Raw genomic sequence first — 55,997 nt, forward strand, 5'->3', positions numbered from 1 at the left:
GCCGGTCCACCTCGACGAGCGCCTCGGTCTCGGGTCCCCCGTAACGCGTGAACACGTACGCCTTCGGCATCTGCTTCCTCACTCTCCCTCGCAGTCACCGGATCACCTGTGGTCACGACAACACCACGACCACCGGTTATCCGCACTCAAGCCGCACTGAAGACCAAGGTCGATCCCCGGACGGCTATTCCCTCGCACGCGGAGAGTTCATACGGCCGCAATGATCGTCGGTCCCCCTCGGACCTGGGCATACCTCGTGGCCGCGTACCGTTGAAACGAGAAACCACTGATCACGCTCGCCCGGCGGACCCGCGCCGCAGCGACCTGGAGGCTCCACCCGTATGCACGTCACCCGAGGTTTCACCGGACGCCCGCGCGTCCCCGACGCCGGCCTGCCGCCCGGTCAGTACGACGCGGGCGACGACTGGCCCGTCCTGTCCGCCGAGGTCACCCCCGACCTCGCGCCCGCCGACTGGACGTTCCGCGTCGACGGACTGGTGGAGCGGCCGCGCACCTGGAACTGGACGCAGGCGCACGAACTGCCCGCGTCGGCCTACGAGGGTGACATCCACTGTGTGACGAGCTGGTCGAAGTTCGGGGTGCGGTTCGGGGGCGTCTCGCTGGACGCGTTCTTCGAAGCCGTGCGGCCCCACGCGTCGGCCACCCACGTGGTCGCGTACTCGCACACCGGGTACACCACGAACCTCCCGCTCTCCGACGTGACCGGCGGCCGTGCCTGGATCGCGTGGGAGTACGACGGCGAGCCGCTGCCCGCCGAGCACGGCGGCCCCGCCCGGCTGCTGGTGCCGCACCTGTACTTCTGGAAGAGCGCCAAGTGGATCGCGGGCCTGCGTCTCCTCGACCACGACGAGCCCGGCTTCTGGGAGCAGAACGGCTATCACGCCCGGGGCAACCCCTGGGAGGAACAGCGGTACTCCGGTGACTGACACCTTCGCACCCATCACCAAGTTCGCGGTGCCGGGCCGTATCGCCGTGAGCAACCGCGCCGCCGCCGTGTGGCAGACCGCCACGCTCACGGAGATCCGCCGGGAGACCCCGCACGCGGCCACGTTCCGCTTCGCGGTGCCCGGCTGGGCGGGCCATCTCCCCGGCCAGCACCTGATGCTGCGGCTGCGCGCCGAGGACGGCTACGTGGCCCAGCGCCACTACTCGATCGCCTCCCACCCGGACGACGCCGGGCACGTGGAACTCACCCTGGACCACGTCGAGGGCGGCGAGGTCTCCGGATGGTTCCACACGGTGGCCCGGCCCGGTGACCAGGTCGAGGTCCGCGGCCCCCTGAGCGGCTTCTTCGCCTGGCCCGGCGACCGGCCCGCACTGCTGCTGGGCGCCGGCTCCGGGGTCGTACCGCTGATGTCGATGCTCCGGCAGCACCGGGCGCGGGACCTCTCCGTACCGCTGCGGCTGGTGGTGTCGGCGCGCAGTCCCGAGGAGTTGATCTACGCGCGGGAGTACGGCGCGGAGACCACGGCCGTCTTCACGCGCAGTGCGCCGGACGGTGTGCCGGTGGGACGTATGGCCGCCGCACACGTGGCCCCGCTCATGGCCGAGCAGCCCGCCGGTGGCTGGGAGGCCTATGTGTGCGGCTCCAACGGCTTCGCCGAGCATGCCTCACGACTGCTGGTCGAGGCGGGCCAGCCGGTCGACCGCATCCGCATCGAGCGCTTCGGCTGAGGATCACTCGCGGCTCCGGTTGAGAGAAGTACCTCGGAGGGGGTACGACTCTTGTGTGGACGCTCGCATGCGTGCGCGGTGTCGAGGCGGCGGCGGACCGGCCCCACAAGGGACTTCCGGCCTTACGGTTCCTCGGCTCCGGTGACGGCGAGGAGACCGACATGCGGACCCGGGTACGGAGTCGACGCCGACGGCGGAATCCGCTGCGGCGCCGGTCGGATGTCGTGGAGGCGTGGACGGCGCTGGCCGTCACCCTCCTGCTGTTCGTCGGCGCACCCCTGGTCGGCGCCGCCGCGGGCCTGTGGGCCCACGACCAGGCCAGGACCATCGCCGCGACCCAGCGCGCCGACCGCCACCGCGTCCACGCGAAGGTCATCGGCAACCCGCCCGCCCAGCTCCCCTCGGTCGAGGGAAACCGCCCGCGCACCTTCCCGGTGGCGGTGCGCTGGACGGAACCGGGCAAGGGCTCGCGTACGGCCACGGTCGCGGTCCCGGCCGACACGGGACGCGGTGACGTGGTGGCCGTATGGCTCGACGCCAAGGGCCACAGCGTCGCCCCGCCACCGGGCCAAGTGGCCGTCTGGCAGCACACGTTGACCGTCGGCGTGTGGACGACGGGCGGAGTGGTCGCCCTGGTTCTCCTCGTACGGGCGCTGACTCAACGGGTGGCGCTGCGGCACCGGTTGGACGAATGGGAACGGGACTGGGCACTGACGGAACCGCAGTGGACGCGACGGCGAGCGTGACGGACTCGATGTGACGGCGTCAGCCGCGCCCAGCTCTCGACCGCCCTCACACGCCAACAGTCCGTCCCCGCAAGGAAGTTGAGGCATCCCGCCTCACCCCACCCTCAGCCCCCGTCTCCCTACCCTTCCCCCTCTACACCGCCCCCTGCATCCGCCGAGCAACCCGCCCGTGATCCCGCAACACATCCCCCAACCCCGCCAGCACAGGCTCACCCCGCTCCACCAGCACCCGGCCGCCCACAATCGTCGTCCACGCCCGCGCAGGCCCACACCGCAGCCACGCCTCGACGGGATCACTCACCGCTCCGGCCAGCGCGACCTCGTGCAGATCCCAGACAACGAGGTCCGCACACGCCCCCGGCCGCAGATGCCCCAGCTCGTCAGCCCGCCCCAGACACCGAGCCGAACCCCGGGTGGCGATGTCGAGGGCATCCCGCGCGGTCATCGCACCGGGCCCGCCCCGATACCGCCCCAGCAGCAGCGCGCCCCGCGTCTCCATCCACAGCGAGGCGTGATCGGTGGACGCCGACCCGTCGCACCCGATGCCCACCGGCAGACCCAGCTCGCGCATCTCCTTCACCCGCGCCGTACCGCCCCCGATGAGCATGTTGGAGCTCGGGCAGTGCGCCACACCGACGCCCGCGGCGGCGAGGCGGCGCAGTTCGTCGTCGTTCGGGTAGATGCAGTGCGCGACCCACGTGCGGTCGCTCATCCACCCGGTGTCCTCGAAGTACTCGACGGGCCGACAGCCGTAGGTCTCCAGGCAGTACGTGTCCTCGTCGCGGTCCTCGGCGAGGTGCGTGTGCAGGCGTACGTCGTACCGCTCGGCGAGTTCCGCGGTCGCCGTCATCACGTCCTTGGTCACCGAGAACGGCGAGCAGGGGGCCAGCGCGACCCGGATCAACGCGCCCGGTTCCGGGTCGTGGTGGGCCTTGATCAAGCGCTCGCTGTCGGCCAGCACCTCGTCCGTGCTCTGCGTGACGCTCCTCGGCGGCAGTCCCCCGTCCTCGACGGAACGGGTCATCGAACCGCGCGTCGCGTGGAAGCGGAAGCCGATGTCGCGGGCCGCGCGGATCTCGGCGTCGACCAGATACGGGCGCGGATGCACATACAGGTGGTCGGAGGACGTGGTGCAGCCGCCCATGAGGAGTTCCGCCATGCCGACGTACGCCGACACGTACGCGGCCTCCTCGTCGAGGCTCGCCCACAGCGGGTAGAGCGTGGTCAGCCAGTCGAAGAGGGTGCCGTTGACGGCGGGGGCGTAGGAGCGGGTGAGGTTCTGGTAGATGTGATGGTGCGTGTTGATCAGGCCGGGGGTGACCAGGCGCCCGACGGCGGAGACGGTCTCACGCGCCTCGGGCTCGGCTCCTCCCGCGCCGACAGCGGTGACCCGACCACCCGTGACGGCGACCCAGCCGCCCGGGATCTCCCGCTCACCGTCCACGACGAGCAGTTCGGCGTCCTTGACCAGCAGATCCACGGCAGACGACATGCGGACATGGTAGACGCGGGGCGCCGCACGAGCCTGGCGAGTCCTCCGATGTCACACGTACGGTGTGATCATCCGCACTCACCCTGCGCAAAGGCGGTCACCGATGGCCCTGTTCGACCTTCCGCTCGACGAACTCCGTGAGTACCGCAGCGATTCCGCCGAGCCCGAGGACTTCGACGCCTTCTGGTCGAAGACCCTCCGGGAGACCCGCGAGCACGATCTGGACGCCCGCTTCGAACCGGTCGACACGGGACTGTCCACGGTGCGGGTGTACGACGTGACGTTCGCCGGGTTCGGCGGTCACCCGGTGAAGGGCTGGCTGCGGCTGCCGGCCGACGCGGCCCAACCCCTGCCGCTGGTCGTGGAGTTCGTGGGCTACGGCGGCGGGCGGGGCCTCCCCCACGAGCACCTGCTGTGGGCCTCGACGGGCCGCGCGCACTTCATCATGGACACACGCGGGCAGGGCAGTGCGTGGGGCGGCGGCGGTGGCACCCCGGACCCGGTGGGCGGCGCGCCCGCGTATCCCGGCTTCATGACCCGGGGCATCGACGCCCCCGAGAACTACTACTACCGCCGGGTGTTCGCGGACGGCGTGCGAGCCGTCGAGGCGGCCCGTTCGCACCCGCTGGTCGATCCGGCGCGCACGGTGGCCCTCGGCGCGAGCCAGGGCGGCGGCATCACCATCGCCGTCGGCGGGCTGGTCGGCGACCTGGCGGGGATCGCGCCGGACGTGCCGTTCCTGTGCGACTTCCCGCGCGCCGCGCGCCTCACGGACCGTCATCCGTACCGCGAGATCGGCAGCTACCTCAAGACCCATCGCGGCCGCACGGACGACGTCCTGCGCACGCTCTCGTACTTCGACGGCGTCCACTTCGCGTCCCGGGGCCGCGCCCCCGCCCTCTTCTCGGCGGGCCTGGAGGACCAGACCTGCCCGCCCTCGACGGTGTTCGCCGCGTTCAACGCGTGGGCGCACGAGGACAAGAAGATCGAGATCTACGACTTCAACGACCATGAGGGCGGCGGCCCTTACCAGGAGGCGGCCAAGCTGGAGTGGCTGCGGTCGTACGTCTGAGGGGTGCGTCGTGCTCGGCCCGGGCAGGTCATGGATAGACGTATTCCACGCGGATGCCGCTCTGTTCGGGCAGCACGATGACATCGGGGTGGTCGTACGTCCATCCGCTGGGGATCAGGAAGAGCTTCCCGTCGGAGTAGGCGACGAGTTTGAGTCCCTCGTAACGGAAGCGGTACGCACCCGGGGTGCGGAACGTGGTGGGACGGACACCGGGGAGACCGTCCAGCCGCAGGTTCTTGTCGCTGAACACGGTCACGCTGACGCGCTGGCCAAGGTTGGCCACAAGGTTCTCGGCGGCTCCCCGGCCCTGGATCTCGGCGAAGGTGCCGGCCGTCCAGAAGAGCAGGACGACGACCAGCCCGAGGACGTAAAGGCTCGTCGAGGCGCTCCACAGCACCCACCGGGACGCCGGAGAACCCTCGTCATCCCCGCCAGAGGTGTCGTCGGAGTCCGGGCTCTCGTGCGTTCTCGACCACAGCGCGCCACCCCAACAGGCCAGCAGGATCCCGACGGTGAGCGAGGCGGGGAGCCCCAGTTCCCACCACCCCGGAGAAAGTCTGAGGAACGCCCAGGTGCCGAGCGGAACCGTCGCGACGCACGACACCAGTCCCAGACACAGTCGGCCGCGGAATCTCCTGCTGTCCGTGCACAGGCCCACCAGCACGGGATCGGCGATCCGCCAGACCAGAGCGACGCCAACGGCGATCAGCAGCGGATCGAAGAGTGCGGGAATGCTGCTGAGCACATATCTCTGGGCGGAGGAATTGAGCTGGCTCTCCGCGTAGCCGAGATAATCGGCGAACGCCTGGTTCCGCTTCCAGCCGAAATAGAACAGCAGCGCCGCGAGAAGTGACACCTGCGCGGCGACGGCTGCTCCCGCCTGGAGAACGAAGGACCTGATGGACACGGAGCCACGCGGTGCGGGCTGCGGTGGTCCGGGAGTGCTCATGGGCGGCGGCTAGCAACCGCTGTAGGGGCCGGTCTCGCCCGTGGCGATCTGGAAGTTCGCGTCCGGGTGGGCGCGGTGCAGGGTCACGAGTTCCTGGAGCAGGAGATATCCGTTCCGTCCTTCGCACCCTCCGTCCGTCACTCCCCCGGCGGCGGAGAGTGCGTCATAGGCGTCCTGCGCGGAATTCCAGTCCGCGGCGCCGTCGGCGGTGATGGCGGGGCAGGCCGCGCGCAGACCTCGCAGCAGAACACCCAGGCCGTCCTGTGCCTGTTCGTCCTGGATCTGATCGCACTCCGCGTCGACGAGGTGCGTGTACCAGTCCAGGGAGAATTCCCGCACTGCGGCGCCCGAGGGAGCCTGGCCGCTCTCCTCGGAGCTGGATTCGTCCGAGCTGCTCTCGACCGGCGAGGACGGCGAGGTCGAGGACTGGGTCGGCTCTGAAGTCGGTCCGAAACCCGGCCAGCTCACGCCTATGCGAGGTCTTGTCTTCGCCGTGGTGGGGACTGGTGTCTCAGGTCCGGGCCTCGGCCCGCCGGTGCCCGGGGAGTGGGCTCCGGTCGTGGTCGTCCCAGCCGACAGGGCACTGCCCGCGGTACCCACTGTCTCCGAAGAGCCCGCGGAAGACCGGTTCTGCGCCGGGGTTCCACAACTGAGGGTGGTCGCCAGCGCAGCCGCCGCGATCACATACAAAGAGCGCCGTAAATGCGTAATCCCCGTCATCGTTCTTCCCCCTCCCGGCAGCACTCGGCCGACCGGTAGCAGGATTATGCGCCTGCCCCTGGGGCCGAGGAAGGGAAACGCCGAAAACGGGCACCTCGGGCACAACGGTTCGGCTTCCTCCGTTAGTTCGGGATACAGGTGAGGTGGGTGTTTCCCGGCGAAACTCCACGGTATTGGAGCCCGGTTTACCGACGTCCCGGTCGCAGCACCTCGCGTCGCACACCTTTCCCCCAGTCCGACCAGTCGGTACGTTCGGGGGCCCGGGCCGCAGCGTCGCGGCCCGGACGTCCGGCACACCACGGAGGCCCCATGTCCGAGCACCAGCCAGCCGTCGACGGCCACTGCGACCCGCGCTTCTCGGCGGTCCGCACCGCGTTCGAGGAGAACTTCCGGGACCGCGACGAACTGGGCGCCGCCGTGACCGTCACCGTCGGCGGCGAGACCGTGGTCGATCTCTGGGGCGGCTGGGCCGACGCGGCCCGCACCCGCCCCTGGGAGCAGGACACCCTGGTCAACGTCTGGTCGACGACGAAGGGCCCGGTGGCCCTGTGCGCCCACATCCTCGCCGACCGCGGCCTGCTCGACTTCGACGCCCCGGTGGCCACGTACTGGCCGGAGTTCGCCGCCGCCGGCAAGGAGAACGTCCTCGTACGACACCTGCTCTCGCACCGCGCGGGACTGGCCGGCCTGCGCGAGCCGCACTGCCTCGCGCAGCTCTACGACTGGGAGTTGACCACCGCGCGGCTCGCGGCCATGGAGCCCTGGTGGGAGCCGGGGACGCGGTCCGGGTACCACGCGATCACCTACGGCTTCCTCGTCGGCGAAGTCGTGCGCCGCGTCTCGGGGTTGCTCCCGAGCGCCTTCCTGGAGCGGGAGGTCACCGGCCCGCTCGGCATCGACTTCACCATCGGACTGCCGGAGAAGGAGTCCGGCCGGGCGGCCGAGTTGGTGCAACCCCCCGCCACGTCGACAAGTGAACAGGCCGCGATCTTCAGCCAGTTGGCGCCCGCGGCCATCGCCGCGCTGACCAACCCGGTTGTGGGCACGGCCGACGCCAACACCCCGGAGTGGCGCGCCGCGGAGATCCCGGCCGCGAACGGCCACGGCACGGCACGCGCCGTGGCCGCGATCTACGGTGTCTTCGCCGGACGCGGCTCCTACAACGGCCACCGTGTCCTCTCTCCCGAGGCGGCCGAGCGGGTGCGCGAGGGGCAGGGCAGCTGCCGCGACCTGGTACTGGGCCCGAGTCTCGGCAGCGACACGGAGATCGGGCTCGGCCTGTGGCTCAGCGGCCCGAACGGCGCGTACGGCCCCGACCCGAGGGCTTTCGGACACGACGGCTTCGGCGGCTCCTTCGGTCTGGCCGACCCGGATGCGGGGGTGTCGGTGGGCTATGTGCCGAACCGGATGGGGCCTCATATCGCCGACGACCCGCGGAAGATGACCCTGATCGAGGCCGTGTACAGCGCCCTGTGAGCGGTGATCGGCGCGGGTCGGTTTCGGCCTAACTGCCCTGCCGCTCTTCCCTGGTGGTTTAGACCAATGCTAGATCTGGTCGCGCAACGAGCCCGCACGGCTACGAATCGTCACCAGTTCTGCCCTCAGTCTTGTCACCAACAGGAGGCGCGGCATGGCCCGCACCACCCCCCACGACCACCCGACCGCCGACGACCAGCCCCTCTACGGCAAGGTCGCCACCCAACTGCTCGGCGAACTCCACGACGGCACCATCCCGCCCGGTGAACGCCTGCCCGGAGAACGGCAGTTGGCCGAACACTTCCAGGTCAGCCGGGAGACCATACGGCAGGCATTGGAGGTGCTGCGCAGGGAAGGGCTGGTCTCCACCGACCGGCGCGGCAGCCACGCCACCCTGACCGGACACCCCGTCGAGAACCCGTCCTCCCTCACCTTCCCGGTCGGCGCTCGCAGCCCGGAACCGTCCGGCTTCGACCGGGCCACCGTCACCTGGGAGACTCCCCCGCCCGACCACGCCGAGGCCCTGGGCATCGCCCCGCACCGCCCGACGCTGGTGCACCACTACACGTCCGCGGCGGCCGACGGCAGCGGACTGCGGACGGCCGTCACGTCCTTCTCGGCGGTGGCGCTGGCCGAGGTGGAGGAACTGGCCCGCTACCGCGACCGCGCCGACGGCTCCGCCTCCGCCCAACTCCGGCGCGCCTACGACTGGATGCGCCGAGCCGGTCTGACCCTGCACCACCGGGACGCCATCACCCAGGTCGCGAACGCGCCCTCGGTACGGGTGACCCGCCGCGTGCACGACCAGTACGCCCGCCCGCTGGAGATCACCGACCTCGTCGTGGAGGCCCAACAGGACGCCCTGATCTACGAGTTCACCCTTCCTGCGGCGGGCTGAGCCCGGTGCGCGGCGGGTTCGGACCCGCCGCGCACCGGCCGTTGTCAGGAGCTCGTGAGGACGACGAGCCGCTGGGTCGCCCGGGTCATCGCCACATAGTGGTCGACGGCTCCCTCGATGCCCTCGCCGAACTTCTCCGGGTCGATGAGGACGACCAGGTCGAACTCAAGTCCCTTGGACAGCACGGGAGTCAGCGCCCGGACGCGGGGCCTCGCCCGGAAGATGCCCGCGTCCATCTCGGCCGTACCGATGACACAGCCGATCCCGTCCGCGTGCTCGGCGAGCCAGGTGTCCAGGACCAACTCCAGGTCCGCGGTGGATCCGTGGACGACGGGAATGCCGCTGCTACGGATCGAGGTCGGCACATTGGCGTCCGGGAGCACGGCACGGATGACCGGCTCGGCCTCCGTCATGATCTCTTCCGGGGTGCGGTAATTGACGGTCAGAGAAGCGAGGTTGACGCGGTCGAGGCCGATCCGCTTCAGCCGTTCCTGCCACGACTCCGTGAACCCGTGCCGAGCCTGGGCCCGGTCACCGACGATGGTGAAGCTCCGGGACGGGCAGCGCAGCAGCAGCATCTGCCATTCCGCGTCGGTCAGTTCCTGGGCCTCGTCCACGACGATGTGCGCGAACGGCCCGGCGAGCAGGTCGGGTTCGCTGCCGGGCTGGGCGGCCTCGTCGACGAGGGCGTCCCGTACGTCCTGTCCGTGGAGCATCCCCATCGCGCCTTCGCTCTCGTCGATCTCGACGTTCTGCAGCAGGCTGTCGATGACGTCGGTCCGGCGCGCGTGTTCGGCGGCGACGGCGGCTTCCTGCCGGCGCTTGCGGCGCGCCGCCTCCGGGTCGCCGAGCCGCTGCCGTGCCGCGTCCAGCAGCGGCAGGTCGGACACGGTCCAGGCCTGGGCGTCCGCGCGCTGCAGCCGCTGAACCTCGTCGCGGCTCAGTGAGGGGGCGCACTTGCGCAGGTAGGCCGGTACCGTCCACAGGTCTCCGACGAGGTCGGCCGCTTCGAGCAGCGGCCACGCCTGGTTGAAGGTCGTGAGCAGTTCCCTGTTCTGCCGCAGCGACCGGCGGAGCAGCTCGGGCGAGACCGCGCCGTCCTCCGCCGAGGCCGAGTCGTCGTGCTTGTCCACCAGGATCGTGAGCAGCTCCTGCCAGACGTGCTCACGCGCCTCGTTGTGCGGAACACCGGGTTCCGCCGCATCGAACGCCACGGCCCAGTCCTCGGCGCTGAGCCGGATGTCGGACCAGTGGGTCTTGACGGTCATCCCCTGGCTGGGCGGCTCCTCGTAGAACCTGACGGCCGGCTCGATCGCCCGCACCAACCGCACGGACGACTTCAGCCGGGCCACCTCCGGATCGGTCTCCACGACCGCTGCGGCGCCCTCCGCGACGAGGTCCCGCAGGATGCAGGTCTGCACACCCTCCTCGCCGAGGCTGGGCAGGACGTCGGCGACGTAGTCCAGGTAGGGCCGGTGCGGGCCGACGAACAGGACGCCGCCCCTGCGGTGGCCGAGGCGCGGGTCGGAGTAGAGGAGGTAGGCGGAGCGGTGCAGGGCGACGACGGTCTTGCCGGTGCCCGGCCCGCCGTCGACGACGAGGGCGCCTCGGGAACCGGCGCGGATGATGGCGTCCTGGTCGACCTGGATGGTGCCGAGCACGTCCCGCATCCGGCCCGAGCGGTTGCCGCCGAGGCTGGCGATGAACGCGGACTGGTCGTCGAGGGCCGCGTGGCCGACGAAGCCGTCCGCGGTGAACACCTCGTCCCAGTAGTCGCTGATCCGGCCGCGCGTCCAGCGGTACCTGCGGCGGCTCGCCAGACCCATCGGGTTGGCGTGGGTGGCGCCGAAGAACGGCTCGGCCGCGGGTGAGCGCCAGTCGAGCAGCAGGCGTCGGCCCGTGCTGTCGGTGAGACCGAGCCGCCCGATGTACACGGGCTCGGAGGTGTCGGCGTCCACCATGTGGCCCAGACACAGGTCCAGGCCGAAGCGGCGTAGTGCGCGCAGCCGTGTGGTCAGCCGGTGGATCTCCGTGTCCCGGTCCATCGCCGCCCGGCCGATGCCGCCGGGCGCCCTGCGCTCGGCGTCGAGGCGCTCGGTCAGTTCCGCGATCGACTGGTCGAGGCACTCCGCGATCGCGGCGAAGTGCCGCTCGTCGGCGGAGATCAGCGCCGGGTCGGCCTTGGCGGAGAGCCGGTCGGGAAGGTCGAAGGCGCTGGTGGTCAGGGGGTTCACGGCATCAATTCCGATCTGCGGTCGCTCACGGCCCGGCGTGCGGCTGGGTGTGAGGACCGGTGCGTGCGGTTTCTCGTGTGCTCGGTTCGGCAGGGTCACGCGTGCGTGGACCTGCCTTCCCCGCCGACCGTGTCGAGGAGCATCTTCGCGGCCACTGTCGTCCCGTCGGTGCGGAGCAGGCCGGCCACTCTCCGTGCCCGGGTCCGGATCTCGGGGGCCAGGACGGTGGTGAGCGCGGCCGACAGGGAGTCGTAGGTCGGCGTCGGACCGTCGTGCGCCACACCGATGCCCAGCTCGGCCACCCGCGCCGCCCAGTATGGCTGGTCCACGATCTGCGGCACGACCACCTGAGGCACTCCGGACAGCGTGGCCGCCGTCGTGGTGCCCGCACCGCCGTGGTGTACGACCGTGGCCACCCTGCCGAACAGCGCCTGGTGATTGACCTCGCCCACGACGAAGCAGTCGTCCCGATCGTCGACCGGAGCCAGCCCCGCCCAACCGCGGGCGAGAACGACACGTCGGCCCTGCGCCCGCACCGCTTCGACGGCGTCCCGGGCCATGTCGGGCGAGGTACGCAGTGCCATGCTGCCGAAGCCCACGTACACCGGTGGCTCGCCCGCCGTCAGGAACGCCTCCAGGTCCGCCGGGAGCGGCCGCTCGTCGGGCAGGATCCACGGTCCGGTCACCACGAGGTCGAGATCCGTCTGATCCTGCCACGGGAACAGGTCCGGGTCCGAGGCCAGCCACGGCCGCTCGGTGAACGCGTGGTCGCGGACGTTGTCCACCGGCGGCAGGCCGATCGCCGCCCGGTGCCGGTTCTCGGCCTCGCGGTAGAGGGCGTTCACGCGCTGGGCGTCCTCGTCCCACAGCACCTTGATGTCGGTCTCGTCCGGCGAGGACTGATGGCCTGGCCGCGCCAGCGGCCGGTGCTTCGACGAGGGCAGCCCGGCCGTGTGGAAGCAGGCAAACACGTAGCGGATGCCCAGTTTCTCGGCCACCGAGCGGGCACCGGTCGGCATCAGGCCGCTCGCCAGCAGCACGTCGCACCCCTCGGCCGCCGGCAGCAGCGTCTCGTACCGGGCGGCGACCAGCTCGGGCGCGAGCTGAAACGCGGTCGCCGCCGACGGCGGCCTTGCCCCGGTCACCACCGAGCGCACTGTCGGGCCGAGCGGCACCAGCGGCACACCGGCCCTGTCCAGCAGTTCCACGAACTCCTCGTCCGGCGGGGCGGCGACGCTTACCTCCGCGCCGAGTTCCACCAGTCGGGCGGCGAGTCCCGCGATGGGTTCGACATCCCCGCGCGATCCCCACGTCGTCAACAACACACGCATTCCGCGACTCCCGTTTCCGCAGGTCATGCCCTCAGGCCGGACATTCTGCGGCACGACGGGGGCCTTGCCGCAAGCCCCCCGGTGCGCTATACGTTAAGAAGGGAAGAGGAGTGAGTACGCCTCCCTTTCCGCCCTCCCTCCCCCTTCGTGAAACTCGCGGCGAAGAAAATCCGCCGTCGATGTCGAGAACCCGCGCCCGGCTCCGTCCCCGAGGTGAACGCGACCACAATGGGTCGCACCAGCACCGAGGAGAACGACGATGGCCAAGTACCTGCTCCTGAAGCACTACCGCGGCGCCCCCGCCGCCGTGAACGACGTTCCCATGGACCAGTGGACGCCCGAGGAGATCTCCGCCCACGTGCAGTACATGAACGACTTCGCGGCCCGGCTGGAGAAGACCGGAGAGTTCGTCGACAGCCAGGCGCTCTCCCCCGAGGGGACCTTCGTCCGCTACGACGGCGAGGGACGCCCGCCGGTCACCGACGGCCCGTTCGCCGAGACCAAGGACGTCATCGCCGGCTGGATGGTGATCGACGTCGACACCTACGAGCGCGCGGTGGAGCTGGCCGGTGAGCTGTCGGCCGCCCCGGGGGCCGGCGGCAAGCCGATCCACGAGTGGCTGGAGCTGCGGCCGTTCCTGGGCGTGCACTCCACCACCACGGAGTGCGCTTTCAAGTGAACGAGGTCCTGCTGAGGAGCCTCACGCCGAGTGTGCTCGGCATCCTCGTCCGCCGCGGAGCAGACTTCGCGGCGGCCGAGGACGCCGTACAGGAGGCGCTGGTCGAGGCGGTGCGGGTCTGGCCGGACGATCCGCCGCGGGATCCGAAGGGCTGGCTGGTCACCGTGGCCTGGCGGCGGTTCCTCGACGCGACGCGGGCGGACACCGCCCGCCGTAGACGTGAGGACCGGCTCGACGAGGAGCCGGCGCCCGGCCCCGCGCCCGCGGCGGACGACACGCTCCAGCTCTACTTCCTGTGCGCCCACCCGTCGTTGACGCCGTCATCGGCGGTCGCGCTGACGTTGCGCGCCGTCGGCGGGCTCACCACCCGGCAGATCGCGCAGGCCTGTCTCGTGCCCGAGGCGACGATGGCGCAGCGGATCAGCCGGGCCAAGCGCACCGTCTCCGGGGTGCGGTTCGACCAGCCCGGCGATGTCGCGACCGTGCTGCGCGTGCTCTACCTGGTCTTCAACGAGGGCTACTCCGGTGACGTCGACCTCGCCGCCGAGGCGATCCGGCTCACCCGGCAACTCGCCGCCGCGATCGACCACCCCGAGGTCGCGGGCCTGCTCGCGCTCATGCTGCTGCACCATGCCCGGCGCGCCGCCCGGACCGCGCCCGACGGCAGCCTCGTCCCGCTCGCCGAGCAGGACCGCACGCGGTGGGACACCTCGGCTATCGCCGAGGGCGTCGCGATCCTCCAAGTCGCCCTCGCCCGCGACCGGTTGGGCGAGTTCCAGGCGCAGGCGGCGATCGCGGCCCTGCACGCGGACGCGCCCACCGCCGAGGAGACGGACTGGGTGCAGATCGTCGAGTGGTACGACGAACTCGTGCGCCTGACCGACAACCCGGTCGTGCTCCTCAACCGCGCGGTCGCCGTGGGCGAGGCGGACGGCCCACGCGCAGGCCTGGCCGCGCTCGCTCCGCTGGACGACTCGCTGCCCCGGTACACCGCGGTGGCGGCCTACCTCCACGAACGCGACGGCGACCTGAAGACGGCGGCCCGGCTGTACGCGGAGGCCGCGCGCAAGGCACCCAACCTCGCCGAGCGCGACCATCTCACCCGCCAGGCGGCCCGGCTCAACTCCGGCCGGAGCCGCCGCTGACCGCAACCACCAAGCCGCATCGGTGAGTTCGGGCCCCGGTCACTCCCACTGGTACTGCAGATACTTGCCGTCGAGGGTGATGACGACCCGGTCACCGGCGGGGTCGGGCACGCGGGTCACGTCGAGACGGAAGTTGATGGCGCTCATGATGCCGTCGCCGCACTGCTCGTGGATCAGTTCCTTGATGGTGGGGCCGTAGACCTGGACGACCTCGTAGAGCCGGTAGATCGTGGGGTCGACGGGTACGGCCGCGTCCAACGCGCCCCGGGTGGGCTGGAGTTGGAAGGCGGTGACCGCGTCCTCGCCGAGTTCGAGGAGGGCGGCGGCGGTGGTCGCCTCGTCCTTGCTCATGGGGTGCTGGCCCAGGAGGGCCGCCGTGGTCCACGCGAGCGGTCGGCCCACGGCCTCCGCCAACTGGGCCCATGTGACACCGGTCTTCACCTTCGCCTGGCGGACGGCCTCGCCGGCTTCACCCTTGCTGAGCATGCACAACTCCGTTCCCGGACAGCACTCTGGCCCCCACACCGTTCAGCGTAGGAGATCGTCCAAGCCGGGACAATGGCGAGATCACCGGCGCCGCGCCACGACCATCCGCACCCGGGGGCTGCCGTCGCCCCGGCGCCCGAACTCGGGCAGGGCGTGGAGATCGACGTCGAATCCGGCCCGCTCCAACTCCGGTCGCACGAACCCGAGTTGGAAGTCCCGGTAGTACATGACGAACGGCGGTCGCCAGACGGCGTTGCGCACCTTCATCACCGCGTCGAAGCCGGACAGCATCCAGTACGCGGGGGAGGTCGAGCGGGGCGGCGCGAGAACGGGGAAGGCGAAGCAGCCGCCGGGCCGCAGCACGGAGTGGACCTGCTCGAACAGCCCCGGCAGCTCGCGGGGCAGGAAGTGCCCGAACGCCCCGAAGCTCACCGCCAGATCGAAGGCGGGCGCGAACGGCAGGGCACGGGCGTCGCCGCGCACCCACGAGACACGCGGACCTACGGCCCGGGGGCGCGCCCTCGCGACGTCGAGCATGCCGGCGCTGAAGTCGACGCCGGTGATGCTCACTTGGCACACCTTCGCCAGCACGTCGACGCCCGCGCCGGTGCCGCAGCACAGGTCGAGTCCGTCGTCGAAGGGGCCGATGCGGCGCAGCGTCGTGGCGACCGCGTCGAGCAGCGGGGCCGGTGTGCGGAACGGGGTGTGGTCGAACTTGGGCGCGAGGAGGTCGTAGCCGTGCTCGACGGACGACAGGGCCTGGACGGCGAGTTCGCGCAGACTGGGGCCTTCGGGGCTGAACATCCGGGTCAGCCTAGGGCAACCCGCTGCTTCAGGATCACGAGAACGCGCTCGCACCAGCGCAGGTTCTCCTCCTCGAAGGTGATCCCGGCCATGAGCGTGAGATACGGCCCGACGCGCTCGGCGTCCCGGAGATACTCCTCCTCGGTCCGGCCGGCGAGGAGTCGGTCCCGGACGCGCTCGTAGCGGTCGAGCTTGCCGCGCGACCACGACCTGCGTTCCTCGATCAGTTCGCGGGTGACGGCGGGGTCGGTGCCGTCCATGGCCTGGATCTTGATGAGGAGTTCGTCGCGGATGGCGGTCGGACGCCGGGGCGGCTCGGCGGCGAAGGTGTCCAGGTCGCGGCGGCCGGCCTCGGTGAGCGTGAACATCCTTTTGTTGGGCCTGCGTTCCTGCTGTACGACCCGTGCCTCGATCAGTCCGTCCTGCGCGAGGCGCTCCAGTTCGCGGTAGAGCTGCTGCGGTGTCGCGGGCCAGAAGTTCGCCAGCGACACGTCGAACACCTTCGCCAGCTCGTAGCCCGAGGCCTCGCCTTCCAGGAGGGCCGCGAGGACCGCGTACTTGAGGGACATGTGGACACGCTAACAGCCGTTGATTAGTCTCATCCACACCTACTCAACTAATTGACTATGAGGTGAGCCGATGCGAGCGTTCCGTGAGGCGGTCGAGGCGCAGGACATGGACGCCGTCGAGGCGCTGCTGGCCCAGGACGTGGTCTTCACCAGCCCGGTCGTGTTCAAGCCGTACCCGGGCAAGGTGATCACCGCGGCCATCCTGCACGGGGTGGCGCGGGTCTTCGAGGACTTCCGGTACGTCCGGGAGATCGGCGACCCGGACGGCAGCGACAGCGCGCTGATGTTCGCCGCGCGGGTCGGCGACCGGGAGCTGACCGGCTGCGACTTCATCCATGTCAATGAGGAGGGCCTGATCGACGAACTGACGGTCATGGTGCGGCCGTTGTCGGGGGCGCAGGCCCTCCAGGCGGCCATGGGCGCGCAGTTCGAGCAGATCGCGAAGGAGGCGGAGGCGCGGCTCGCGTGAGGCCCGGTGCCTGAGCCCCGAGCGGCGCGCCTCCGCCGTCGCTCACGCCACGGTCAGCGTGAGCGCGCCCGTGTAGGTCCGGCCCGGCGTGATGGCCGTGGCCGTCCCGTCGACCGTCAGCGTGACCCGCTTGCCCCGGGGCGCCTTGACGGTCGCGTCGGCGGCGAGCGCGAGCCGGGTCAGGTACGAGGTGCCGGTGACCGTCCACGTCGAGCCGCTGTCCAGCCGCACGATCGCGCCGTTGTTGACGGCGGCCTGCGCGGTGTTGGTGACGATGCCGAGCTCGTAGAAGGTCGAGGCGTCGATGCTGGAGACGCGATGCTTGGCCTTCGTCGCCGAGATGATCCCCTCGACACTCGCGCTCTCGAAGGTGAGGACCATGTTCTTGCCCGTGCGCATGCCGTTGTAGAAGTCGCCCTTCACTTCAATGGAGTTGAAGGTGGCGGCACCGTCCGTGGCGTGCACGGCGGTCGGGTCGAAGCTCGCGTCCTTCGCCGGGTCGCCGGTGGGCTCGGTGTAGACGCCGATGTTCATCATCTTGCCGTTGACGTTGACCGGGCCCGGGTCGTCCAGCTCGATCATCTGGAGGATGATCCCGTCGCGCGGGTTGAGCCGGGCGCCCTGTGAGCCGTCGACGCTGATCGTGGTCTGCTGGCCCTTGTTGAGGAAGGTCGCCCGGTCGGAGTTGATCACCGTGCCGCCGTCGAGGGTGAGTTGGCCGGCGCCGAAGAACATGTAGCCGAAGTGCCCGGAGTTCACGACGGTGTTGCGCACCGGGATCGACGCCAACTCGGCTTTGGACAGCCCGAGTTCCAGCTCCGTGTTGAGCGCGGAGACGGCGGCCCTGGTGCTGTCGCCGTAGTGCACGACTGCCGCCGGGCCCGCGATGATGGTCGCGTAGCTGCCGACGTCGAGCCGGGAGCCGAGCACCCGCACGGTGGCGTCGCCGATGGCGTAGGTGCCGTAGCCGTACTCCCCCGTGTTGCCGAAGTGGCTGTTGATCGCGGTCAGTTTGAGCCCGCTGCCGCCCTCGACCGACAGGGCGCCCCAAGTCTCCGAGAACACGGTCGAGTTGAGGTAGGTGGCCTTGCTGTTCTTGCCGATGAGGTTGGTGGCGCGGACGTTGCCGTCGAGGCCGAGCATCCAGGGCACGGACTCCATGTACGGGGTTTCCACGGTGGCTTGGTAGTCGGCGGGCAGGACGCCGTTGCGGGCGCGGAGGACGGAGTCCTTGACGATGACGTTGGCGCCGTCGTTGGCGATGACGGCGGTGCGGACGACGCCCTTGTTGTCGATCCGGGCGCCGTCCACGACGAGCGTGGTCGCGGAACCGTCGCCGACGACGGCGGCGCCGTAGCCCGCGAAGTCACAACGGCCGTTGCCCGTAAGGGATATGGAAGGCCGGTCGAGTGTGTAGATGGCGTCCTGGACGTACACGCCGTCGAAGCACTCGCCGGTCGAGGTGATCGACACGTTCTTGGCGTAGGCGTCGGTCAGCTTGCCGCCGAGGACGGCCGCGAGGACGGACTTGTCCTTGACCACACCGTCGCCGTCGACGTAGACCGCCTGCCGGAAGGGGAAGGTGAGCGTCTCGTACGTCACCTCGTTGGCCGCTGTGACGGTCAGGACGACATCGCCCCGGTAGGTGCCTGCCTGGACCAGGGTGGCCGTTCCCCCGGTGGCGGTGAGCAGTTGGCCGGTCTCCACTCCGTCGACGGTCAGGGAGAGACTGGAGCCGTCCGGGGCGACGATCTTGCCGCCGTCGGCGATCGACAGCTCGCTCACGCGGGTGGTCGCGGAGACCGTGTACGTCTCACCGGATGCGACCGAGATCCGCGTGCCCGACGTCCGCGTGGTCTTCGGGGACTTGAGGGCCGTCGGCGCGGCGGTGGCGGAGACCGCCGGCACCAGTACGGCGCCGGCCGTGGCGGTACCGGCGATCAGGACCGAGCGTCGGGTGATCAGCGTCATTGCTTGCCTTCCCAGGGATCGATGCGCCGTCGCGCAGTGTGACCGGCCGGCCGTCGAACGCGGGATGCGGACGGGCCCGGCGGAGGCACCGAAGGTGCGCACGAGGGAGTGAATCAGCCCTGGGAACAAGGGAACAGGCGGGTGGCACACACATACGGGAGTCCGATGCCTCGGATCACGCCGACCATTTCATGGCGGTCACACAGAGTCGTCATAGCGGGCGGCCGAACCTGAACACGCCGGTGAGGCGGGCGACTTGCCGGTCGTCCACCTCACCGTTTCGCCCGCGATTCGCCGCTACGCCGGGGCGATCATCCCTGCCGACAGGTCGATGTCGGCCCCGCACAGGCCGGGCATCGCGAGCATCGCCACGAGCGCCTGCGCGACCTCGTGCTCCTCGACGAGCCGGCCGAGCGCTGCCCGAGAGGCGAAGTCGCGCTCGGCCTCGGCGACCGTGCAGCCGGTCAGCTCGGCGGTGAGCCGGAAGTTGCGGTCCATGCGCGGGCCCCGAACCGGGCCCGGGGAAAGGGAGTTGACCGCGATCCCCTGCGGGCCGACCTCCCCGGCGAGCGTCCGGGTCAGGCCGAGCAGCGCCATCTTGGAGGCGGTGTACGGCGTCCGGTTGAGCAGCGGGCGCTTCCCGCTGACCGAGGCCACGTTGACGATGTCACCGCGCCCGGCCGCGAGCATCGGCGGCAGGAAGGCCCGGCACATCAGATAGACGCCCCGGACGTTGGCGGCGAACACGTCGTCCCACTCGTCCGGCTCGATGTCGACCAACGGCCGTACGGGACCGGCGACTCCGGCGTTGTTGACGAGCAACGACACGTCCTCGTCGGCGAGTTCGCCGACCAGGGCACGGACAGCAAGTGGATCGGAGACATCGCAGGAGGCCGTGCGAGCCTGTCCGCCGTCCTTCACCACCCGTGCCGCCGCCTCCGCGAGCGCCGCCTCGTTGCGACCGACGAGGATCACCCGGGCACCGGCGTCCGCGAGGGCCAGCGCGAACGCGCGGCCCAACGGTCCCCCGCCGCCGGTGACGAGTGCCGTACGGCCTTCCAGGGTCACGGGGTGTTCCAGGGCAGCTCGTCACCGGCGGCCTTCGCAGCCCGTACGTCACCTGAACGCGCATGTCCCTCGAACAGCTCGACGCGGGCCGCCCGTCCGCACAACCGGCCGAGCAGCGCCTGGGAGTCGGTGTCGGTGACCTCCTGATAGGTCACCGTCTTGAGGTACTTCCCCACCCACAGGCCGCCGGTGTAGCGCGCGGCACCACGTGTGGGCAGCACATGGTTCGTGCCGATGACCTTGTCGCCGAACGACACACAGGTGCCCTCGCCGAGGAACAGGGCGCCGTACTGGGTCATCCGCTCCAGCGCGAGGCGCGGTTCGGCGGTCAGCACCTCCACGTGCTCGAAGGCGAACTCGTCGGCGAGGGCGTACAACTCGTCGAGGGTGTCGACGACATGGACCTGTCCGTGGTCGCGCCACGCGGGCTCGGCGAAGTCGCGGGTGGGCATGCCGGGCAGGAGACGTTCCACCTCGGCGATGGTCTTCTCGGCGACCTCGCGGGAGGTGGTGATGAGGACGGCCGGGGAGTCGGGCCCGTGCTCAGCCTGCGAAAGCAGGTCTACGGCACACACGAACGGGTCCGCCTCGTCGTCGGCGAGTACCAGGATCTCGGTCGGCCCGGCGAACAGGTCGATGCCGATCTCCCCGAACAACTGCCGCTTGGCTTCGGCGACATAGGCGTTGCCGGGCCCGGCGATCAGGTTGACGGGCCGCATCGTGTCGGTGCCGACGGACATGGCGGCCACGGCCTGCACCCCGCCGAGCAGCCAGATCTCGTCGGCGCCGGCGAGATGCATCGCGGCGACGGTGGCGGCCGGGATCTCCCCGTGGATGGGCGGCGTGCAGGCGACGACCCGGGGGACGCCCGCGACCTTGGCGGTGACGATGGTCATGTGGGCGGAGGCGGTGAGCGGGTAGCGGCCACCGGGGATGTACGCGCCCGCCGCCTGCACCGGGATGTGCTTCTGCCCGAGCTTCACTCCCGGCAGGGTCTCCACCTCGAACTCCCGCAAGGAGTCGAGCTGGTGGCGCGCGAAGGTGCGCACCTGCTCCTGGACGAAACGGATGTCGTCGATGACCTGTTGCGGCACCGACGCGACGATCTTCTCGACCTCCTCGTCCGTCAGCCGGAAGGAGTCGGGGCTCCACTTGTCGAACTTCTCGGAGTAGGCGCGCACCGCCTCGTCACCGCGCTCACGGATGTCCGCGATGACGCCGGTCACGGTCTCACGCACCTGGGCGAGCGAGGCGGACACCTCTGACTTGGGCACGGCGTGCTTCAGGATCGTTGCCACAACTGCGGCCTTTCTTGCGGGTGGTTCGCGACAGAGGAGGTGCCACACAGGAGAGACGGGGGTGTCAGACGGGCGGCGCTTCGAAGAGCACGTCGGGGTCGTTGAACTGCTCCTTGGCGACCGTCTCGCTCATCGGGTCGGCGGTGCCCCACTGGTCCTGGGTGATCGGGTCGTCGACGTCATGGCGGCCCGGGTGCCACAAGTCTTCTTCGAGGACGGCGAGTTCGGTCGTGTACTCGACGGTGTTGCCGTGCGGGTCGTGGAAGTACGAGAAGGTGTTGTCACCCGCGAGATGCCGTCCGGGCCCCCAGGTGAGCCGGGTCCCCGCGCGCAACGCCCGTCCGGTGCCGCGCATGTACTCCTCGACCCCGCGCATCTCGAACGAGGCGTGGTGCAGGGAGACATGGGGGCCGCGAGCGATCGCGAAGGAGTGGTGCAGCGGGCTGCACCGCAGGAAGTACATGAGGTCGCCCATGTGCGTCGAGTACAGCGTGTCGGTGAGCCGGAACCCGAGGTGCCGGACGTAGAAGTCCCGCAGCCCTGCCGGGTCCTGGGAGTTGACCACGCAGTGCGAGAGCCGGACCGGGATGGCCTCACGCTCCTCGATCTTCCGGTGGGCGCGGGTCTCGACGTCCGCCGATACCTCGACGACCCGCCCGTCCGGGTCGAAGAACCGGAAGCCGTAGCCGCCGCCGGGGGTGTCCAACACGCCTGGCTCACCGATGAGTTGGACTCCAGCCCTCCCCAGCCGCCCGTGCAGCTCGTCCACGGCGGCCGGTGATTCGGCGCCAAAGGCAACGAGGTCCATCCGCTTCCGTTCGTCCTCGCGGATACGGACGATGTACTGCTCGGGACTGCCCTCTGCGGCGAAGAAGGCGACACCGCTGTCGTTGGCGACCTCGGTCAGGCCCCATGTGGTGCCGTAGAAGGCGCGCTGGCGGGCGAAGTCCGGTACGGCCAGGTCGACATGGCGCAGATGGGTGATGGGCTGGAAGCTCATGCGTCGCTCCTGACGGTGTTGCGCTGGTGGCCCAGGCCGGTGATCTCGGACTCGACGACGTCGCCCGGCTTCAGGAAGACACCCCAGTGCGCGCCGTTGCCGGCCGGGGAACCGGTGAGCAGGAGGTCGCCGGGGCGCAGGGTGGTGGTCGTGGAGACGTACGCGATGAGCCGGGGGATGTCGAAGATCATGTCCTTCGTCGACTCGTCCTGGCGGACAACTCCGTTGTGGCGCAGGGTGATCCGCAGGTCGCCCGGGTCTCCGACGAAGGCGGCCGGTACGAGGAAGGGACCGGTCGGCAGGAAGGTGTCGGCGTTCTTCGCGGTGAACCAGTCGGTTCCGATGGCCTTGAGGTCGGGCCGGTAGAGGCGGTCGCGGGTGGTGAGGTCGTTCGAGATCGTGTATCCGGCGACGTGTCGCATCGCGTCCTCGGCCCGGATGTTCTTGCCCGACTTCCCTATGACGAGCGCGAGTTCGAGTTCCCAGTCGTGCTGTTCGCCGAGCGCGGGGAGCATGATGTCGTCGTAGGGGCCGCTGATCGCGCGCGGGGAGCCGAGGAAGACGTACGGCACCCCATTGCGGGCGCGTTCGTCCATCATCAACTCGGCGTCGGCGCGGGCCTCTTCAGGGGTGGCGCCGTGCACGCTCTCCTTCTCGGCGGCGACCAGATCGACCACGTGCTTGCGGTAGTTGGCGCCGCTCTGGAGGATCTGGCCGGGTTCGATCGGGGTCAGGACGCGCAGCACGGCCAGCTCGTGCCAGGTGCCCTCGGTGGACCGGGCCAGGCCGTCGAGTCGCGGCAGCCAGCTGTCCCAGTCCTCGACGAGCGCGCGGATCGACGGCACGAGGTCGGAGAGGTCGCGCACGCGGTCGCCGGTGACCAGGCCGGGGAAGTCCGCCTCACCGGAAGCACCGGAGGCGAACGTGCCGAGCGCGAACGGTCCGGCGTGGGTGGGCAGTTGATCGGGCACGGCGCTCTCCTCGTACGGGTGGGGGCTCGCCGTCGACGCTAGGCAGCCTCGGGACGCGGCGGAAATGGCGATCCGCGATGCCTGCCATCACCGGCCCACCGGGCACGGAAGCGCTGCGCCGTCACCGGCCCGCCGGACGGCTGAACCGCTGGTCCATCGCCGTGCGGGATGCATGACGTCCCCCTTGCCGATGCCTCGATCCGTTGACCGTGCATCGACCGCCCACGCAGGCTCGGAGCACCCGCTTTCCCGAGGAGAGGCCCGAGGAGAAGAACGTGATAGTCGAGCATGCCGAGCTGACCGTCGAGGCGGGCCGGGAACGGGAGTTCGCGGAGGTGTTCGGCAAGGCCCGCGAGGTGCTGGCCGAGGCCGACGGGTTCCGGTGGGCCGAGCTGCTGCGCGGTGCGGAGCGGCCGTCGACCTTCCTTCTGCTGGTCGGCTGGGAGTCGGTCGAGGCGCACACGGTCGGCTTCCGGGAGTCCGAGGCCTTCGGCCGCTGGCGGGCCCTGGTCGGACCGTTCTTCGCCACGCCGCCGGCCGTCGAGCACTTCCACGAACTCGGCGCCCGCTTCTCGGGCTGACCCCCACCTCTGTCTACGTTCGCAAGGATCGCCCATGCCCGTACAAAAGGTGCTCGTCGTCGGCGGCGGCATCACCGGAAGCGTGCTGTGTCTCGCGCTCGCCCAGCGGGGCGTCGAGGTGGAGCTCGCTGAGATCTCTCCGCAGTGGTTCGGTGTGGGCCATGGCATCACCCTTCAGGGCAACGCGCTCAAGGCGCTGCGTGCCGTGGGTGTGCTGGACCGGGTGCTGGCCCGGGCGGTGCCGTTCGACATCATGCGGCTCCGCCGCGCCGACGGCGGGCTGATCATCGAGTTGGACACTCCGCACACCGGCGGGCCCGAACTGCCGTCCACAGCAGGGGCGTTGCGCTCGGATCTCCAGGACGCGCTGTGCGACGCGGTGCGCGCACACGGCGTGCGGGTCCGCCTCGGGCTGAGCGTGGACCGGCTCGACCGGTCACCCGACCACGTGGACGTGGTCTTCACGGACGGTACGACCGGCCGCTACGACCTCGTCGTGGGCGCCGACGGTATCAACTCGGCGATGCGCGCGCTGATCGGCATCGACGCCAGGCCCCGCCCGGTCGGCATGTCGATCTTCCGGGTCGTCGCCGACCGCCCGGCCGAGATGGACTGCGCCGAGGTGTACTACGGCGGCCCCCGCTTCAAGGCCGGCTACAGCCCGATCTCCCCCGACCAGTGCTACGCCTACCTCCTGGACGAGAACCTCGATACCACCCTGGTCGGCCCCCGCGCGTCCCTCACCCTCCTGCGCGAGCGCGGTGCCGGGTACGGCGGCACTTGGGGCAGGATCCTCGCCCGGCTCCCCGACGACACGGCGGTCGACTACCGCTGGATCGAGGCGATCCTCGTCGACGAGCCCTGGCACCGGGGCCGCGCGATGGTCATCGGCGACGCCGCGCACGCCTGTCCCCCGCTGATCGCGCAGGGCGCCGCGATGTGCATGGAAGACGCCGTGCTGCTCGCGGAGTTGGTGACGGCGGACGAGCCGATCGAGAAGGCCCTGGACCGCTTCATGGACCGGCGGCTGCCCCGCGTCCGGATGGTCCTGGAGAACTCCCTCCAGCTCGCCGACTGGGAGATCCACCCGGACACCCCCGGCGCCGACCCGGCCCGCATCATGTCGGAGACCCTGGACACCCTGACGGCGGCGGCGTGAACAGCTCGCCCGTGGTCGACTTCCACGGCCATCTCGCCGTCCCCGCCGCCGACGCCCTGGTCGCGGGCACCCCGGGTCTCGCCGCCGAACTCGCGGCCGAGCAGCGCGCCCACTCCCCCGCGTCCCTGGCCGTCAACCGCGCCCAACTCCACCTCCTGGCAACCCAGTTGACGGACGTCACCACCCGCCTCGCGGATCTCGACGCGATGGGCGTCGACATCCAGGTCGTCGGCCCGATGCCGATGCACCACTACTGGGCGGACCCGGACCTCGCGATCAACCTCGCCCGCACGGTCAACGCGGCCGTGGCCGCCCACTGCGCCACCGCACCCGACCGCCTGTACGGCCTCGGCACCGTCCCGCTCCAACACCCTGATCTCGCAGTCGCGTTGCTGGACCAGGCCGTCAACGACCATGGCCTGTACGGCATCAGCGTCTCCACGACGGTCGACGGCCGCGAACTGGCCGACCCGGCGCACGACGTGGTGTGGCAGCGGGCCGAGGAGCTGGGCGCGGTCGTGTTCGTGCACCCCTGGGGCTGCTCCCTCGGCGAGCGTCTGGCCACCAACTACCTGGGAAACACGGTCGGTCAGCCGGTGGAGACGACGGTCGCGCTCTCGCACCTCATCTTCACCGGTGTCCTCGACCGCTTCCCCCGCCTCAAGTTGGTGGCGGCGCACGGCGGCGGCTATCTGCCGACGTACATCGGCCGTTCGGACCACGCCTGGCACGTGCGGGAAGACGCTCGCGGTTGCTTGGAGCCTCCGAGCGCCTATCTGCGCCGGATGTGGTTCGACGCGCTCGTCTATACCCCGGGGGCGCTGCGCCATCTCGTCGAGGCGGTGGGCGCGGACCGGGTCGTCCTCGGGACCGACCACCCCTTCGACATGGGCGTCGACGACCCGGTGACCCGTCTGGACGCGGTCGGCCTCACCCCGGCCGACCGGGCCGCCGTCGCCGGGGACAACGCCCTCGAACTGCTGCTGAAAGGACGTACCCGATGACCACCGCCGCCCTCGGCCCGATCGAGGAAGAACTCGCCAAGGCCCGTTCCGCCTACCGCAATTGGGGCCGCTGGGGCGAGGACGACGTGCTCGGCACGCTCAACTTCATCGACGACGCGATCCGCGCCCACGCGGTCGGCCTGGTGCGTCGCGGGCGGGCCTTCTCCCTCGCGCAGGAGTTCAACGAGGCCGGCCCACAGCGCGGTTTCCGCGGCCGTATCAACCCGGTCCACTACATGCGGGACACCGGCTCCGACGCGGCGGCCGGCACGCAGGGCTTCCCGCACGGATTCGGCGGCGCCGACGACCACGTGCTGATGCCCTTGCAGGCCTCGACCCAGTGGGACGGCCTGGGCCACATCTACGACAACAAGCAGGCGTGGAACGGCCGTCCGTGCACCATCGTCAACGGCGAGGGCGACTCGGTCACCGGCATCGAGCACATGAAGGAGGCATTCACCAGCCGCGGGGTCCTCCTGGACGTGGGCCGAGCTGTCGGCGACGGACACGGCGAACTCCCGGACGGATTCCCCATCTTGGAGGAACATCTCCGGACCACGATCGAGGCGCAGGGCGCCACCAGTTCCGTACGACGCGGCGACCTCGTCCTGATCCGCACCGGCCAACTCGGCCGCGTACGACGGCTCGGCGCGTGGGGCGGTTACGCCGCCGGTGACGCGCCCGGCCTCTCCTTCACCACCCTCGGCTGGCTGCACCGCACGGAGATCGCGGCAATCGCCTCTGACACATGGGGACTTGAGGTACGGCCCTACGAGTTCCCGCAGCCCGCGATGTCCCCGCTGCACCAGATAGCGATCCCCAACATGGGCCTCCCGCTGGGCGAGATGTGGGACCTGGAGGCACTGGCCCAGGACTGCGCGGCCGACGGAGTCTTCGAGTTCCTGCTGGTCGCCGCGCCGATTCCGGTGACCGGCGCAGTGGGCGCCCCTGTCAACCCGATCGCGATCAAGTGAGCCTCCGAGTGAACCTGAACCGCTTCTCCGGCACCCTTCACCTCCCCGACGACGAGGACTTCGCGACGGCGTGCTTCGGCCGGGTCTTCAACGCCCGCCGCCCGTCCGACCGTTCACCGGCAGCCGTCCTGATGGCCGAGTCCGAGCAGGACGTGGTGGAGGGTGTACGGCTCGCCCTCGAACGCGGCTGGCAGGTCGCCGTCCGTTCCGGCGGGCACAGTTGGGCCGCGTGGTCGGTGCGTGAGGACGCGCTGTTGATCGACCTCGGGGGCTTCCGCGAGATGGCGTACGACCCGGGGACCGGGATCGTCACGGCGACCCCCAGCGTGAAAGGCGGCGACGAACTCAACCCGTATCTAGGCGAGTTCGGGCGCTTCTTCAACGGCGGCCACTGCCCCTCCGTAGGCATCGGTGGCTTCCTGCTCCAGGGCGGCCAGGGCTGGAACGCGCGGGGCTGGGGCTGGGCGGCGGAGAACATCGTGGCGCTCGATGTCGTCACCGCCGAGGGGGAGTTGGTGCGCGCGGACGACAACCACCACAGCGATCTGTTCTGGGCGGCGCGCGGCGCGGGCCCGGGTTTCTTCGGCATCGTCACCCGCTTCCATCTGCGCACGCGCCCACTGCCGCAGTACCTGGGCCACACCGTGCACGCCTATCCGCTCGACCTGTTCGACGAGGTCATGACCTGGCTGCACGGCATGCACCACACGGTCTCGGACCTGGTCGAGATCGTCGCGCTCACCCAGACACCGCCCGACCTGGACGAACCGGTACTGCTGGTCACGGGCGTGTCGATGACCGACACCGCGGACGAAGCCGCCGAGGCGCTCGCGCCGCTGCACGCCAACCCGTACGCGGACCGGGCGTTGTTCCGCGTGGAGGCCCAACAGACCACGTTCGCCGAACAGTTGGCGGGTCAGCGCATCGCCAACCCCGAGGGCCACCGCTACCTGGTCGACAACGCCTGGCTGACCGGCCCCGCCGACGAGGTCGTACCGGCGATCCGCAAGGCGTTCACCGAGCAGCCCACCCGGCAGACCTTCACCATCTGGTTCTCCATGGCCCCGCTGCGCCAACTCCCCGACATGGCCTTCTCGTTGCAGTCGGAGATCTACTGCGCCGCGTACGTCATCCACGACGACCCGGCACGGGACGCGGAGTTGCGCGCCTGGCTGGACGGGGCGATGGCGGACATGCAGCCGGTGACCGCCGGCCAGTACCTCGGCGACTCCGACTTCACCGTGCGGCAGTTGAGGTTCATGGGCGACGAACAGTGGCGGCGGCTGCGGGAGATCCGGGCCGCCCACGACCCCAAGGGTCTCTTCGCCGGCTACCTCAGCACGGGGACCGTCACCAACACCAACCACTGGGAGCAGTGAGCGATGCGTTTCGCGACATACGAGTACGAGGGCGTGGAGCGCGCCGGGGCCGTCCGCGACGGGACGATCCATCCACTGCCCGAGGGCATCACCGTACTGACCCTGCTGGAACAGGACGTGCTGCACGCGGCCGGTACCGAAGCGCTGCGTGCGCCAAGTGACTTGACGGTGGATCAGGTGCGGTTGCTGCCTCCCCTCAAGCCGCCGTCCATCCGGGACTTCGTCGGGTTCGAGGCGCACATCGAGGGGGTCTCGAAGTCGCTGGACGGGCTGGAGCACGTGCCCGAGGAGTGGTACCGGGCGCCCAACTTCTACTTCACCAACCCGCACGCGGCGTACGGCGCTCACGACAACGTGCCGGTCCCTGCGGGGTGTTCGGTGCTGGACTTCGAGTTGGAGGTCGGTGTCGTCATCGGCCGCAGCGGGCGTGATCTCACGCCGGAGCAGGCACGCGAGCACATCGTCGGCTACCTGGTCTTCAACGACTGGTCGGCGCGCGATCTTCAGAAGCCGGAGAAGAACCTCGGGCTCGGTTTCTCCAAGGGCAAGGACTTCGCGAACACGCTGGGCCCCTGTCTGGTCACCCCCGACGAGGTCGAGGACCGGCGCGACCCGGACGGCTTCCTGGACCTGGAGATGACGGTCACCCTCAACGGCGAGCTGATCGGCCGCGACACCCTCGCCAACGTGTCCTGGACCTTCGAGGAGATGATCGCCTATGCCTCCCGGGACGCCTGGGTGCGACCGGGCGACATCCTCGGCTCGGGCACCTGCGGCTGGGGCGCGCTGGCCGAGTTCTGGGGCCGGGTCGGCGAACGCACCCCGCCGCCGCTGCGGCCCGGCGACGAGGTGACCCTCGCCGTGGAGCGCCTCGGCACCCTCTCCAACCGGGTCGTGCCCGGCCGTACGGACGTGTACCTGCCGCGAGCCCGCAAGCGCGGCCGGACCCCGCGGCCGTAGATTCGCCGAAAAACGTTCCGACCTGCACACATCCAGGGATCCGATGGCAGCTATCGGATCCCTGTGACTTGGTCCCCGGCCCCTTCCTCGGCGGGAGGGCGGTCGTTACGCTCCGGTTCCACCGAGCTTCAACGACGCGGCCGGAAGGACACACGCATGGGTCTGGGAGCAATCGACCTGAATCTTCTGGTGGCGCTGGAAGCCCTCCTGGAGGAGAAGAACGTCACCCACGCGGGGGTGCGGCTGTCCACCAGCCAGTCCGCGATGAGCGGCTCCCTGGCCCGGTTGCGGCGGCACTTCAACGACGAGTTGCTGGTGCGGGTGGGCCGCGAGTACGAGCTGACCCCGCTTGCCGAGCGGCTGCTGCCGGTCGTCCAGTCCTCGCTGCACAAGGCGGAGGAGGCGCTGTCGCTGACCAGGCACTTCGATCCGTCGCGCAGTCGGCAGCGGTTCTCGGTCGTGATGTCCGACTACGTCATGACGGTGTTCATGGAACCGCTTCTGCGGGCCCTGGCGCAGGAGGCCCCGGGCATCCGGATCGACTTCCACCCCATCGTCATCGGGCAGTTGGAGACCGAGACGCATCTCCGCTGCCACGACCTGATGATCGTGCCGCTCGGCTATCAGCTGCCCGGCGTCAGCGAGACCGTGATGCACGACCGGTTCGTGTGCATCGTCGACCCGGACAACCCTCGCCTGGTGGACGGGCGGCTCTCGCTGCGCGACCTCGCGGAGATGCCCCACGCGGCGTGCCTCATCGGCAAACTCACGCCCGCCGACCGGCAGTTGGAGACCCTCGGCATCACACCCCGGGTGCAGGTCAGCACGCCCGGCTTCAACGTGCTGCCGTTCCTGGTGGGCGGCACCGACCTGGTCGCCGTGGTCCCCGAACGGCTCGCCCGGCGCTACGAGGGCTTCGCGCGCTGTGCCGTCGTACCGACGCCCTTCCCGGACGTACCGCTGGTGGAGGCCATGTACTGGCACCACAACCGGCACGCGGACCCGGCCCACCGCTGGCTGCGGGAGACGGTCCGCAAGGTGGCCGCGGCGCTGGACGACCCGGTGGTGCGCGAGATCGCCGACGCGGATGCCACCCATGCCGATCGTGCGTTTCCGGAGCTGACCCCGGCTTCCTAGCGTGGACGGGACACAGCCCGCACCCCCTGGAGGAACCGTGAGCCGCACGCGCCTTGCCGGTCGTACCGTCGTCGTCACCGGGGCCGCGCAGGGCCAGGGAGCCGCCGAGGTCGCGGCCGCCGCCCGCGAGGGCGCGACGGTGATCGCGACCGACGTCCTGGACGAGGCGGGCGAGAAGCTCGCCGCGTCACTCCGGGGCGACGGCCTGGACGTCCGCTACCGGCACCTGGACGTGTCGTCGCCGGAGGACTGGACTGCCCTCGCGGCCACGCTCACCGAGGTGCACGGGCTCGTCAACAACGCCGGCATTCCCATGCGCGCCCGCCTCGGTTCGGTCGAACTCGCCGACTGGAACCGGGCGTTCGCGGTCAACACGACCGGCGCGCTGCTCGGCATCCAGGCCCTCGCCCCGCTGATGCCGGCCGGTTCGTCCATCGTGAACGTCGGTTCGGTCGCGGGCCTCACCGCGCACCACGCGGTCGCGTACACCGCGAGCAAGTGGGCGCTGCGCGGCCTGTCGAAGGTGGCCGCGCTGGAACTGGCCCCGCGCGGCATCCGTACGAACGTGATCCACCCCGGTTACATCGAGACCCCGTTGATGGCGACCGCGAACCCGGTGTTCGTCCAGGCCCACCTCTCGCTGACCCCGCAGGGCCGGGCGGGCACGGTCGACGAGGTGGCGCCGCTGGTCGTCTATCTGCTGTCCGACGAGGCGTCGTACGTCAACGGCGCGGAGATCACCGTCGACGGCGGGTACGCGGCGCACGGCGGGGTGAAGGCGATCACGAACGCGCTCGACGCCTCCTGACGACCGGGGCGCGACGGCTCTACTGGTCGGTGCGGTCGGTGCGGAAGTTGGCGGTCAGCCGGTTGATGCTCTTGACCGCGAGTTCGGCGAAGTTCGAGCGGGCGACGATGGCGGTGGTCTCGCCGTGCCGTCGGACGCTGCGCAGATCACGCTGGACCTGGCGCGAGAGCTGGTGGAGTTCGCGCTGAGCGGTGGCGAGCCGCTGCTCGGCGGCGCTCCGGGCCTGCCGGTGCTCCCGTCGGGTGCGGGGAGTGCCGGTGCTGTCGGACGAGGTCTCAGTGGGCATGTCGGTGCTCGCTTCCGTGGTGGTGGGTCGCGTCGCCGCGAGGGTGCGGACGCCGACGGTGTCCAAATAGGCTGCTACGGCGGGGAGTTCGGCGGTGTCGACCACGGCGGCGACGTATCCGTCCGGGCGGACGAGCACCCACTGCTCGGCGGACAGTCCGTAGGCGTTCTGGACGCGGTCGCCGCTGTCGAGGATGTCGCCCCGGGTGCCGATGGTGTGGATGTGCAGGCCGGGGCGGGGTGTTGGGGCCGAGGTCTCGTCGACGTCGTGGCCGAGGAGGGTCCAGTGCGGCCCTTGGAACAGGCTGAACAGGCGGGTGGGGAGGCCGCCCGCGCCGGTGACGGGCGCGTCGGGCGCGCGGTCGCCGGCCAGTACGCCCTTGTCGCGCGCCGAAGTGTGCAGCGACAGGGGCGAGTTCAGGTAGCCGAGGTCGAGCTGGCTGACCTCGCGGCCCCGGTGGATGTCACGGTTCTTGGCCGCTTCGAGCAGCTTCTCGGACAGACCGAGGACGGCTTCGGCGATGGGCCGGCGTTCCTGCTCGTACGTGTCCAGCAGGGATTCCGGGGCGCCGTCGAGCACGGCGGCCAGCTTCCAGCCCAGGTTGTAGGCGTCCTGGACACTGGTGTTGAGGCCCTGTCCGCCGGTCGGCGGGTGGCAGTGTGCCGCGTCCCCGGTCAGGAACACGCGCCCCTGCCGGTAGGTGTCGGCGAGCCGGGCGTTCATCTGGAACGCGGACGCCCAGGACACGGAGCGGATCACGACGTCGTCACGGCCGGTGCGTTCACGGAAGAAGGCGGTGAGTCCTTCGGCCGAGAGGTCCAGGTCGACGTCGAAGGGTACGGGCGCCTGGAGTTGGAACATGTCGGTGCCGTAGAGCGGGCACATCGACACCTGTCCGGCGGTGTCCTCGCCCCAACGGTGCCAGGCGTCCGTGGAGACGCCGTCCACGTACACGTCGGCCACGATCGCCCGTACGCCGAGGGTCTTGCCGGGGAAGCCGATCCCGAGCGCCTTGCGGACGAAGCTCGATCCGCCGTCGGCACCGATCAAGTACCTTGCGCGTACGGCCTGTTCGCCGTCCGGGGTGGCGATGCGCGCGGTCACACCGTCGCCGTCCTGGTCGAAGCCGACCAGTTCGTGGCCGTAGTGCGGGGCGTGACCCAGCTCGGCGAGGCGTTCGCGCAGTCGGCGCTCGGTGCGGAACTGCGGGACGAGCAAGGGTATTTGGTACGGCTCCTCGGGCGTCGGTTCCGACATCTCCACGCCGACCTGGTCGATGGGCCCGTCGGCGGTGTAGATCCGCTGGACGGGATACTCACCGCCGGAGGCGACGATCCGGTCGATCACGCCGAGGTCCTCGAACACCTCCTGGCTGCGGGGCTGGATGCCCTTGCCGCGCGAACCGACGAACGGGTGCGGCGCCTTGTCGATCAGCAGGAAGGCGATGTTCCTGCGGGCGAGGTCGAGGGCGAGGGTCAGTCCGGCGGCGCCGGTGCCGCAGATGATGACGTCGGTGTCCGTGGTGGGGGACATGGATTCAGGCTCCTTCGGTAATTCCAGGGCGAGTTGCATGAGGGGGCACGCGGAGGTCAGGGCACGAGGACGGTGCGTACGCCGGGCACCTCGGGCGCGCTCCAGGCGCTCTCGACCTCGGCGAGGGGCACGGCCTGCGCGGTGACCGCGATGCCGCCGCTCTCGATCTCCTCGACCAGGGACGGGAGTTCCTCCAGATACGTCCTGGTCGATACGGCGCCCTGGCCGTTGCCCTGGAGGCGGAAGTTCGCCGAACGCAATGCCACTGACGGGAGTTCGATGGTCGGGCCCGCCATGGCGCCGATCTGGATCCAGTTCAGGGCGCGGCTGCGGTCGGCTCGGCCCCGCAGCAACGCCATGATCGCGTCACCGGCCGGCTTGCCCCACAAGTAGTCGATGACCAGGTCGACTTCGGCGGCTTCCTTGGCCAACTCCGTTGCCGTGACGTCGGCGTCGTCCGTAAGCGCTACGGTCGCGTCCGCCCCCAGCCCTGCCAGGGTCGCCAGCCGGGCCTGGTCACGTCCGGCGCCGACCACCCGCCCGGCGCCGAGCCGCTTGGCGACCTGGACGGCCATCTGTCCGGCGTTGCCGGTGGCGCCGAGGATCAGCACCGACTGCCCGGCCTCGATCGGGACGCGGCGGCGCAGCGCGACCCAGGACGACATGGCGGGGTTCATCGCGGCGGCGATCTTCACGACGTCGGCGTCGTCGGGGAGCGGGATGCTGTGGCGGCTGTCGATGACGGTGCGGGTGGCCATCGGGCCGGCCAGTTCGTCGTCGGCGACGAAGTAGACCAGGCGCCCGTCAGCGCGGCGGCCGACGCCGTCGACACCCGGCACCATCGGCAGCTTGCCGGTGCTCGTGTAGTGGTTGCCCGACGCGCCGGTACGGACTCGGGGGTGCAGGCCCACGGCGAGGACGTCGACGATCTCCTGGTCCTCGTCGGTCGGCGCGGGCAGGTCGAAGGGCTCGTAGCGGGGCGGGGTGCCGAACGAGCTGACGACGGCGGCGTGGATGTCCATGGAGCTCTCCTCGGATCGGATTCAGGGCACAGGGCGCATGGCACAGGGCGCGAGGGATTTAGTGGGTGCCACGAACGTTTTAGTACGTGACACCAATCAAATTAGTAGGTGCCACGTACCTTTGCAAGTAGAATCCGGGACATGACCTCACCGCACGACACCCCGTCCCCGGCACCCGAGGACCTCGGCCTGGTGGACGCCCTCGCCCAGCTGTCGTTCCTCGTACAGAACGCGCTGGCCGAGATCGCCGGGGAGTACGACCTGTCGATCACCCAGACGCGGCTGCTCGGCATCCTGCGGGACCGCGAGCCGACAATGAACCAGCTCGGCCGCCACCTCGGCCTCGACAAGTCCTCGATCACGGGCCTCGTCGACCGCGCCCAGCGCCGGGGGTTGGTCACCCGCACGCCCAGCACCGTCGACCGCCGCTCGTTCCAGGTGTCGATCACCGACGCCGGCCGAGAGCTCACGGAACAGGTCGCCGCTCGGTTCGCCGAGCGGATCGAGAGCTGTGTCGAGCCGCTTCCCGGAACCGACCGGAAGCGGCTGTCGCGCATGGCCACGCGGATCGTGACCGCCGACGCCGACGTCCGTGGCATCGACCTGCGCACCGATCCCCGCTGACCGGTCTCCGTCAGAGCGAGCCGCGCGGCACCGTCACCACATGCTTGCCCACGACGCCGCCCCGCTCGAACGCCTGGTGCGCCGCGGCGATGTCCGCGAGCGGGTAGACGCTGTCGATCACCGGGCGCAGCGCACCCGAGGTGACGTGGTCGGCCACATCGCGCAGTACGGGTGTCTCGGGGTTGGCGCTGAAGGTGCGGATACGGCGGGAGCCGTGCACGCTCGACGCGGCGATCGCGGCAATGGCGGACGGGGACAGTCCGACGGTGACCATCCGGCCACCCTTGGCCAACCGGCCCCGGTAGCAGTGCAGTTCGGTGCCGACGGTGTCGACGATGACGTCGAACGGCCCGATCCGGTCCGAGGTGGTGGAACCGTAGTCCAAGACCTCGTCGGCGCCGAGTTCGGTCAGGATCTTGGCGTGGCGGTCGCGGGCCAGCGCGGTCACATGGCCGCCCATCGCGTGCGCCAACTGCACGGCGGCCGTGCCGACTCCGCCGGCCGCGCCCCTGACCAGGACCTTCTCGCCGCTCACCAGGCGCACACTGTCACGCAACGCGATCAGCGCCGTGGCACCCGCGACCACCAGGGAGGCCGCCTCCACCGACGAGAGGTCCGCCGGGGCGTGCGAGATGCGCTCCGCGGCGACCACGACGTACTCGGCCGCCCCCGCGACGGAGTGCCGCTGCCGGGGGTGCACCATGCCCCACACCCGGTCCCCGACCCGGTAGCCGTCGACACCGTCGCCGGTCGCGGCGACGACGCCGGCGAAGTCCAGCCCCACCCCGATCGGGAACCGGCGCCCCGACACCATCTTCAACTCCCCTGCCCGAACGATCACATCGTGCCCGTTCACGCTGGACGCCTCGACCGACACGAGGACCTCACCCGAGCCGGGAGCAGGACGGTCGACCTCGTTGACCCGCAGTACGTCCGCAGTACCGAAACTCGTGATCTGAACGGCCTTCATGTCGCTGTTCCTTCCGTGGCCCGCTGTGTGGTTGATCCGATGCTGGACCCCGCACGCGACATCACGGTCGTTCTCCTTTTCCTGGGTCTCGCAGACCCACCCTCGCGGGCCGCGCCGACGGCATACTGGCGCGGTGACCGACTCCTCCCACGCCATGAGCGACGACCCCCGACGCGAACTCGCGGAGTTCCTGCGCACCCGCCGAACTCGCCTGCGGCCGGAGGACGTTGGGCTGGAACCCGGACCGCGACGACGCGTCGCGGGACTGCGGCGGGAGGAACTGGCGCTGCTGGCCGGGGTGAGCTCGGACTACTACCAGCGCATGGAACAGGGCCGCGACGTACGCCCCTCCGAACAGGTCCTGGACGCCCTCGCGCGTGCCCTCGCCTTCTCCGCCGAGGAGACCCGCCACCTGCACAGCCTCGCCGCCGCCGCACGCAACCCGGTCCAACCGCCGCGTCCGTACGAGCCGGAGCAGGTACCGGACACCACGCTACGACTGCTGCACGGCATGACCGCGCCCGCTCTGGTCATCGGCCGTTTCCTGGACGTGCTGGCCTGGAACCCGCTCGGTGGCGCCCTGTTGGGAGACTTCACCCGGCAGCCCCAGAAGGAACGGAACCTGCTGGCGCTGTTCCTGCACCCTCAGGCCGACCGGACCTGCCCGAACCGGGCGGCCACCGTCGCGGAGCTCATCGGGATGTTGCGGACGCATGTCGCCGCCGATCCGGGGAACCCGCGCGCCGTCGAGCTGGTCGGTGAACTCGCCGTCCGCAGCGACGAGTTCGCGGCCCTGTGGGCCCTCCACGACGTGGAGGAACCGACCCGTGGCCAGATGCGCCTCCATCACCCCCGGGTCGGCGAACTGAACCTGGACTGGGACGCCTACCCGATACCGGGCAACCCCGGTCCCGCGCTCATGGTCTGCACCGCGGCCGAGGGCAGCCGCGACGCCGAGCGGCTCCGACTCCTCGCCGGCCTGCTCGACGTCCACTGAGGACGGCCGTCCGTCACCCACCCAACCGGAGCCCCGCGAGCCAGACTTCAGGAGTACCGGGTTCCGGCTCCTCGGCCGCCAGCCGGGCCAGGAACTGCCGTGTGCGGCGCAGGAGTGCGAGGGCGGTCATCGGAACCTCCGGTGTCGTAGGGCGTTTTCACCCCACCGACGAACGGCCCCTACGCGGATCGACACTCCGCGAGCCGCCGTTCCAGGAACCTGCGCTCCGCCGCGTTCTCCACCAATTCCAGGGCTCGTTGGTACGCAACGGCCGCCTCCGTCGTACGGCCGCTGCGGCGCAGCAGATCGGCGCGGGTCGCGGGCAGCAGGTGGTAGTCGGCGAGTTCGCCCGAGCGCTCCAACTTGGCCACCAACTCCAGTCCGGCGTCCGGGTGTTGGGCCATGCCGACGGCCACGGCCCGGTTCAGGCGCACCACGGCGGAAGGTACGAAGCGCTCCAACTCCCCGTACAGGCCCGCGATATCGGCCCAGTCGGTGTCGGCGGCGGTGGGCGCGGTGGTGTGGCAGGCGGCGATCGCGGCCTGGATCTGGTACGGCCCGGGGCGGCCCCGGCGCAGCGCGGTCTCCAACAGGTCGGCGCCCTCGTCGACTTCGGCCCGGTCCCATGCCGTACGGTCCTGGTCCTCCAGGGTCACCAACTCCCCCGCCGCGTCCACGCGCGTGCCGCGGCGGGCGTCGTGCAGCAGCAACAGGGCCAGCAGACCGCGGACTTCGGGCTCGTCCGGCATCAGGCGAGCGAGCACGCGGGCCAGCCGGATCGCCTCCGCGCAGAGGTTCGTCCGCACCAACTCGGCGCCGGACGTGGCCGCATAGCCCTCGTTGAAGAGGAGGTAGACCACGCCCAGGACGCCCGTCGTGCGCTCGGGCAGCAGATGCGCGGGCGGCACCCGGTACGGGATGCCGGCGTTGCGGATCTTCTTCTTGGCGCGCACGAGCCGTTGCGCCATGGTCGCCTCGGGGACGAGGAAGGCACGGGCGATCTCGGGGGTGGTCAGGCCCGCGAGCGTGCGCAGGGTCAGGGCGACCCGGGCCTCGATCGGCAGCGCGGGGTGACAGCAGGTGAACACCAGCCGCAGCCGGTCGTCCTCGACCCCGCTGTCGTCGCCGTCGTACTCCGGGTCGTACGGTCCCTCGTCCCGCCCCAGCACCGCGACCTCCCGCAGTTTCGCCGCTCCGACCGCCTCCCGGCGCAGGACGTCGAGGGCGCGGTTGCGGGCGGTGGTGGTCAGCCAGGCGCCGGGGCGGAGCGGAATGCCGTCGCGCCGCCACCGGTCGAGTGCCTGGGCGAAGGCGTCCTGCGCGCACTCCTCCGCGAGGTCCCAGTCGCCGGTCACCCGGATCAGGGTGGCGACGACCTGGCCCCACTCCTCGCGGAAGGCGGCGGCGACCGCGCCCTCGACGTCCGGCACGCTCACTCCCAGACCGGCCGCACCTCGACCGAGCCGCCGGCCAGCGCGGCGGGGTGCCGGGAGGCCAGCGAGATCGCCTCGTCGAGATCGGCGACCTCGATGATGTCGATGCCGGCGACGTACTCCTTGGACTCGACGAACGGCCCGTCGCTGAGCAGGACTTCATCGCCCTGGACGCGCACGGTGGTCGCGTCGCTGGACGGCCGCAGTCGTGCTCCGCCGCGCATCAGGTCGCGGCCGCGGACCTCCTCGATGTACGAGGTGAAGCGGGGGTCGTCGGCGATCTCCTCGGGGCTGAGTTCCTCGCCGTCGACGGGGGTGCAGATGAGCAGGGCGTACTTCATGACCGCTCCTCGTTCTTCGGAGCCGCGACCGAGACGTGTTCGTGGACGATCTGCCAGCGCAGGCCCGCGTTGCGGTAGCCGGTGGTCACACGCAGGACGTCGTCCAGCGGCGCGCCGCCGGCAAGGGTGCCGCGCAGCCGGACGAGGGCGTTGCCGAAGGCGATGGACTCGTCGACGCGGACCCGGAACTCCAGGACCTCACGGATCACCGGACCGGTGACGCTCGCGAAGACGCCCTCCATGGCCTTGCGGAAGGCGTCGATGCCTTGCGCTTCCAGGCCGGTGGTGAAGTGGAAGGCCTCCACGTCCGGCGCGTAGCAGGCGACGACGCGGTCTACGTCCCGTTCGCGGGCCGCGTCGGTCAGCTCGGCGTCGAGCGCGCGGATCTCCGCCTCGCCCTCCTCCTCGCCGTCCATCGGCCAGAACGGGCGCACCTCCATGGCACCGATGGTGGCCACGGGGTGCCGGGCGGCGGCCTCGACGGCCTCCTCCAGGCTGTCGCACTCCAGGATGTCGTACCCGGCGACGTACTCCTTGGTCTCCGCGAACGGCCCGTCGGTGCGCAGCACTTCACCGCCGCGCACCCGCACGGTGACGGCGTCGGCGGGCGCCGCGAGCCGGTGCCCGTGCAGCCGTACGTTCCGGTCGCCGAGCTCCTCCACCCAGGGTTCCACGGGTGCCATCCCCGAGCCGTCGGCAGTGTCGTCGCCACACACGAGCAGCATGTATTTCATGGGTCCTCCCGGTCCTCGATGAGCTTCCTACACCCCACCGACGAACGCGACCGAACCGGATCGACACCCCGCCGAGAAAAAAACCCGGATCCACGAAACAACACGGAGAGGCCGGGACACCGACCCCGGCCTCTCCCCTACGACCCGTACGACCTGGCTACTACGCGGTGGCGGCCTGCACCGACGGCTCCCCCGCCCCCACGGCCGCGCGCTCGGTGTTCTTGCGCACCAGCAGCAGGGTGACCACCGCGCCCAGCAGCGAGGCGCAGCCGCAGATCACCACACCGATGGCCATGCCGTGGCCGAGCGCGGTCTGCGCTGCGGCCTTGGCCTGCGCGCTGCCCGCGTTGACGACGGCGAGCGGACCGGCCGCCTTCTCCATGCCCGCGTCGGCCCCGCTGAGCTTTCCGACCAGGGCGGAGGACGCGAGGCTCATCGCGATCGTGGAAATCACGGCCGGGCCGAGCCCCTGCCCGAACTCACGGACCAGGCTGGTCGCGCCGCTGGCCATGCCGGTCATGTTGATCGGTACGGCGTTCACGGCGGCGGAGGTCAGCGAGGACACCACGCAGATGAAGCCGATGCCGAGCAGCAGCACCGGGCCGATGAAGGCGGCCAGGGAGGTGGTGGTGATGGGCAGCGCGGCGATCCAGAACTGTCCGGCGGCCATGGGCAGCAGCCCGCCCATCAGCAGCCAGCGGGCGTCGATCTTCGTCAGCATCCGGCTGAGCACCGGTGCCAGCAGCAGGGGGATCAACTGCAGGATCACGAACGGCATTCCGGCCCGCAGCGCGCTCAGGTGCATCACCGCGCCGAGGCGGATCGAGACGCAGTACGCCGTACCGATGAAGCCGAACATGCCGGCCAGGGCGACGACGGCCGCCGCCGCGAAGGACGGGATCTTCAGCAGGTCGAGGTTGAACATCGGCGAGGCCGCGCGGGTCTCCGCGACGACGAACCCGGTGAGCGCTACGGCGGCCAGGGCCAGCGAGCCGACGATCGCCGCGCTGCCCCAGCCGCGGTCGCCGCCCTCGATGATGCCCCAGAGCAGGGCGGTGAGACCGACGGCGATGGTGATCTGCCCGGGCCAGTCCAGCGCACGGCCCTCGGGCGCCTTCGAGTCGGTGACGAGCTTCCACGAGGTGACCGCGACGACGAGACCGAGGACGACCGGCGGTACGAACGCCCAGCGGAAGTCGGCGACCGTGGCGAGGATCCCGGAGGACAGCGGGCCGAGCGCGGAGGCCAGCGAGATCGACAGCGCCCAGGTGGAGACGGCTTTCGCCCGGTCCTTGCCGTCCGGTGTGGCCGCCGCGATGACCGCGAGGGAACTGGGGAAGAGCGCGGCGGCGCCGATGCCGGCCAGGGCCTGCCCGGTCCACATCATGGTGATGTTCTGCGAGGTGGAGTTGAGGAGTTCACCGAGCGCGAGGACGAGCCCGCCGAGCACCAACAGCCGCTTGCGTCCGAAGAGATCGCCGACCACTCCGAAATTCAGTTCCAGAATGGCGGTGGGGAGAATGAAGGCGGAGGTGACCCAGGCGACCTGGGAACCCGACGCACCGAATGCGGCCTGAATTTCTCCGTTGATGGGCGAGGGAACCGTAATGCACAACTGTGCCGCCGCGACCGCGAGACAGCACGCTATGAGTGTTCCGGGGTCCAGTCTTTTCAAGGAGGTCGAATCCGTCATCGTGCGTGCCCTCACTCTGCGTTTTTCTCTATGAGTTCGATGAGATTTCCCTCGGGGTCACTGACCCAGGCCATGCGCACTCCGGGCTCGGGGGACGGCCCGGGTGCCATGACCTCGCCCGCGCCATGGGCCACCAACGCGCCATGAACGGGGTCGAGTTCGGGGGTGGTGACCGCGAAGTGCCCGTATCCCTCGGTGAGGGCGGCGGTCAGCGGGTCCGGCGCGCGCAGGCCGGGGGCGGAACCGGGTCTGGCGAGCAACTCGATCCGCCAGCCCCGCGGATGCTCCAGGACGACCCCGCGCAGACCGAGCCCTTCGAGGTGGAACTCGAAGACGGTCTTGAGCCCGAACGCGCCCTGGTACCAAGCGACTTGGGCCGCCAGATCCCGTACGTTGACGCCCACGTGGTCGAGTCGGGTGGTCACGGCGGCTCAGCCCGCCATCGCGCTGTCGCCGCCGTCGACCATGAGGTTGGCGCCGTTGACGAAGGCCGCCTCGTCGGAGCAGAGGAACGCGGCGGCCCGCGCGATGTCCTCGGGCTGTCCCACCCGCCCGACCGGGATGCGCGCCTCCAACTGCGCCTTGGGACCGTCCGGATCGTCGAGGAAGGACGCGGTCGCGGAGGTGCGGGTCATGCCCGGCGCGATGGTGTTGACCCGGATGCGGTGCGGAGCACCGGCCGCACACAGATGCAGGCTCATCGCCAACACCCCGCCTTTGGCGGCCCCGTGGGGCACCATCGGCATGAACGGCGCCCCGCGTACGGCGGCCACGGAGGCGACATTGAGCACGGCCCCACCACCCCGCGCGATCAGGTGCGGCCAGGCAGCCTGGGTGCAGAAGTAGGGGACGTCCAGCTCGTTCTTGATGGTGAAGTACCAGTCCTCGGCGGGCATCGTCTCGAACGGCCCGTTCCGCAGCGCGGAGGCGTTGTTGTAGAGGATGTCGATCCCGCCGAAGGCAACGACCCCGGCCTCGATCCACTCGTGGGCACCACCCTGGGTGGACAGATCAACCGGAGCCAGCGACCGCATGATTCCGCCGGCCTTTTCGACAAGTTCCACGGTCTCGGCCGCACTGTCCTCGTCAATGTCACAACCGAAGACTTCAGCGCCCTCCCCCGCGAATATCAGCGCCGCGGCCCGCCCGATTCCCGCCCCCGTTCCACTGATGAAAGCGATTTTCCCGGCCAGTCGACCCATGATTGCCAAGTCCCTTGTCCCGTGCCGCCGTGGTGCGGTGGTGGCAGCGTAGGTACGGCCATTGGCGAGAACAAGAAATGGGTCGATGAAGGGCCATCGGGGGTTCGTATGGCTGGTATGAGGCGCGAAGCCCGGAACTCCGCACAGCAGCACGGCAGGATGTCCGCATGAGCACCGACGACCAGACCCGCCTCATGCGCGCCAACCAGGCCAACTGGGACGCCCGCACCCCCGTCCACCTCGCGAGCCGCTTCTACGGCCTCGACGGGAACCCGGACCCGGCCCGCTGGTTCGCCTCCTTCGAGTGGGACGACCTCGGCGACCTGACGGGCAAGGACGTCCTCCACCTCCAGTGCCACCTCGGCACGGAGACCCTCGCGTTCGCGCAACGCGGGGCGCGGGCCACGGGCCTCGACTTCTCCGAGGCCTCCGTGACGGCCGCGAACGGCATCGCGGCGAAGGCGGGCCTCGACGTCGACTACGTACAGGCGAACGTGTACGACGCCGTGGAGGCCCTGGGGCAACGGCAGTTCGACGTCGTGTACACCGGCAAGGGCGCCCTGTGCTACCTGCCCGACCTCCCGCGCTGGGCGGACGTGATCGCCCAACTCCTGCGCCCCGGCGGCCTGTTGTACATCGTCGAGTTCCACCCCTTGCTCAACTCGCTCGGCCCGAAGCCGGCTCCGGACGAGGGACCGGAACTACTCCTGCGCCACGACTACCTGGGCGGCGGAGGCCCGGTGCACCGGGACGCGACGTTCACGTACACCGACGGCCCGGCCGTGGCGGGGGCGACCGACAGCTACGAGTGGATGCACGGAATAGACGAAGTCATCAACGCGTTGACGACAGCGGGACTGAACATCCGGCGGCTCCGCGAGAGCGACGAGTTGCCGTGGCCGCGCTGGCCGCAGATGGTCCGCACCGAGACCGGCTGGTGGCGCCTGCCCGAGCCGAGGATCCCCCTCCTGTACGGCCTCCTGGCAAGCCGCTGAGCCCTGCGTCACACCCAGACCGCACCGGGTGTGCTACGGTGCGGTCAGCACTTGTGCACGCCCCGTTGTGGGCGCCGGTGCCAGAACCACTTCTCTCCCGCCGAACGGCCCGTCGATCTCCGACCGGCACACCGGCTTCTCCACACCACTTCGTGACCGGCGTCCTTCCGCCGTACCCGAGGTGATGTTCCCCGCCGCCCCGAGGAGCGCTTGTCCGCCCTCCACCTGCGGCTTCTCCCCCCTTCCTTCCGCATGACCCATGCATCCCGTCCTTGAAAGGACCCCCCATCATGACCACCACACTCGAACCCCCAGTACAGGAACAGCCCCGCGTCCAGACCGCCACCGGTGTCCTCGACATCGACGGCAACGGGAAGGGGCACCTGCGAGCGCTGAACTGCCAGGCCTCGCCCACCGACCTCCAGGTCTCCCCCGCGCTGATCCGCCGTCACGGCCTGCGCAAGGGTGACCTCCTGGAAGGCGTCCGCGGCGGCCAACGCGCCCTGACCGAGGTCGCGTTCGTCAACGGGCAGACGCCCGCCGAACTGCGCGGCCGACGCCACTTCCGTGACCTGACCCCACTGCACCCGCGTGAGCGGCTGCACCTCGAACACCCGGCGGCCGGCCTGACCGGACGCGTCGCCGACCTGATCGCCCCCGTCGGCAAGGGCCAGCGCGGGCTCATCGTTGCCCCGCCCAAGACCGGCAAGACCGTACTGCTCCAGCAGATCGCGGCCGCCGTCGCCGGCAACCACCCCGAGGCCCACCTCATGGTCCTGCTGCTCGACGAACGTCCCGAGGAAGTCACCGACATGCGGCGCTCCGTGCGCGGCGAGGTGTACGCCTCCACCTTCGACAAGGCCCCCAAGCAGCACATCGCACTGGCCGAGCTCGTGATCGAGCGGGCCAAGCGGCTCGTCGAGGCCGGCGAGGACGTGGTGATCCTCCTCGACTCGCTGACCCGCCTGTGCCGGGCCCACAACAACGCGGCCGCGTCCGGTGGCCGTACCCTCAGCGGCGGTGTCGACTCGACCGCGCTGATCGGCCCGAAGAAGTTCTTCGGCGCCGCCCGCCTCGCCGAGGAGGGCGGCTCCCTCACCATCCTCGCCACCGCACTGGTGGAGACCGGCTCGCTCGCCGACAACGTCTACTTCGAGGAACTCAAGAGCACCGGCAACATGGAACTCCGCCTCAGCCGCGACCTGGCCTCCCGCCGCGTGTTCCCGGCCGTGGAGATCAACCCGTCCGGCACCCGCCGCGAGGAACTCCTCCTCACCCAGGCCGAGTTGACGGCAGTACGGGGCCTGCGCAGGGCCCTCCAGTCCAGGGACGGCCAGGGCAGCACAGAAACGCTGCTGGAGCGCATGCGAGCCACCCCGGACAACGCAACGTTCCTACGCCAGATCCAACCGACTCTGCCTTCCAACTGACCTGGGCCGGGTTTCCCCAGGGGCGCGGGGCTGTGTCGATTTGCGGCTCCGTCGCGTGGGCGCGACCAGCCCCCACCGGCCGTCAGACGAATCACTAGCGCATCCGGGTATTCACTCCCCCCACTCGGCCCCGCCAGCCCCCTCCACGCCGACTCCGTTCCTACGTTTGCGGTATGACAATCGGATTCCCACCCCGGATCACCGTGTCGGCCTGCGCCCTCTGCCTAGCGGGCGCCCTCGCGTTGACGCCCGTCGCGGCGGCAGCCCACACCGGGACGGATCCCGGCACAGCGACACCCCCACCAACACTCCTGAACCACCAAGACACCCAGGTCAGACCCCACCCCGGCGCCCCCACCGTCCCGGACGTCTCCGCCCTCTCCTGGCTCGTCGCAGACACCCGTACCGGCGAAGTCCTGGCCGCCCACGACGCCCACCGCAAACTCCCACCCGCCAGCACCCTCAAGACACTGTTCGCACTGACCGTCCTCCCGGTCCTCCCCGGAGGAATCCAACACCGGGTCAGCGAACAGGACCTGGCAGGCATCGGCGAGGGCAGCAGCCTGGTCGGAGTCGAGGAAGGCCACACCTACCGCGTAGCCGACCTGTGGCGCGGAGTCTTCCTCAACTCCGGCAACGACGCCGTGCACGTCCTCGCCTCCCTCAACGGCGGCTGGGAGACCACGGCCACCCGCATGCAGGCCAAGGCCCGCACTCTCGGCGCGCTCGACACGCACGTCGTCTCACCGGACGGCTACGACACGGACGGCCAGGTGTCCTCCGCCTACGACCTCGCGGTGTTCGGCCGCGCCGGCCTGCACAACGCGGACTTCGCGCGCTACTGCTCCACCGCCGAGGCACAATTCCCCGGCGAGGGATCGTCGTACGGCATCCAGAACACCAACCGGCTCCTGACGGGCAACGACGGTGTCGAGCGGTATCCGGGGATCATCGGGGTGAAGAACGGCTACACCACGCACGCCGGCAACACCCTTGTGGCAGCGGCCCGTCGGGGCGGGCGGGCGCTCGTCGTCACGGTGATGAATCCTCAGGCGGGCGGTGGTTTCACCGTGTACGAGGAGGCGCGCGAGCTGCTCGACTGGGGTTTCGCGGCGGCCGGGCGGGTCGACCCGGTGGGGTCGCTGGACGCGTTGCGGGCCAGGCCGAGGCAGGGCCCCGCAGCCGTGCCGGTGGCCGCGGCGGTCGTACCGGACGAGGGTCCCGGATGGGCCGAGACCGCGGCGATCGTGGCCGCCGCCGTGCTCGGCGCGGGCGCGGTGGTGGCGGCGATCCGGCTCAAGATCAGGCGGCTCCCGCCGGTCTGACCCGTCGGCAGCCACAGCAGCAGGCCGAGCGTGATCCAGGTGTACGCGTTGCTGCCGAGGAAGCCGTCGATGCCCGAGGCGTCGTGGAACCACAGCCACACGACGCTCGTGCACATCACCGCGTACAGGCCGCCCGCGATCCGCGGGTGCCCGGAGCGGACCAGCACGGCGAAGGCCGGCAGCAGCCACACGAGGTGGTGCACCCAGGTGATCGGGCTGATCAGACACGCGGTCAGCCCGGTCAGCGCGAACGCGGCCGTCCAGTCCCCCACGACGACCGCGCGGCGCGCCCGCACCGCCCACACGCCCAGCACGAGCAGGACGGCCGCCGCCCACACCGGGCGGCCCGTCTCACCGAGCCGGGCCAGGACGCCTTGCAGGGACTGGTTGGAGACGTAGTCGAGGCGGCCCACCCGGGTCGTGTCCCACATCGCCTGCGTCCAGTAGAACTTCGAGGCGTCCGGGACCACCAGGGCCGCTAGTCCGGTCGCCGCGAGCGCCACAGCCGTCGCCACCGCGGCGGCTTTCCAGCGTCTGGTCAGCAGCAACAAGCCGATGAACAGGGCCGGCGTGAGCTTGATCGCCGCCGCGAGGCCGATGCCCACGCCCGCCCAGCGACCCCGGCCGGTGGAGAGCAGCCAGCCGTCGCCGAGGACGAGGGCCAGCAGCAGGAGGTTCACCTGCCCGAAGCTGAAGGTGTCGCGCAACGGCTCGAACAGCGCCAGCCCGCACGCCACCAGCGCCCACCCGAACCAGCCGTACCGCCGCCATCCGGGTCCGGCCAGGATGCGCAGCACTACGGCGAGCGCCGCCAGGTTGAGGACGAGTGCGGCGACGATCGCGGCGCCGAGGCCGAGGTAGCCCATCGGGGCCATGCTGACGGCGGCGAACGGCGGGTAGGTGAAGCCGTAGGTCGTCCCGGGCACGTGGTAGTCGTAGATCCGGCCGCCGTGGTGGAGCCAGGTGTGGACGGTGCCGTAGTAGACGCGCAGGTCGAACCAGTCGCGCAGGAGCGGGACGGTCGCGGTGAAGGCGGCGACCACGGCGGCGAGGGTCAGTACCAGGAGGACGCGGCCGCGGTCGGTGGTGGGTGTTCTCATGCCGTACGTCCCAGGGCCGGGGCCTCGGCGGCCTGGCGGGCCTGCCAGAGGACGACGATCGCGAGGACGCCGCCGGAGACGGCCAGCACGAGTTGTCCGATGTCGGCGGGGCCGCCGCTGGGCAGGACGGCGAGGGCGAGAACGCCTGTCACGGCGGCCACCCGGTGCCGTACGGACGTGCTCGGCGCGGCGGCTGCGATGAGGAACAGGCCCCACAGGGCGTACCAGGGGCGGATCGCCGGGCCGAAGGCGGCGACGACCGCGAGACTCAGGCCGAGGGCGTAGACCGGGCTGGGGCGCAGGCGGAACCATATGGCGAGGACGGCCGCGCCGGTGACCGCGAGGCCGAGGGCGTGCCAGGCCGGGACGGCGAAGGGCGCGAGGTCGCTGCCGAGGTGTTTCAGCAGGGCGCCGGTGGCGCGGCCGAGGAGGCTGGTGAGGGCCCAGTTGTGCGCCGAGACGGGGGTGTCGAGGGCGCCGATCCAGCCGTAGCCCGTGCCCGCGATCGCGGTCGCCGCGACCGTGGTGGCCGCCGACGCCACGACGGTCGTCGTGACGGCCTTGGCCGGGCGGTGGCCCGCGCGGATCTGGAGGAGCACGACCGCGGCGAGACCGAGCGCGGCCGGTGCCTTGACCAGGGCGGCGAGCGTGACGAGTACGGCGCCCAGGATCGGCCAGCGGCCCAGGGCGGCGACCAGGCCGATGCCGAGCAGCCCGAGCATGATCGCGTCGTTGTGGGCGCCCGCGACGAGGTGCAGCAGCACGAGCGGGTTGAGGGCGCCGAGCCAGAGCGCGGCGGCCGGGTCGGCGCCACTGTGCCGGGCGAGCCGGGGCAGCGCGGCGGCCATCAGACCCACCCCGAGGAGCGCGACGAGCCGCATCCCGAAGAGCCCGGCGGGCAGTTCGCCGCGGGTCAGCCCGGACAGCGCCGAGGCGACGGCCAGGAACACCGGGCCGTACGGCGCGCCCGTGTGCTGCCAGAGCGGGGCGACCTCGTCGGCGAGGGGCCCGCCGAGTGTGGCGGGGCCGTGCGCGTAGACGTCCATGTGGGCGTCGACCATGGCGCCCTGCGCGAGATAGCTGTAGACGTCCCGGCTGAACAGCGGTGGCGCGAGCAGCAGCGGGGACGCCCACACCGCGAGGACCAGGAACAGGGAACGCGGGGTCGGCGGTTCCGCGCTGCGGATCAGCTTGCCCAGCAGCAGCCAGGCAGCTATCAGCAGGACGACACCGAAGTAGACCCCGACCAGCCCGAGCGCGGCCTGCGCCGAGGCCGGGGAGAAGAGGTCGGCGGCCGGGAGCGCCCCGGCCGTCTCACCGCCCAGCGCGAGGACGGCGGTTCCGGCCAGACCGAGTACCTGGCAGCGACGGAGATCGACGGGAAAAGCCATGGCCAACACTCGCCAAGCGTGTCAACGCCGGATGGCGGGAAAGCGACCTGCCGCTCTCCGCGCGGCGGACTGCGCGTGACCTCCGTGTGATCGGGCCCAGGTACCGATGATTTCTCTGTCCGCGACCGGTCTCCCCTCATGACCGACTTCCGCAGAACGGACGTGACGTGATGACCGTGCCGACCAGCTCCGCCCGCACCAAGGTGAACGGCCAGGAGATGTACTACGAGATCCATGGCACCGAACGCGAGGACCGGCGCCCGCTGGTGCTGCTGCACGGCGGTGTCCAAACCGTCGGGCTGGCCTTCGGGACGATGCTGCCCGCGCTGTCCGCCGAGCGGTACGTGATCGCCCCCGAGCTCCAGGGCCACGGCCACACCCCCGACACCGACCGGGCCATGACGATCCCGGACCTGGCCTCCGACGTGGTGGCACTGCTCGACGAACTCGGCGTCCCGCAGGCCGACTTCATCGGGTTCAGCCTCGGTGGGCTGGTCGCGCTGGAGATCGCGGTCCGGTACCCGGAGCGGGTCGGACGACTCGTACCGGCCGCCGTCGCGTACTCCCAGGACGGCTTCCACGACGAGGTCCGCGCCCCCGACTTCAACTCGCCCCGGCTGCCCAGCCAGGCGGACTTCCAGGAGATGGCCGACGCCTACGCGGCCGTCGCACCGCACCCCGAGCACTTCCAGGACTTCTTCGCCAAGTGCTCGGCGGCGGCGAACGCCCCGCTGCCCTGGACCGCCGACGACCTGCGCACGCTCAGCGCGCCCACGCTCCTTGTCATCGGCGACACGGACTTCTTCCGCATCGAGCACCTCGCCGAGATGCACCGGCTGATCCCCGACGCACAGCTCGCCGTGCTGCCCGGCACCACGCACATGGAGGTCATGCGGCGGAAGGTGCTGCTGCCCCTGCTCACCGAGTTCCTGGGCTGACGACGCTCAGAACACCGACACACCCGTCAGGGTCGTGAACCGGTCGAGGGCGGCGACCCCGGCCACCGAGTTCCCCCGTTCGTCGAGTCCCGGGCTCCACACGGCGAGCGTGCACCGGCCCGGGACGATCGCGATGATCCCGCCGCCCACCCCGCTCTTGCCGGGCAGCCCCACCCGGTAGGCGAACTCGCCCGCCGCGTCGTACGTCCCGCACGTCAGCATCACCGCGTTGACCTGTTTGGCCTGCGTGAGGCTGAGCAGCCGGGAACCGTCGGCGCGAATGCCGTGCCGGGCCAGGAACCCTGCGGCGAGGGCGAGATCGGCGCAGGACGCCTCGATCGAGCACTGCCGGAAGTACTGGTCCAGGAGGACGGGCACCTCGTTGTCGATGTTGCCGTAGGACTTCATGAAGTGGGCGAGGGCCGCGTTGCGGTCACCGTTCGCGGACTCGGAGGCGGCGACGTCCTTGTCGAAACCGAGGGACGGGTTCCCGCTCTCCGCACGCAGGAACGCGAGCAGCTCACCGGCGGCGTCTCCGGTACGGGTCTGGAGGCGGTCGGTGACGACGAGCGCGCCCGCGTTGATGAACGGGTTGCGCGGGATACCGCTCTCGTACTCCAGCTGGACAAGGGAGTTGAAGGGGTTGCCGGAGGGCTCGCGGCCCACGTGCTCCCACAGCTCGTCGCCCTCGCGGGCCAGGTCGAGGGCGAGGGTGAAGACCTTGGTGATGGACTGCGTGGAGAACGGCTGCCGCCAGTCCCCCACGCCGTACACCGTGCCGTCCAGCTCCGCGACGGCCATGCCGAAGCGGCGCGGGTCGCAGGCGGCGAGCGCCGGGATGTAGTCGGCGGGCCGGCCGCGGCCGGGGGTCCGCTCGATCTCACCGGCGATGCGCTCCAGGACCGGCTGGAAGGCCATGGATGGGGACATGATCACCATTGTGCCTCCGGGCCGGTCCTGGTGCGCGCTCGCATGTCGGACGACGCGGATCAGACGGCCACGGGACCACTGCCGGCCAGGACCTCGGGCCGCAGCAGGGCCGCAAGGGTCTCGGCGGGCAACAGCCCCTTCTCCAGGACGAGTTCGGCCACACCCCGGCCGGTGGCGAGGGCCTCCTTGGCGATGTCGGTGGCGGCCGTGTACCCGATGTGCGGGTTCAGCGCGGTGACCAGCCCGATGGAGTTCTCCACGCTCGCGCGCAGCGCCTCCGTGTTGGCGGTGATGCCGTCCACGCACCGTTCGGCGAGCGTGACGCAAGCGGCGCTCAGATGCGTAATGCTCTCCGACAGCGAGTGCAGGATGATCGGCTCGAACGCGTTGAGCTGGAGCTGTCCGGCCTCGGCGGCCATCGTGATGGTGACGTCGTTGCCGATCACCTCGAAGGCGACCTGGTTGACGACCTCGGGGATCACCGGGTTGACCTTGCCCGGCATGATGCTCGAACCGGCCTGCACCGGCGGCAGGTTGATCTCCCCGAGCCCCGCACGCGGCCCCGAGGACAACAGCCGCAGATCGTTGCAGCTCTTCGACAGCTTGACCGCGACGCGCTTGAGCACCCCCGACATCTGCACGAACGCCCCACAGTCCTGCGTGGCCTCGACCAGATTGGCCGCCGTCACCAACGGCAGCCCGGTGATCTCCGAGAGATGCCGCCGAGCCGACTCCGCGTATCCAGCAGGTGCATTGAGCCCAGTCCCGATGGCCGTGGCCCCCAGGTTGATCTCATGGATCAACTGGACAGCCTCGTCAAGACGTTGACGATCCTCGTCAATCATGACCGCATACGCCGAGAACTCTTGACCGAGCGTCATCGGCACCGCGTCCTGCAACTGTGTACGGCCCATCTTGAGCACATCACGGAACTCAACAGCCTTACGGGCAAAGGCGTCCTGCAGTACAGCCATCGACGTGAGCAGTCCCTGCACGGCAAAGACTGTCGCTACCTTGACCGCCGTCGGATACACGTCATTGGTGGACTGCCCCAGGTTGACGTCCTCGTTCGGATGCAGGAACTGATACTCACCCTTGCCGTGCCCCAGCAACTCCAACGCCCGGTTCGCGACAACCTCGTTGGCGTTCATGTTGGTAGAGGTCCCGGCCCCACCCTGCACCACGTCCACCACGAACTGGTCATGCAGCTTCCCGCCCCGAATCTCCCGACAGGCGGCGACAATGGCACCCGCCTTCTCCGACGAGAGCAGCCCCAACTCCTCATTGGCGAGAGCAGCGGCCTCCTTGACGGCGGCCAGCGCATTGATCAAGTGCGGATAGATGGAGATCGGCGCCCCGGTGATGGGGAAGTTCTCCGTGGCCCGCAGGGTGTGAACACCCCAGTAGGCAGAGGCGGGTACATCCCGGTCTCCGAGCAGATCATGTTCGCGACGGCTGACGGCAGTCATGGGTTCCTTCCAACATCGTTCAGCTGCTTTTTGTTTTTAGGGGCGCGGGGCTGTGTCGATTTGCGGCTCCGCCGCGTGGGCGCGACCAGCCACAACGGACCCGCAGAGACCCCACGACCGAACTACGCACACGCAGACAACGGCGACACCGGGTCCAAAGCCCGCACAGGCCGAACACAACCAACCGGCTCCCCGCCACCAAGCAACGGCTCCCCCGCAAACTCGGCAAGCAGCCCCTCCTCAACCCCGGCCCGCACAAGCGCAGCCGCAGCCACAGGAACCCGCGCCCGATTCGCCCCGTCCGAGACCTTCACGGCAACAGCCCGCCCATCAGGCAACGCGGCAACCTCGACACCCTCGAACCCGTCCTTGGCCAACAACCCAGGCACGGCCCGCATCAACGCCGCCACATCGCGCCCCGCCCCGGACGCCATCTCCGCATAGTCACGCATCGCATCAGCGACACGCGCCTCGGGCGTCCCCGGCGCAGCGGTAGTAATCCGAGCAACAGCCCGGGCAAGCCCATGCAGGGAGATGGAGAACAGAGGAGCCCCGCACCCATCAACGGTCACCCGAGCAATCCGCTGCCCGGTGAGATCCTCGACGATCTCCGCGATGGCCTGCTGCAGCGGATGTTCAGGAGAGAGATAGTCGTCCAGGGACCACCCGTTGAGCTTCGACACGTAGAGCATCGCCGCATGCTTCCCGGAACAGTTCTGCGCAAGCCGCGACGGCGCCCGCCCCTCCCGCACCCAGACATCCCGCACGACCGGATCGAACGGGAGGTCAGGAACGTTGCGCAGATCGGACTCCGTGAGCCCGGCGAGTTCGAGGATGCGCCGCGTCCCGGCGAGGTGCCGCTCCTCGCCGGAGTGACTCGCCGCGGCCAGCGACAGCAGCTCACCGTCGAGCGGCAACCCCGCCCGCACCATGGCAACGGCCTGCACGGGCTTGATCGCCGACCGCGGATAGAACGCCGCCTCGATGTCACCGATCTGAAGCTGGACCTGGCCGTCGGCATCGAGGACGACGACCGAGCCGTAGTGGATGCCCTCGATCATTCCGCCGCGGATCAGGTGGGCGACGGGTGCGTGGAGGGGTTCACGGATGAGGGGTGGGTCCGCGAGGGAACTGCTGAACATCACTGCCTGTCAGGGTCGGGACGACGTGGGTCTCACGCGTCGGGTGCGGTGGAGGACGTGCTGGCCACGCGGCGGCGGACGGCGAACCATCCGGCGACGAGCGCGGCGGCGATCAGCGGCAGGCACAGCACGGTGGTGCGTCCGGCGCCGCCGTCGGCGTACATGAGGACCAGGACGGAGGCGAGGAAGGCCAGCGTCACGAGTTCGGTCCAGGGGGAACCCGGCAACCGGTAGCCGGGGCGGGTCAGTTCGCCCTTCTCGGTCTTCCGCCAGAAGAGGAAGTGACAGAGCATGATCATGCCCCAGGTGGAGAGGATGCCGATCGCCGCGAAGTTGAGGACGATCTCGAACGCGTCCGCCGGGACCACGAAGTTGAGGCCGACGCCGAGGACGCAGATGCCGCTGGTGAGCAGGATCCCGCCGTAGGGGACCTGGCTGCGGCTCATCACCGAGGTGAACTTGGGGGCCGAGCCGGACATCGCCATGGAGCGGAGGATGCGGCCGGTGGAGTAGAGGCCGGAGTTCAGCGAGGACATGGCCGCGGTGAGGACGACGAGGTTCATGACGCCGCCGGCCGCCGGGATACCGATGTTCGACAGCACGGTCACGAAGGGGCTCTGGCCCGCGCTGTACTTGTTCCACGGCAGCAGCATCGACAGCAGGACCACCGAGCCGACGTAGAAGAGGCCGACGCGCCACATGATCGAGTTGATCGCCTTCGGCATGATCTTCTCGGGGTTCTCCGTCTCGCCGGCGGCGACGCCGACCAGCTCGACGGAGGCGTAGGCGAAGACGACACCCTGGATGATCAGGAGCATGGGCAGCAGGCCGTTGGGGAAGATGCCGCCGTTGTCGGTGATCAGGGACGGGCCGGGGGTGTGGCCGTCGACCTGGTGCTGGGTGACCAGCAGGAAGATGCCGATCAGCATGAAGACGACGAGCGCGCTGACCTTGATGATCGCGAACCAGAACTCCAGCTCGCCGAACATCTTCACCGAGATCAGGTTGACCGTGAGGACCACGGCCAGGGCTATCAGCGCGATCACCCACTGGGGGATGTCGGAGAACATGCTCCAGTAGTGGGTGTAGACGGCCACCGCGGTGATGTCGGCGATGCCGGTGGTGGCCCAGTTCAGGAAGTACATCCAGCCCGCTACGTACGCGCCCTTCTCGCCGAGGAATTCCCGGGCGTACGACACGAAGGCGCCGGACGAGGGCCGGTAGAGGACGAGTTCGCCCAGTGCGCGGACGACGAGGAAGGCGAAGAGGCCGCAGACCGCGTACGCGATGAAGAGGGAGGGGCCGGCGTCGGCGAGGCGGCCGCCCGCGCCCAGGAACAGGCCGGTGCCGATCGCGCCGCCGATGGCGATCATGTTGACGTGCCGGGACTTCAGGGACTTGCTGTAGCCGGCGTCTCCGGCGTCGACATGGCCGGATCGTTTCTGCACGCCATCGCGCTGGGACTGCACGCCATCGCGCCGGGACTGCTCGCTGCCGTGCAGGGACTGCTCGCTCACGCCTCGGGTCCGCCTTCCGTGGGGGTGTCCGTGCGCGCGGGGCGCACGATGTCGGTGAGGGTCGTCTCGACCCGGTCGAGGTGGTGGGACATGGCCTCGACGGCGTCCGGCTCGCTGCCGTCGATCAGCGCCTCGACGATCGCCCGGTGCTCGCGGTTGGACTGCTCGCGCCGGCCGCCGAGTTCGTTGAGGAACGCGGACTGGCGGGCCAGTGCGTCGCGGATCTCCTCGATGACCCGGCGGAACACCGGGTTCTGGGCGGCCTCCGCAACCGCGAGGTGGAAGAGCGTGTCCATCGCGACCCACGCGGTGGTGTCCGTCTCCCGTTCCATGCGGTCCAGGAGGTGGGCCAGGTGGTCCAGGTTCTCCGAGGTGCGGCGCAGCGCCGCGTACCCGGCGACCGGGATCTCGACGTGGCGGCGCACTTCCAGCAGGTCACTGGCCGCGTAGTCGCCGAAGGTGGGGTCCTCCACGGCGTTGGCCACCACGAAGGTGCCCTTGCCGGTCTTGGAGACGGTCAGGCCCATGGTCTGCAGGGCCCGCAAGGCCTCGCGGAGCACGGGCCTGCTGATCTCCAGGGTGCGGCACAGCTCCGCCTCGGAGGGCAGCTTGTCCCCGATGGCGTAGTCGCCGCGTTCGATGGCGCCGCGGAGGTGGACGAGCACCGCTTCCATGGCGCTGACGCGCCGCGGCCCGACTCCACCTGTCTGGCTGTCTGACAGGTTCACGGACGTGATCCTGCGGGTGACGGGACAGTGCTGTCAAGCGATCGGAAAAGAAAAATTCAGCGGGCGTGAAGCCTGAAAATCCGGCTTCACGCCCGCTGCGATGATCGTCCGCCCACTGCCGACCGGTGTCAGCTGTTGAGCACACCCGTGCCGAGCAGCCCGAACAGCAGAAGGCCGATGATGATCCGGTAGATCACGAACGCGTTGAAGGAGTGCTTCGCGACGAACTTCAGCAGCCAGGCGATGGAGGCGTAGGCCACCACGAAGGACACGATCGTGCCGACGGCCAGCGGGGCGGCGCCCACGCCCGCGCCCAGGGCGTCCTTCAGCTCGTAGATGCCGGCGCCGGTCAGCGCCGGGATGCCGAGGAAGAAGGACAGCCGGGTCGCGGCGACGCGGTCCAGGTCGAGGATGAGACCGGTGGACATGGTGGCGCCGGAGCGCGAGAAGCCGGGGAAGAGCAGCGCCAGGATCTGTGAACTGCCCACCAGCATCGCGTCCTTGAAGGTGGTGTCGTCCTCACCGCGCTTGTGCCGGCCCATCTGGTCGGCGCACCACATGACACCACTGCCGACGATCAGCGAGGCGGCGACCACCCACAGCGAGCCGAGCGGCCCGTCGATGAGCGGCTTCGCGGCGAGGCCCACGATCACGATCGGGATCGTCGCGTAGATCACCCACCAGGCGAACTTGTAGTCGTGGTGATAGCGCTCCTCGCGATTGCGCAGGCCACGGCCCCACGCGGTCACGATCCGCACGATGTCCTTGAAGAAGTACAGGAGCACGGCGGCGATGGCGCCGACCTGGATGACGGCCGAGAACGCGACGACGGAATCGTCGTCCACGGGGATCTTCATCAGCCCCTCGACGATCTTCAGATGGCCGGTCGAGGAGACCGGAAGGAACTCGGTCACCCCCTCGACGACTCCGAGGACGGCGGCCTGACCGACGCTGATGACGCTCATGAGATCCAGTTCTTGGGAGTTGGTCGACAGTGCTGTAGACAATAGCGCCGGGGGCGGTCCAACCCGGGCGCGGGATCCGCCCGATCTCTTACGCCCACAGGGCCTGCGCGATCGACACCCCGGCAAATGCCGCACCGAGGCCCGCCGTCACGCTGCC

54 protein-coding genes and 1 pseudogene (2 of these 55 only partly in view) are annotated in these 55,997 nt (G+C 70.2%); 23 read left to right on the plus strand and 32 right to left on the minus strand.

The window, feature by feature from the left end; all coding sequences use genetic code 11:
* Positions 1-70, minus strand: partial view of an NADP-dependent oxidoreductase gene (locus tag ACIBK4_RS37810; RefSeq protein ID WP_399002414.1) — the 5' end (the start) only. 857 nt of this gene lie to the left of the window's left edge; the window shows 70 of its 927 coding nt (coding positions 1-70); its start codon is at positions 68-70; its stop codon lies off the left edge, out of view.
* Positions 71-341: 271 nt separating this feature from the next.
* Between ACIBK4_RS37810 and ACIBK4_RS37815 the strand changes: the two genes are divergently transcribed.
* From ACIBK4_RS37815 to ACIBK4_RS37825, 3 genes are all read left to right on the plus strand, one after another.
* Positions 342-947: a sulfite oxidase-like oxidoreductase gene (locus ACIBK4_RS37815; protein WP_399002416.1), complete on the plus strand. Its 606-nt coding sequence runs from the start codon at positions 342-344 to the stop codon at positions 945-947.
* A complete protein-coding gene (locus tag ACIBK4_RS37820; protein ID WP_399002418.1) occupies positions 940-1,695 on the plus strand; it encodes a ferredoxin reductase in 756 nt (251 codons plus the stop codon). The genes ACIBK4_RS37815 and ACIBK4_RS37820 overlap by 8 nt, the downstream gene beginning before the upstream one ends.
* Positions 1,696-1,766: 71 nt before the next feature.
* Positions 1,767-2,441, plus strand: a complete 675-nt coding sequence (locus ACIBK4_RS37825; protein WP_399002420.1) for a hypothetical protein — start codon at positions 1,767-1,769, stop codon at positions 2,439-2,441.
* Between the two features lie 133 nt (positions 2,442-2,574).
* Here ACIBK4_RS37825 and ACIBK4_RS37830 read toward each other — a convergent pair whose 3' ends face one another.
* Positions 2,575-3,933, minus strand: coding sequence for an 8-oxoguanine deaminase (locus ACIBK4_RS37830; protein ID WP_399002422.1), 1,359 nt, complete (start codon positions 3,931-3,933; stop codon positions 2,575-2,577).
* A gap of 103 nt (positions 3,934-4,036) precedes the next feature.
* Between ACIBK4_RS37830 and ACIBK4_RS37835 the strand changes: the two genes are divergently transcribed.
* Positions 4,037-5,005, plus strand: a complete 969-nt coding sequence (locus ACIBK4_RS37835) for an acetylxylan esterase (RefSeq protein ID WP_399002424.1) — start codon at positions 4,037-4,039, stop codon at positions 5,003-5,005.
* Between the two features lie 28 nt (positions 5,006-5,033).
* Here ACIBK4_RS37835 and ACIBK4_RS37840 read toward each other — a convergent pair whose 3' ends face one another.
* The gene (locus ACIBK4_RS37840) at positions 5,034-5,954 is read right to left on the minus strand and encodes a hypothetical protein (protein WP_399002426.1); all 921 of its coding nucleotides are present in this window, start codon (positions 5,952-5,954) and stop codon (positions 5,034-5,036) included.
* A 9-nt stretch (positions 5,955-5,963) separates the two neighbouring features.
* On the minus strand, positions 5,964-6,422 hold the full coding sequence (locus ACIBK4_RS37845; protein ID WP_399002428.1) for a hypothetical protein: 459 nt from the start codon (positions 6,420-6,422) through the stop codon (positions 5,964-5,966).
* A 561-nt stretch (positions 6,423-6,983) separates the two neighbouring features.
* Between ACIBK4_RS37845 and ACIBK4_RS37850 the strand changes: the two genes are divergently transcribed.
* Entirely contained in the window at positions 6,984-8,150 is a 1,167-nt protein-coding gene (locus ACIBK4_RS37850; protein ID WP_399002429.1) for a serine hydrolase domain-containing protein, read from the plus strand.
* 154 nt (positions 8,151-8,304) lie between these two features.
* Positions 8,305-9,048, plus strand: coding sequence for a GntR family transcriptional regulator (locus ACIBK4_RS37855; RefSeq protein WP_399002430.1), 744 nt, complete (start codon positions 8,305-8,307; stop codon positions 9,046-9,048).
* 44 nt (positions 9,049-9,092) lie between these two features.
* Here the strand turns inward: ACIBK4_RS37855 and helR are convergent, their stop codons facing one another.
* The gene (gene helR / locus ACIBK4_RS37860; RefSeq protein WP_399002432.1) at positions 9,093-11,282 is read right to left on the minus strand and encodes an RNA polymerase recycling motor ATPase HelR; all 2,190 of its coding nucleotides are present in this window, start codon (positions 11,280-11,282) and stop codon (positions 9,093-9,095) included.
* Between the two features lie 95 nt (positions 11,283-11,377).
* On the minus strand, positions 11,378-12,613 hold the full coding sequence (locus ACIBK4_RS37865; protein WP_399002434.1) for a glycosyltransferase: 1,236 nt from the start codon (positions 12,611-12,613) through the stop codon (positions 11,378-11,380).
* 259 nt (positions 12,614-12,872) lie between these two features.
* Here ACIBK4_RS37865 and ACIBK4_RS37870 point away from each other — a divergent pair, with 259 nt between their 5' ends.
* Positions 12,873-13,292 carry a YciI family protein gene (locus ACIBK4_RS37870; protein WP_399002436.1) on the plus strand — a complete coding sequence of 140 codons (420 nt, stop codon included), beginning with the start codon at positions 12,873-12,875 and terminating at the stop codon, positions 13,290-13,292.
* Positions 13,289-14,437, plus strand: coding sequence for an RNA polymerase sigma factor (locus ACIBK4_RS37875; RefSeq protein ID WP_399002439.1), 1,149 nt, complete (start codon positions 13,289-13,291; stop codon positions 14,435-14,437). Before ACIBK4_RS37870 ends, ACIBK4_RS37875 begins: the two co-directional genes overlap by 4 nt.
* Before the next feature lie 39 nt (positions 14,438-14,476).
* On the opposite strand, the gene cynS is transcribed toward ACIBK4_RS37875, so the two are convergent.
* From cynS to ACIBK4_RS37890, 3 genes are all read right to left on the minus strand, one after another.
* The gene (gene cynS, locus ACIBK4_RS37880; protein ID WP_399002441.1) at positions 14,477-14,923 is read right to left on the minus strand and encodes a cyanase; all 447 of its coding nucleotides are present in this window, start codon (positions 14,921-14,923) and stop codon (positions 14,477-14,479) included.
* Between the two features lie 81 nt (positions 14,924-15,004).
* Entirely contained in the window at positions 15,005-15,727 is a 723-nt protein-coding gene (locus ACIBK4_RS37885; protein ID WP_399002443.1) for a class I SAM-dependent methyltransferase, read from the minus strand.
* Between the two features lie 5 nt (positions 15,728-15,732).
* On the minus strand, positions 15,733-16,296 hold the full coding sequence (locus ACIBK4_RS37890; protein ID WP_399002445.1) for a PadR family transcriptional regulator: 564 nt from the start codon (positions 16,294-16,296) through the stop codon (positions 15,733-15,735).
* A gap of 70 nt (positions 16,297-16,366) precedes the next feature.
* On the opposite strand from ACIBK4_RS37890, the gene ACIBK4_RS37895 reads away from it, so the two are divergent.
* Positions 16,367-16,765, plus strand: a complete 399-nt coding sequence (locus tag ACIBK4_RS37895; protein WP_399002447.1) for a nuclear transport factor 2 family protein — start codon at positions 16,367-16,369, stop codon at positions 16,763-16,765.
* 42 nt (positions 16,766-16,807) lie between these two features.
* Here the strand turns inward: ACIBK4_RS37895 and ACIBK4_RS37900 are convergent, their stop codons facing one another.
* From ACIBK4_RS37900 to ACIBK4_RS37920, 5 genes are all read right to left on the minus strand, one after another.
* Positions 16,808-18,736, minus strand: a complete 1,929-nt coding sequence (locus ACIBK4_RS37900; protein WP_399002449.1) for a hypothetical protein — start codon at positions 18,734-18,736, stop codon at positions 16,808-16,810.
* Between the two features lie 297 nt (positions 18,737-19,033).
* Positions 19,034-19,804 carry an SDR family NAD(P)-dependent oxidoreductase gene (locus ACIBK4_RS37905; RefSeq protein ID WP_399002451.1) on the minus strand — a complete coding sequence of 257 codons (771 nt, stop codon included), beginning with the start codon at positions 19,802-19,804 and terminating at the stop codon, positions 19,034-19,036.
* Positions 19,801-21,102: a histidinol dehydrogenase gene (hisD, locus tag ACIBK4_RS37910; protein ID WP_399002453.1), complete on the minus strand. Its 1,302-nt coding sequence runs from the start codon at positions 21,100-21,102 to the stop codon at positions 19,801-19,803. The genes ACIBK4_RS37905 and hisD overlap by 4 nt, the downstream gene beginning before the upstream one ends.
* A 64-nt stretch (positions 21,103-21,166) precedes the next feature.
* Positions 21,167-22,102, minus strand: a complete 936-nt coding sequence (locus ACIBK4_RS37915; protein WP_399002455.1) for a VOC family protein — start codon at positions 22,100-22,102, stop codon at positions 21,167-21,169.
* A complete protein-coding gene (locus tag ACIBK4_RS37920; protein WP_399002457.1) occupies positions 22,099-23,073 on the minus strand; it encodes a fumarylacetoacetate hydrolase family protein in 975 nt (324 codons plus the stop codon). The genes ACIBK4_RS37915 and ACIBK4_RS37920 overlap by 4 nt, the downstream gene beginning before the upstream one ends.
* A 275-nt stretch (positions 23,074-23,348) precedes the next feature.
* On the opposite strand from ACIBK4_RS37920, the gene ACIBK4_RS37925 reads away from it, so the two are divergent.
* The 8 genes from ACIBK4_RS37925 to ACIBK4_RS37960 all read left to right on the plus strand — a co-directional run bounded on the left by ACIBK4_RS37925 (position 23,349) and on the right by ACIBK4_RS37960 (position 31,075).
* Positions 23,349-23,654, plus strand: a complete 306-nt coding sequence (locus ACIBK4_RS37925; protein ID WP_399002459.1) for an antibiotic biosynthesis monooxygenase family protein — start codon at positions 23,349-23,351, stop codon at positions 23,652-23,654.
* 34 nt (positions 23,655-23,688) lie between these two features.
* Positions 23,689-24,813, plus strand: coding sequence for an FAD-dependent monooxygenase (locus tag ACIBK4_RS37930; RefSeq protein ID WP_399002461.1), 1,125 nt, complete (start codon positions 23,689-23,691; stop codon positions 24,811-24,813).
* Positions 24,810-25,817 carry an amidohydrolase family protein gene (locus ACIBK4_RS37935; protein WP_399002463.1) on the plus strand — a complete coding sequence of 336 codons (1,008 nt, stop codon included), beginning with the start codon at positions 24,810-24,812 and terminating at the stop codon, positions 25,815-25,817. The genes ACIBK4_RS37930 and ACIBK4_RS37935 overlap by 4 nt, the downstream gene beginning before the upstream one ends.
* Complete coding sequence (locus ACIBK4_RS37940) at positions 25,814-26,791, plus strand: cyclase family protein (protein WP_399002465.1); 978 nt, start codon at positions 25,814-25,816, stop codon at positions 26,789-26,791. The genes ACIBK4_RS37935 and ACIBK4_RS37940 overlap by 4 nt, the downstream gene beginning before the upstream one ends.
* Positions 26,792-26,799: 8 nt before the next feature.
* Entirely contained in the window at positions 26,800-28,170 is a 1,371-nt protein-coding gene (locus tag ACIBK4_RS37945; protein WP_399002929.1) for an FAD-binding oxidoreductase, read from the plus strand.
* Between the two features lie 3 nt (positions 28,171-28,173).
* The gene (locus ACIBK4_RS37950; protein ID WP_399002467.1) at positions 28,174-29,130 is read left to right on the plus strand and encodes a fumarylacetoacetate hydrolase family protein; all 957 of its coding nucleotides are present in this window, start codon (positions 28,174-28,176) and stop codon (positions 29,128-29,130) included.
* A 156-nt stretch (positions 29,131-29,286) separates the two neighbouring features.
* Positions 29,287-30,267, plus strand: coding sequence for a LysR family transcriptional regulator (locus tag ACIBK4_RS37955; RefSeq protein ID WP_399002469.1), 981 nt, complete (start codon positions 29,287-29,289; stop codon positions 30,265-30,267).
* Positions 30,268-30,304: 37 nt separating this feature from the next.
* Positions 30,305-31,075 (plus strand): SDR family NAD(P)-dependent oxidoreductase, encoded by a 771-nt coding sequence (locus tag ACIBK4_RS37960; protein WP_399002471.1) that lies wholly within the window; start codon positions 30,305-30,307, stop codon positions 31,073-31,075.
* Between the two features lie 19 nt (positions 31,076-31,094).
* On the opposite strand, the gene ACIBK4_RS37965 is transcribed toward ACIBK4_RS37960, so the two are convergent.
* Positions 31,095-32,894 carry an FAD-dependent oxidoreductase gene (locus tag ACIBK4_RS37965; protein WP_399002473.1) on the minus strand — a complete coding sequence of 600 codons (1,800 nt, stop codon included), beginning with the start codon at positions 32,892-32,894 and terminating at the stop codon, positions 31,095-31,097.
* Positions 32,895-32,950: 56 nt separating this feature from the next.
* Complete coding sequence (locus tag ACIBK4_RS37970) at positions 32,951-33,916, minus strand: zinc-binding dehydrogenase (RefSeq protein WP_399002475.1); 966 nt, start codon at positions 33,914-33,916, stop codon at positions 32,951-32,953.
* A gap of 141 nt (positions 33,917-34,057) precedes the next feature.
* On the opposite strand from ACIBK4_RS37970, the gene ACIBK4_RS37975 reads away from it, so the two are divergent.
* Positions 34,058-34,540 (plus strand): MarR family winged helix-turn-helix transcriptional regulator, encoded by a 483-nt coding sequence (locus tag ACIBK4_RS37975; protein WP_399002478.1) that lies wholly within the window; start codon positions 34,058-34,060, stop codon positions 34,538-34,540.
* A 10-nt stretch (positions 34,541-34,550) separates the two neighbouring features.
* Here ACIBK4_RS37975 and ACIBK4_RS37980 read toward each other — a convergent pair whose 3' ends face one another.
* Positions 34,551-35,510, minus strand: a complete 960-nt coding sequence (locus ACIBK4_RS37980) for an NADP-dependent oxidoreductase (protein ID WP_399002480.1) — start codon at positions 35,508-35,510, stop codon at positions 34,551-34,553.
* A gap of 154 nt (positions 35,511-35,664) precedes the next feature.
* Between ACIBK4_RS37980 and ACIBK4_RS37985 the strand changes: the two genes are divergently transcribed.
* Positions 35,665-36,507, plus strand: a complete 843-nt coding sequence (locus ACIBK4_RS37985) for a helix-turn-helix transcriptional regulator (RefSeq protein WP_399002931.1) — start codon at positions 35,665-35,667, stop codon at positions 36,505-36,507.
* Between the two features lie 179 nt (positions 36,508-36,686).
* Here ACIBK4_RS37985 and ACIBK4_RS37990 read toward each other — a convergent pair whose 3' ends face one another.
* From ACIBK4_RS37990 to ACIBK4_RS38015, 6 genes are all read right to left on the minus strand, one after another.
* A complete protein-coding gene (locus ACIBK4_RS37990; RefSeq protein ID WP_399002482.1) occupies positions 36,687-37,943 on the minus strand; it encodes an RNA polymerase sigma factor in 1,257 nt (418 codons plus the stop codon).
* Complete coding sequence (locus ACIBK4_RS37995) at positions 37,940-38,281, minus strand: YciI family protein (RefSeq protein WP_399002484.1); 342 nt, start codon at positions 38,279-38,281, stop codon at positions 37,940-37,942. The genes ACIBK4_RS37990 and ACIBK4_RS37995 overlap by 4 nt, the downstream gene beginning before the upstream one ends.
* Positions 38,278-39,015 carry a nuclear transport factor 2 family protein gene (locus tag ACIBK4_RS38000; protein ID WP_399002486.1) on the minus strand — a complete coding sequence of 246 codons (738 nt, stop codon included), beginning with the start codon at positions 39,013-39,015 and terminating at the stop codon, positions 38,278-38,280. Before ACIBK4_RS38000 ends, ACIBK4_RS37995 begins: the two co-directional genes overlap by 4 nt.
* Positions 39,016-39,175: 160 nt before the next feature.
* Positions 39,176-40,708: an MFS transporter gene (locus ACIBK4_RS38005; RefSeq protein ID WP_399002488.1), complete on the minus strand. Its 1,533-nt coding sequence runs from the start codon at positions 40,706-40,708 to the stop codon at positions 39,176-39,178.
* A gap of 11 nt (positions 40,709-40,719) precedes the next feature.
* Positions 40,720-41,133, minus strand: a complete 414-nt coding sequence (locus ACIBK4_RS38010; RefSeq protein ID WP_399002490.1) for a VOC family protein — start codon at positions 41,131-41,133, stop codon at positions 40,720-40,722.
* Positions 41,134-41,139: 6 nt separating this feature from the next.
* The gene (locus ACIBK4_RS38015) at positions 41,140-41,910 is read right to left on the minus strand and encodes an SDR family NAD(P)-dependent oxidoreductase (RefSeq protein ID WP_399002492.1); all 771 of its coding nucleotides are present in this window, start codon (positions 41,908-41,910) and stop codon (positions 41,140-41,142) included.
* Between the two features lie 167 nt (positions 41,911-42,077).
* Here ACIBK4_RS38015 and ACIBK4_RS38020 point away from each other — a divergent pair, with 167 nt between their 5' ends.
* From ACIBK4_RS38020 to ACIBK4_RS38030, 3 genes and pseudogenes are all read left to right on the plus strand, one after another.
* On the plus strand, positions 42,078-42,905 hold the full coding sequence (locus tag ACIBK4_RS38020; RefSeq protein WP_399002494.1) for a class I SAM-dependent methyltransferase: 828 nt from the start codon (positions 42,078-42,080) through the stop codon (positions 42,903-42,905).
* A 290-nt stretch (positions 42,906-43,195) separates the two neighbouring features.
* Positions 43,196-44,335, plus strand: coding sequence for a transcription termination factor Rho (rho, locus tag ACIBK4_RS38025; protein WP_399002496.1), 1,140 nt, complete (start codon positions 43,196-43,198; stop codon positions 44,333-44,335).
* Between the two features lie 173 nt (positions 44,336-44,508).
* Positions 44,509-45,324 (plus strand): annotated as a pseudogene (locus tag ACIBK4_RS38030) (D-alanyl-D-alanine carboxypeptidase family protein); the annotation flags it as partial.
* 59 nt (positions 45,325-45,383) lie between these two features.
* On the opposite strand, the gene ACIBK4_RS38035 reads toward ACIBK4_RS38030, so the two are convergent.
* Together ACIBK4_RS38035 and mptB are read right to left on the minus strand one after the other, a co-directional pair.
* Positions 45,384-46,760 (minus strand): glycosyltransferase 87 family protein, encoded by a 1,377-nt coding sequence (locus ACIBK4_RS38035; RefSeq protein ID WP_399002498.1) that lies wholly within the window; start codon positions 46,758-46,760, stop codon positions 45,384-45,386.
* Complete coding sequence (gene mptB / locus ACIBK4_RS38040) at positions 46,757-48,151, minus strand: polyprenol phosphomannose-dependent alpha 1,6 mannosyltransferase MptB (RefSeq protein ID WP_399002500.1); 1,395 nt, start codon at positions 48,149-48,151, stop codon at positions 46,757-46,759. Before mptB ends, ACIBK4_RS38035 begins: the two co-directional genes overlap by 4 nt.
* Before the next feature lie 170 nt (positions 48,152-48,321).
* Here mptB and ACIBK4_RS38045 point away from each other — a divergent pair, with 170 nt between their 5' ends.
* Positions 48,322-49,089, plus strand: coding sequence for an alpha/beta fold hydrolase (locus ACIBK4_RS38045; RefSeq protein WP_399002502.1), 768 nt, complete (start codon positions 48,322-48,324; stop codon positions 49,087-49,089).
* Positions 49,090-49,095: 6 nt separating this feature from the next.
* Here ACIBK4_RS38045 and ACIBK4_RS38050 read toward each other — a convergent pair whose 3' ends face one another.
* The 7 genes from ACIBK4_RS38050 to crcB all read right to left on the minus strand — a co-directional run.
* Complete coding sequence (locus ACIBK4_RS38050) at positions 49,096-50,028, minus strand: glutaminase (RefSeq protein ID WP_399002504.1); 933 nt, start codon at positions 50,026-50,028, stop codon at positions 49,096-49,098.
* A 50-nt stretch (positions 50,029-50,078) separates the two neighbouring features.
* Complete coding sequence (aspA, locus tag ACIBK4_RS38055; RefSeq protein WP_399002506.1) at positions 50,079-51,488, minus strand: aspartate ammonia-lyase; 1,410 nt, start codon at positions 51,486-51,488, stop codon at positions 50,079-50,081.
* 122 nt (positions 51,489-51,610) lie between these two features.
* Positions 51,611-52,630, minus strand: coding sequence for an asparaginase (locus ACIBK4_RS38060; protein WP_399002933.1), 1,020 nt, complete (start codon positions 52,628-52,630; stop codon positions 51,611-51,613).
* A 32-nt stretch (positions 52,631-52,662) separates the two neighbouring features.
* Positions 52,663-54,147, minus strand: a complete 1,485-nt coding sequence (locus ACIBK4_RS38065; protein WP_399002508.1) for an amino acid permease — start codon at positions 54,145-54,147, stop codon at positions 52,663-52,665.
* Positions 54,144-54,821 (minus strand): FadR/GntR family transcriptional regulator, encoded by a 678-nt coding sequence (locus ACIBK4_RS38070; RefSeq protein WP_399002935.1) that lies wholly within the window; start codon positions 54,819-54,821, stop codon positions 54,144-54,146. The genes ACIBK4_RS38065 and ACIBK4_RS38070 overlap by 4 nt, the downstream gene beginning before the upstream one ends.
* 182 nt (positions 54,822-55,003) lie before the next feature.
* Complete coding sequence (locus ACIBK4_RS38075) at positions 55,004-55,840, minus strand: undecaprenyl-diphosphate phosphatase (RefSeq protein WP_033278611.1); 837 nt, start codon at positions 55,838-55,840, stop codon at positions 55,004-55,006.
* 88 nt (positions 55,841-55,928) lie between these two features.
* Positions 55,929-55,997 carry the final stretch of a fluoride efflux transporter CrcB gene (gene crcB / locus ACIBK4_RS38080; protein ID WP_399002511.1) on the minus strand. Its footprint extends 306 nt past the window's final position, so 69 of the gene's 375 nt are visible here — the last part of the coding sequence; the start codon falls outside the window, past its right edge — the gene reads right to left on this strand; the stop codon is at positions 55,929-55,931.

Origin of the sequence: Streptomyces sp. NPDC050528, from assembly GCF_044457795.1 — a bacterium.
GTDB lineage: Bacteria > Actinomycetota > Actinomycetes > Streptomycetales > Streptomycetaceae > Streptomyces.

Excerpts from the sequence above, each read along its gene's own strand:
- ACIBK4_RS37815 (WP_399002416.1), top strand. The coding sequence starts at position 342 with ATGCACGTCACCCGAGGTTTCACCGGACGCCCGCGCGTCCCCGACGCC.
- ACIBK4_RS37830 (WP_399002422.1), bottom strand. The coding sequence starts at position 3,933 with ATGTCGTCTGCCGTGGATCTGCTGGTCAAGGACGCCGAACTGCTCGTC.
- ACIBK4_RS37835 (WP_399002424.1), top strand. The coding sequence starts at position 4,037 with ATGGCCCTGTTCGACCTTCCGCTCGACGAACTCCGTGAGTACCGCAGC.
- ACIBK4_RS37840 (WP_399002426.1), bottom strand. The coding sequence starts at position 5,954 with ATGAGCACTCCCGGACCACCGCAGCCCGCACCGCGTGGCTCCGTGTCC.
- ACIBK4_RS37850 (WP_399002429.1), top strand. The coding sequence starts at position 6,984 with ATGTCCGAGCACCAGCCAGCCGTCGACGGCCACTGCGACCCGCGCTTC.
- ACIBK4_RS37855 (WP_399002430.1), top strand. The coding sequence starts at position 8,305 with ATGGCCCGCACCACCCCCCACGACCACCCGACCGCCGACGACCAGCCC.
- ACIBK4_RS37865 (WP_399002434.1), bottom strand. The coding sequence starts at position 12,613 with ATGCGTGTGTTGTTGACGACGTGGGGATCGCGCGGGGATGTCGAACCC.
- ACIBK4_RS37870 (WP_399002436.1), top strand. The coding sequence starts at position 12,873 with ATGGCCAAGTACCTGCTCCTGAAGCACTACCGCGGCGCCCCCGCCGCC.
- cynS (WP_399002441.1), bottom strand. The coding sequence starts at position 14,923 with ATGCTCAGCAAGGGTGAAGCCGGCGAGGCCGTCCGCCAGGCGAAGGTG.
- ACIBK4_RS37885 (WP_399002443.1), bottom strand. The coding sequence starts at position 15,727 with ATGTTCAGCCCCGAAGGCCCCAGTCTGCGCGAACTCGCCGTCCAGGCC.
- ACIBK4_RS37890 (WP_399002445.1), bottom strand. The coding sequence starts at position 16,296 with ATGTCCCTCAAGTACGCGGTCCTCGCGGCCCTCCTGGAAGGCGAGGCC.
- ACIBK4_RS37895 (WP_399002447.1), top strand. The coding sequence starts at position 16,367 with ATGCGAGCGTTCCGTGAGGCGGTCGAGGCGCAGGACATGGACGCCGTC.
- ACIBK4_RS37900 (WP_399002449.1), bottom strand. The coding sequence starts at position 18,736 with ATGACGCTGATCACCCGACGCTCGGTCCTGATCGCCGGTACCGCCACG.
- ACIBK4_RS37915 (WP_399002455.1), bottom strand. The coding sequence starts at position 22,102 with ATGAGCTTCCAGCCCATCACCCATCTGCGCCATGTCGACCTGGCCGTA.
- ACIBK4_RS37930 (WP_399002461.1), top strand. The coding sequence starts at position 23,689 with ATGCCCGTACAAAAGGTGCTCGTCGTCGGCGGCGGCATCACCGGAAGC.
- ACIBK4_RS37940 (WP_399002465.1), top strand. The coding sequence starts at position 25,814 with ATGACCACCGCCGCCCTCGGCCCGATCGAGGAAGAACTCGCCAAGGCC.
- ACIBK4_RS37950 (WP_399002467.1), top strand. The coding sequence starts at position 28,174 with ATGCGTTTCGCGACATACGAGTACGAGGGCGTGGAGCGCGCCGGGGCC.
- ACIBK4_RS37955 (WP_399002469.1), top strand. The coding sequence starts at position 29,287 with ATGGGTCTGGGAGCAATCGACCTGAATCTTCTGGTGGCGCTGGAAGCC.
- ACIBK4_RS37965 (WP_399002473.1), bottom strand. The coding sequence starts at position 32,894 with ATGTCCCCCACCACGGACACCGACGTCATCATCTGCGGCACCGGCGCC.
- ACIBK4_RS37970 (WP_399002475.1), bottom strand. The coding sequence starts at position 33,916 with ATGGACATCCACGCCGCCGTCGTCAGCTCGTTCGGCACCCCGCCCCGC.
- ACIBK4_RS37975 (WP_399002478.1), top strand. The coding sequence starts at position 34,058 with ATGACCTCACCGCACGACACCCCGTCCCCGGCACCCGAGGACCTCGGC.
- ACIBK4_RS37980 (WP_399002480.1), bottom strand. The coding sequence starts at position 35,510 with ATGAAGGCCGTTCAGATCACGAGTTTCGGTACTGCGGACGTACTGCGG.
- ACIBK4_RS37985 (WP_399002931.1), top strand. The coding sequence starts at position 35,665 with ATGAGCGACGACCCCCGACGCGAACTCGCGGAGTTCCTGCGCACCCGC.
- ACIBK4_RS37995 (WP_399002484.1), bottom strand. The coding sequence starts at position 38,281 with ATGAAGTACGCCCTGCTCATCTGCACCCCCGTCGACGGCGAGGAACTC.
- ACIBK4_RS38000 (WP_399002486.1), bottom strand. The coding sequence starts at position 39,015 with ATGAAATACATGCTGCTCGTGTGTGGCGACGACACTGCCGACGGCTCG.
- ACIBK4_RS38005 (WP_399002488.1), bottom strand. The coding sequence starts at position 40,708 with ATGACGGATTCGACCTCCTTGAAAAGACTGGACCCCGGAACACTCATA.
- ACIBK4_RS38015 (WP_399002492.1), bottom strand. The coding sequence starts at position 41,910 with ATGGGTCGACTGGCCGGGAAAATCGCTTTCATCAGTGGAACGGGGGCG.
- ACIBK4_RS38020 (WP_399002494.1), top strand. The coding sequence starts at position 42,078 with ATGAGCACCGACGACCAGACCCGCCTCATGCGCGCCAACCAGGCCAAC.
- rho (WP_399002496.1), top strand. The coding sequence starts at position 43,196 with ATGACCACCACACTCGAACCCCCAGTACAGGAACAGCCCCGCGTCCAG.
- ACIBK4_RS38035 (WP_399002498.1), bottom strand. The coding sequence starts at position 46,760 with ATGAGAACACCCACCACCGACCGCGGCCGCGTCCTCCTGGTACTGACC.
- mptB (WP_399002500.1), bottom strand. The coding sequence starts at position 48,151 with ATGGCTTTTCCCGTCGATCTCCGTCGCTGCCAGGTACTCGGTCTGGCC.
- ACIBK4_RS38045 (WP_399002502.1), top strand. The coding sequence starts at position 48,322 with ATGACCGTGCCGACCAGCTCCGCCCGCACCAAGGTGAACGGCCAGGAG.
- ACIBK4_RS38050 (WP_399002504.1), bottom strand. The coding sequence starts at position 50,028 with ATGGTGATCATGTCCCCATCCATGGCCTTCCAGCCGGTCCTGGAGCGC.
- aspA (WP_399002506.1), bottom strand. The coding sequence starts at position 51,488 with ATGACTGCCGTCAGCCGTCGCGAACATGATCTGCTCGGAGACCGGGAT.
- ACIBK4_RS38060 (WP_399002933.1), bottom strand. The coding sequence starts at position 52,630 with ATGTTCAGCAGTTCCCTCGCGGACCCACCCCTCATCCGTGAACCCCTC.
- ACIBK4_RS38070 (WP_399002935.1), bottom strand. The coding sequence starts at position 54,821 with ATGGAAGCGGTGCTCGTCCACCTCCGCGGCGCCATCGAACGCGGCGAC.
- ACIBK4_RS38075 (WP_033278611.1), bottom strand. The coding sequence starts at position 55,840 with ATGAGCGTCATCAGCGTCGGTCAGGCCGCCGTCCTCGGAGTCGTCGAG.